The 55,202-nt window shown below is 68.6% G+C and carries 55 protein-coding genes and 1 tRNA gene (2 of these 56 cut by a window edge); 32 read left to right on the forward strand and 24 right to left on the reverse strand.

Annotation, left to right across the window (positions count from 1 at the left end):
- Together IEY58_RS02450 and IEY58_RS02455 are read right to left on the reverse strand one after the other, a co-directional pair.
- Positions 1–1,999, reverse strand: partial view of a 3-hydroxyacyl-CoA dehydrogenase NAD-binding domain-containing protein gene (locus IEY58_RS02450; RefSeq protein ID WP_189042047.1) — the 5' portion only. 95 nt of this gene lie to the left of the window's left edge; 1,999 of the gene's 2,094 nt are visible here — the first part of the coding sequence; it begins with the start codon at positions 1,997–1,999; its stop codon lies off the left edge, out of view.
- A gap of 351 nt (positions 2,000–2,350) precedes the next feature.
- Positions 2,351–2,593: a hypothetical protein gene (locus IEY58_RS02455; protein ID WP_189042050.1), complete on the reverse strand. Its 243-nt coding sequence runs from the start codon at positions 2,591–2,593 to the stop codon at positions 2,351–2,353.
- Positions 2,594–2,929: 336 nt separating this feature from the next.
- Between IEY58_RS02455 and bla the strand changes: the two genes are divergently transcribed.
- Positions 2,930–3,823, forward strand: a complete 894-nt coding sequence (gene bla, locus IEY58_RS02460) for a class A beta-lactamase (RefSeq protein ID WP_189042051.1) — start codon at positions 2,930–2,932, stop codon at positions 3,821–3,823.
- A 128-nt stretch (positions 3,824–3,951) separates the two neighbouring features.
- Positions 3,952–4,257, forward strand: coding sequence for an NIPSNAP family protein (locus IEY58_RS02465; RefSeq protein ID WP_189042053.1), 306 nt, complete (start codon positions 3,952–3,954; stop codon positions 4,255–4,257).
- Between the two features lie 5 nt (positions 4,258–4,262).
- Here the strand turns inward: IEY58_RS02465 and IEY58_RS02470 are convergent, their stop codons facing one another.
- From IEY58_RS02470 to pip, 4 genes are all read right to left on the reverse strand, one after another.
- Positions 4,263–5,201, reverse strand: a complete 939-nt coding sequence (locus IEY58_RS02470) for a helix-turn-helix transcriptional regulator (RefSeq protein WP_189042056.1) — start codon at positions 5,199–5,201, stop codon at positions 4,263–4,265.
- A gap of 133 nt (positions 5,202–5,334) precedes the next feature.
- Positions 5,335–6,039 (reverse strand): hypothetical protein, encoded by a 705-nt coding sequence (locus tag IEY58_RS02475; RefSeq protein ID WP_189042058.1) that lies wholly within the window; start codon positions 6,037–6,039, stop codon positions 5,335–5,337.
- A 106-nt stretch (positions 6,040–6,145) separates the two neighbouring features.
- Positions 6,146–7,807 carry a peptide ABC transporter substrate-binding protein gene (locus tag IEY58_RS02480; RefSeq protein ID WP_189042060.1) on the reverse strand — a complete coding sequence of 554 codons (1,662 nt, stop codon included), beginning with the start codon at positions 7,805–7,807 and terminating at the stop codon, positions 6,146–6,148.
- 153 nt (positions 7,808–7,960) lie between these two features.
- Positions 7,961–9,001: a prolyl aminopeptidase gene (gene pip / locus IEY58_RS02485; RefSeq protein WP_229743435.1), complete on the reverse strand. Its 1,041-nt coding sequence runs from the start codon at positions 8,999–9,001 to the stop codon at positions 7,961–7,963.
- A 284-nt stretch (positions 9,002–9,285) separates the two neighbouring features.
- Here pip and IEY58_RS02490 point away from each other — a divergent pair, with 284 nt between their 5' ends.
- A complete protein-coding gene (locus tag IEY58_RS02490) occupies positions 9,286–9,918 on the forward strand; it encodes an isochorismatase family protein (protein ID WP_189042062.1) in 633 nt (210 codons plus the stop codon).
- Between the two features lie 251 nt (positions 9,919–10,169).
- Here the strand turns inward: IEY58_RS02490 and otnC are convergent, their stop codons facing one another.
- Both otnC and otnK read right to left on the reverse strand, forming a co-directional pair.
- Positions 10,170–10,796 (reverse strand): 3-oxo-tetronate 4-phosphate decarboxylase, encoded by a 627-nt coding sequence (otnC, locus tag IEY58_RS02495; RefSeq protein ID WP_189042063.1) that lies wholly within the window; start codon positions 10,794–10,796, stop codon positions 10,170–10,172.
- Positions 10,793–12,070 carry a 3-oxo-tetronate kinase gene (otnK, locus tag IEY58_RS02500; protein ID WP_189042065.1) on the reverse strand — a complete coding sequence of 426 codons (1,278 nt, stop codon included), beginning with the start codon at positions 12,068–12,070 and terminating at the stop codon, positions 10,793–10,795. The genes otnC and otnK overlap by 4 nt, the downstream gene beginning before the upstream one ends.
- An 86-nt stretch (positions 12,071–12,156) precedes the next feature.
- Between otnK and otnI the strand changes: the two genes are divergently transcribed.
- A complete protein-coding gene (otnI, locus tag IEY58_RS02505) occupies positions 12,157–12,933 on the forward strand; it encodes a 2-oxo-tetronate isomerase (protein WP_189042067.1) in 777 nt (258 codons plus the stop codon).
- Positions 12,934–12,936: 3 nt separating this feature from the next.
- Here the strand turns inward: otnI and IEY58_RS02510 are convergent, their stop codons facing one another.
- The 5 genes from IEY58_RS02510 to cobT form a co-directional block, all read right to left on the reverse strand.
- Positions 12,937–14,223 (reverse strand): sulfotransferase, encoded by a 1,287-nt coding sequence (locus IEY58_RS02510; RefSeq protein ID WP_189042068.1) that lies wholly within the window; start codon positions 14,221–14,223, stop codon positions 12,937–12,939.
- A 298-nt stretch (positions 14,224–14,521) separates the two neighbouring features.
- Entirely contained in the window at positions 14,522–15,127 is a 606-nt protein-coding gene (locus IEY58_RS02515; protein ID WP_189042079.1) for an ActR/PrrA/RegA family redox response regulator transcription factor, read from the reverse strand.
- Between the two features lie 63 nt (positions 15,128–15,190).
- On the reverse strand, positions 15,191–16,516 hold the full coding sequence (locus IEY58_RS02520) for an ActS/PrrB/RegB family redox-sensitive histidine kinase (protein WP_189042089.1): 1,326 nt from the start codon (positions 16,514–16,516) through the stop codon (positions 15,191–15,193).
- Between the two features lie 137 nt (positions 16,517–16,653).
- A complete protein-coding gene (locus IEY58_RS02525) occupies positions 16,654–17,055 on the reverse strand; it encodes a DUF2141 domain-containing protein (RefSeq protein WP_189042091.1) in 402 nt (133 codons plus the stop codon).
- Between the two features lie 31 nt (positions 17,056–17,086).
- Positions 17,087–18,118, reverse strand: a complete 1,032-nt coding sequence (cobT, locus tag IEY58_RS02530) for a nicotinate-nucleotide--dimethylbenzimidazole phosphoribosyltransferase (RefSeq protein WP_189042093.1) — start codon at positions 18,116–18,118, stop codon at positions 17,087–17,089.
- Positions 18,119–18,206: 88 nt separating this feature from the next.
- On the opposite strand from cobT, the gene cobS reads away from it, so the two are divergent.
- The 4 genes from cobS to IEY58_RS02550 are packed head-to-tail and all read left to right on the forward strand — an operon-like array spanning position 18,207 to position 20,739.
- On the forward strand, positions 18,207–18,998 hold the full coding sequence (cobS, locus tag IEY58_RS02535; RefSeq protein ID WP_189042095.1) for an adenosylcobinamide-GDP ribazoletransferase: 792 nt from the start codon (positions 18,207–18,209) through the stop codon (positions 18,996–18,998).
- Between the two features lie 44 nt (positions 18,999–19,042).
- Entirely contained in the window at positions 19,043–19,723 is a 681-nt protein-coding gene (locus IEY58_RS02540) for a histidine phosphatase family protein (RefSeq protein ID WP_189042097.1), read from the forward strand.
- 37 nt (positions 19,724–19,760) lie between these two features.
- On the forward strand, positions 19,761–20,402 hold the full coding sequence (gene bluB, locus IEY58_RS02545; RefSeq protein ID WP_229743436.1) for a 5,6-dimethylbenzimidazole synthase: 642 nt from the start codon (positions 19,761–19,763) through the stop codon (positions 20,400–20,402).
- 7 nt (positions 20,403–20,409) lie between these two features.
- Positions 20,410–20,739, forward strand: a complete 330-nt coding sequence (locus IEY58_RS02550; protein ID WP_189042099.1) for a DHCW motif cupin fold protein — start codon at positions 20,410–20,412, stop codon at positions 20,737–20,739.
- Between the two features lie 36 nt (positions 20,740–20,775).
- Here IEY58_RS02550 and IEY58_RS02555 read toward each other — a convergent pair whose 3' ends face one another.
- Positions 20,776–21,525, reverse strand: coding sequence for an SDR family NAD(P)-dependent oxidoreductase (locus tag IEY58_RS02555; protein ID WP_189042101.1), 750 nt, complete (start codon positions 21,523–21,525; stop codon positions 20,776–20,778).
- 395 nt (positions 21,526–21,920) lie between these two features.
- Positions 21,921–22,331 carry a hypothetical protein gene (locus tag IEY58_RS02560; RefSeq protein ID WP_189042103.1) on the reverse strand — a complete coding sequence of 137 codons (411 nt, stop codon included), beginning with the start codon at positions 22,329–22,331 and terminating at the stop codon, positions 21,921–21,923.
- Positions 22,332–22,631: 300 nt separating this feature from the next.
- On the opposite strand from IEY58_RS02560, the gene IEY58_RS02565 reads away from it, so the two are divergent.
- Complete coding sequence (locus tag IEY58_RS02565; RefSeq protein WP_189042105.1) at positions 22,632–22,913, forward strand: hypothetical protein; 282 nt, start codon at positions 22,632–22,634, stop codon at positions 22,911–22,913.
- Positions 22,914–22,967: 54 nt separating this feature from the next.
- Complete coding sequence (locus IEY58_RS02570) at positions 22,968–24,023, forward strand: fatty acid desaturase family protein (protein ID WP_189042107.1); 1,056 nt, start codon at positions 22,968–22,970, stop codon at positions 24,021–24,023.
- 224 nt (positions 24,024–24,247) lie between these two features.
- Here the strand turns inward: IEY58_RS02570 and IEY58_RS02575 are convergent, their stop codons facing one another.
- On the reverse strand, positions 24,248–24,871 hold the full coding sequence (locus tag IEY58_RS02575; RefSeq protein WP_189042109.1) for a TetR/AcrR family transcriptional regulator: 624 nt from the start codon (positions 24,869–24,871) through the stop codon (positions 24,248–24,250).
- Between the two features lie 111 nt (positions 24,872–24,982).
- Between IEY58_RS02575 and IEY58_RS02580 the strand changes: the two genes are divergently transcribed.
- Both IEY58_RS02580 and IEY58_RS02585 read left to right on the forward strand, forming a co-directional pair.
- On the forward strand, positions 24,983–25,858 hold the full coding sequence (locus IEY58_RS02580) for an NAD(P)-dependent oxidoreductase (RefSeq protein WP_189042111.1): 876 nt from the start codon (positions 24,983–24,985) through the stop codon (positions 25,856–25,858).
- On the forward strand, positions 25,855–26,154 hold the full coding sequence (locus tag IEY58_RS02585) for an EthD family reductase (protein ID WP_189042113.1): 300 nt from the start codon (positions 25,855–25,857) through the stop codon (positions 26,152–26,154). Before IEY58_RS02580 ends, IEY58_RS02585 begins: the two co-directional genes overlap by 4 nt.
- Positions 26,155–26,208: 54 nt before the next feature.
- Here the strand turns inward: IEY58_RS02585 and IEY58_RS02590 are convergent, their stop codons facing one another.
- The gene (locus IEY58_RS02590; RefSeq protein WP_189042115.1) at positions 26,209–26,589 is read right to left on the reverse strand and encodes a hypothetical protein; all 381 of its coding nucleotides are present in this window, start codon (positions 26,587–26,589) and stop codon (positions 26,209–26,211) included.
- Between the two features lie 82 nt (positions 26,590–26,671).
- On the opposite strand from IEY58_RS02590, the gene IEY58_RS02595 reads away from it, so the two are divergent.
- From IEY58_RS02595 to IEY58_RS02615, 5 genes are all read left to right on the forward strand, one after another.
- Positions 26,672–27,217: a TetR/AcrR family transcriptional regulator gene (locus tag IEY58_RS02595; protein WP_189042117.1), complete on the forward strand. Its 546-nt coding sequence runs from the start codon at positions 26,672–26,674 to the stop codon at positions 27,215–27,217.
- A gap of 20 nt (positions 27,218–27,237) precedes the next feature.
- Positions 27,238–27,780: a bifunctional adenosylcobinamide kinase/adenosylcobinamide-phosphate guanylyltransferase gene (gene cobU, locus IEY58_RS02600; protein ID WP_189042119.1), complete on the forward strand. Its 543-nt coding sequence runs from the start codon at positions 27,238–27,240 to the stop codon at positions 27,778–27,780.
- A gap of 99 nt (positions 27,781–27,879) precedes the next feature.
- Positions 27,880–28,566, forward strand: coding sequence for a lipid-binding SYLF domain-containing protein (locus IEY58_RS02605; RefSeq protein ID WP_189042121.1), 687 nt, complete (start codon positions 27,880–27,882; stop codon positions 28,564–28,566).
- A gap of 34 nt (positions 28,567–28,600) precedes the next feature.
- Complete coding sequence (locus IEY58_RS02610; protein WP_189042123.1) at positions 28,601–30,052, forward strand: cobyric acid synthase; 1,452 nt, start codon at positions 28,601–28,603, stop codon at positions 30,050–30,052.
- A gap of 122 nt (positions 30,053–30,174) precedes the next feature.
- On the forward strand, positions 30,175–30,810 hold the full coding sequence (locus IEY58_RS02615; protein WP_189042125.1) for a glutathione S-transferase family protein: 636 nt from the start codon (positions 30,175–30,177) through the stop codon (positions 30,808–30,810).
- Here the strand turns inward: IEY58_RS02615 and cbiB are convergent.
- A complete protein-coding gene (cbiB, locus tag IEY58_RS02620) occupies positions 30,807–31,817 on the reverse strand; it encodes an adenosylcobinamide-phosphate synthase CbiB (RefSeq protein WP_189042127.1) in 1,011 nt (336 codons plus the stop codon). The genes IEY58_RS02615 and cbiB overlap by 4 nt on opposite strands.
- A 38-nt stretch (positions 31,818–31,855) precedes the next feature.
- On the opposite strand from cbiB, the gene IEY58_RS02625 reads away from it, so the two are divergent.
- Entirely contained in the window at positions 31,856–32,659 is an 804-nt protein-coding gene (locus IEY58_RS02625) for a sirohydrochlorin chelatase (RefSeq protein WP_189042129.1), read from the forward strand.
- 60 nt (positions 32,660–32,719) lie between these two features.
- Positions 32,720–34,411, forward strand: a complete 1,692-nt coding sequence (locus IEY58_RS02630) for an ArnT family glycosyltransferase (RefSeq protein ID WP_189042131.1) — start codon at positions 32,720–32,722, stop codon at positions 34,409–34,411.
- 21 nt (positions 34,412–34,432) lie between these two features.
- Here the strand turns inward: IEY58_RS02630 and IEY58_RS02635 are convergent, their stop codons facing one another.
- Positions 34,433–34,999 (reverse strand): ankyrin repeat domain-containing protein, encoded by a 567-nt coding sequence (locus tag IEY58_RS02635; RefSeq protein ID WP_189042133.1) that lies wholly within the window; start codon positions 34,997–34,999, stop codon positions 34,433–34,435.
- 182 nt (positions 35,000–35,181) lie between these two features.
- Between IEY58_RS02635 and cobA the strand changes: the two genes are divergently transcribed.
- The 4 genes from cobA to IEY58_RS02655 all read left to right on the forward strand — a co-directional run bounded on the left by cobA (position 35,182) and on the right by IEY58_RS02655 (position 40,040).
- Positions 35,182–35,973, forward strand: coding sequence for a uroporphyrinogen-III C-methyltransferase (gene cobA / locus IEY58_RS02640; RefSeq protein ID WP_189042135.1), 792 nt, complete (start codon positions 35,182–35,184; stop codon positions 35,971–35,973).
- 24 nt (positions 35,974–35,997) lie between these two features.
- Entirely contained in the window at positions 35,998–36,918 is a 921-nt protein-coding gene (gene ppk2 / locus IEY58_RS02645) for a polyphosphate kinase 2 (RefSeq protein ID WP_189042137.1), read from the forward strand.
- A gap of 37 nt (positions 36,919–36,955) precedes the next feature.
- A complete protein-coding gene (locus IEY58_RS02650) occupies positions 36,956–37,774 on the forward strand; it encodes a lysozyme inhibitor LprI family protein (protein WP_189042139.1) in 819 nt (272 codons plus the stop codon).
- A 256-nt stretch (positions 37,775–38,030) separates the two neighbouring features.
- A complete protein-coding gene (locus IEY58_RS02655) occupies positions 38,031–40,040 on the forward strand; it encodes a methyl-accepting chemotaxis protein (RefSeq protein WP_189042141.1) in 2,010 nt (669 codons plus the stop codon).
- A gap of 2 nt (positions 40,041–40,042) precedes the next feature.
- Here the strand turns inward: IEY58_RS02655 and panB are convergent, their stop codons facing one another.
- Positions 40,043–40,861: a 3-methyl-2-oxobutanoate hydroxymethyltransferase gene (panB, locus tag IEY58_RS02660; protein ID WP_189042143.1), complete on the reverse strand. Its 819-nt coding sequence runs from the start codon at positions 40,859–40,861 to the stop codon at positions 40,043–40,045.
- Positions 40,862–40,944: 83 nt separating this feature from the next.
- Here panB and IEY58_RS02665 point away from each other — a divergent pair, with 83 nt between their 5' ends.
- The 5 genes from IEY58_RS02665 to IEY58_RS02685 all read left to right on the forward strand — a co-directional run bounded on the left by IEY58_RS02665 (position 40,945) and on the right by IEY58_RS02685 (position 49,102).
- Positions 40,945–42,207: a hypothetical protein gene (locus IEY58_RS02665; protein WP_189042145.1), complete on the forward strand. Its 1,263-nt coding sequence runs from the start codon at positions 40,945–40,947 to the stop codon at positions 42,205–42,207.
- Between the two features lie 94 nt (positions 42,208–42,301).
- On the forward strand, positions 42,302–43,954 hold the full coding sequence (locus IEY58_RS02670; protein WP_189042147.1) for a methyl-accepting chemotaxis protein: 1,653 nt from the start codon (positions 42,302–42,304) through the stop codon (positions 43,952–43,954).
- 99 nt (positions 43,955–44,053) lie between these two features.
- Positions 44,054–44,728 carry a hypothetical protein gene (locus IEY58_RS02675; protein ID WP_189042149.1) on the forward strand — a complete coding sequence of 225 codons (675 nt, stop codon included), beginning with the start codon at positions 44,054–44,056 and terminating at the stop codon, positions 44,726–44,728.
- Positions 44,729–44,918: 190 nt separating this feature from the next.
- On the forward strand, positions 44,919–47,525 hold the full coding sequence (locus IEY58_RS02680; protein WP_189042151.1) for an ATP-binding protein: 2,607 nt from the start codon (positions 44,919–44,921) through the stop codon (positions 47,523–47,525).
- Positions 47,526–47,731: 206 nt separating this feature from the next.
- Positions 47,732–49,102 (forward strand): tetratricopeptide repeat protein, encoded by a 1,371-nt coding sequence (locus tag IEY58_RS02685; protein ID WP_189042153.1) that lies wholly within the window; start codon positions 47,732–47,734, stop codon positions 49,100–49,102.
- Positions 49,103–49,215: 113 nt separating this feature from the next.
- On the opposite strand, the gene IEY58_RS02690 is transcribed toward IEY58_RS02685, so the two are convergent.
- On the reverse strand, positions 49,216–50,226 hold the full coding sequence (locus tag IEY58_RS02690) for a 1-aminocyclopropane-1-carboxylate deaminase (protein ID WP_189042155.1): 1,011 nt from the start codon (positions 50,224–50,226) through the stop codon (positions 49,216–49,218).
- 146 nt (positions 50,227–50,372) lie between these two features.
- Here IEY58_RS02690 and IEY58_RS02695 point away from each other — a divergent pair, with 146 nt between their 5' ends.
- Positions 50,373–50,852, forward strand: a complete 480-nt coding sequence (locus IEY58_RS02695) for an Lrp/AsnC family transcriptional regulator (RefSeq protein WP_189042157.1) — start codon at positions 50,373–50,375, stop codon at positions 50,850–50,852.
- A 9-nt stretch (positions 50,853–50,861) separates the two neighbouring features.
- On the opposite strand, the gene IEY58_RS02700 is transcribed toward IEY58_RS02695, so the two are convergent.
- From IEY58_RS02700 to IEY58_RS02710, 3 genes are all read right to left on the reverse strand, one after another.
- A complete protein-coding gene (locus IEY58_RS02700) occupies positions 50,862–52,514 on the reverse strand; it encodes an EAL domain-containing protein (RefSeq protein WP_189042159.1) in 1,653 nt (550 codons plus the stop codon).
- 173 nt (positions 52,515–52,687) lie between these two features.
- Positions 52,688–52,912, reverse strand: a complete 225-nt coding sequence (locus IEY58_RS02705; protein ID WP_189042161.1) for a hypothetical protein — start codon at positions 52,910–52,912, stop codon at positions 52,688–52,690.
- Between the two features lie 135 nt (positions 52,913–53,047).
- Positions 53,048–53,123, reverse strand: a tRNA-Ala gene (locus tag IEY58_RS02710).
- Between the two features lie 214 nt (positions 53,124–53,337).
- On the opposite strand from IEY58_RS02710, the gene IEY58_RS02715 reads away from it, so the two are divergent.
- From IEY58_RS02715 to pal, 3 genes are all read left to right on the forward strand, one after another.
- Positions 53,338–53,625, forward strand: coding sequence for a YggT family protein (locus IEY58_RS02715; protein ID WP_189042163.1), 288 nt, complete (start codon positions 53,338–53,340; stop codon positions 53,623–53,625).
- Entirely contained in the window at positions 53,612–54,499 is an 888-nt protein-coding gene (gene folD / locus IEY58_RS02720; protein WP_189042165.1) for a bifunctional methylenetetrahydrofolate dehydrogenase/methenyltetrahydrofolate cyclohydrolase FolD, read from the forward strand. Before IEY58_RS02715 ends, folD begins: the two co-directional genes overlap by 14 nt.
- A 371-nt stretch (positions 54,500–54,870) precedes the next feature.
- Positions 54,871–55,202: the 5' portion of a peptidoglycan-associated lipoprotein Pal gene (pal, locus tag IEY58_RS02725; protein WP_229743437.1), read on the forward strand. It continues 166 nt past the right edge of the window; 332 of the gene's 498 nt are visible here — the first part of the coding sequence; it begins with the start codon at positions 54,871–54,873; the stop codon falls past the right edge of the window.

Genomic DNA, 55,202 nt, shown 5'->3' on the forward strand with positions numbered 1-55,202 from the left:
TCTTCTGAAGGCCGGCGCGGATCGTTTCGAGACCGATGTGATCTGCCCAATACATCGGCCCGCCGCGGTAGACCGGCCAGCCGTAGCCGTAGAACCAGACGATGTCGATGTCCGACGCGCGGCTCGCGATGCCCTCCTCGAGGATATGCGCCGCCTCATTGACCATCGGATAGAGCAGCCGCGCCAGGATCTCGTCCTGGGGAATGCTGCGCCGGTCGATGCCCTTCGCGGCGGCGGCCGCGGCGATGATGGCATCGACGGCGGGATCGGGGATCGGCGCCCGGTTGCCGGGCTCGTAGCGGAAGAAGCCGGCGCCGGTCTTCTGGCCGAGCCGGCCCGCCTCGTAGAGCCGGTCGGAGACCTCGTCCCGGATGCCCAGGCCCTGGCGGATGCGCCAGCCGACATCGATGCCGGCCAAGTCCGCCATGGCGCACGGGCCCATGGGGAAGCCAAAATCGAGCAGCGCCTGGTCGAGTTCGGCCGGCGAGGCGCCTTCGAGCAGCAGGGATTCCACCTGGGACGCGCGGCGGTGCAGCATGCGGTTGCCGACGAAGCCGTAGCAGACGCCGACCACGACCGGCACCTTCTTGAGCTTGCGCGCCATCGCCATGGCGGTTGCGAGCACGTCGGGTGCCGTCGCCGTGCCGCGCACGATTTCGAGCAGTTTCATGACGTTGGCCGGGCTGAAGTAATGGGTGCCCAGCACGCGCTCGGGCCGGCTCGTCGCGGCGGCGATCTCGTTCACATCCAAGGTCGAGGTGTTGGTGGCCAGGATCGCGTCGGCGCGCACGATACGGTCGAGCTTGCCGAAGAGATCCTTCTTCAGGCCCATCTCCTCGAACACCGCCTCGGTCACGATGTCGGCCTCGGCGGCGTCCTCGAGCTTCAGGCTGCCGGTGATGCGGGCGAAGCGCGCCTCGGCGTCGGCCGGCGTGATGCCGCCGCGCTTGGCGGTCGCCTCGTAGTTGGCGCGGATGGTCTTGAGCCCGCGCTCAAGCGCCTCGGCACCGGTCTCGATCAGGGTCACCGGAATGCCGGCATTGGCGAAATTCATGGCGATGCCGCCGCCCATGGTGCCGGCCCCGATGACGGCGGCCCGACGGATCGGCCGCACCGGCGTGTCGGACGGCAGGCCCGGCACTTTGCCGGCCTCGCGCTCGGCGAAGAAGGCATAGCGCTGCGCCGCCGACTCCGGCGATTGCACCAGTTCCATGAACCGCTCGCGCTCGTAGGCGAGGCCGTCGGCGAACGGCTTCGCAAGCGCGGCCTTGACGCAGTCGATGATGGCGCCTGGTGCCCTGAAGCCGCGGCTCCGGCGAGCGATCGAACGGGCGAATTCGTCGATCAGGCCCGGATTGGCGCGCGCCTCGGCGAGCTTGCCGTCGCTCGCCTCGATGAGCGGCAACGGCCGGGCGGCCGCGATCTCGCGCGCGAAATCCACCGCCGCCTGGTCCAGATCGGGCAGGATGCGTTGGATGAGCCCGCCAGCGAGCGCCTTGTCGGCGCCGATGAAGTCGCCCGTGGTCATGATCTCGAGCGCCGGGATCACGCCCAGCACGCGCGGCAGGCGCTGCGTCCCGCCAGCGCCGGGTAGGATGCCGAGCTTCACCTCCGGCAGGCCGAACTGGGCGGTCGCGACCGCGACGCGATAATGGCAGCCGAGCGCCAGCTCGAGCCCGCCGCCCAAGGCCGTGCCATGGATCGCGGCCACGACCGGCTTCGTCATGCGTCCGATCTGGGCGATCACCTCGTGGAGCCCCGGCGGTTCGAGCGGCTTGCCGAATTCGGTGATGTCGGCGCCGGCGACGAAGGTGCGACCGGCGCAGGCGAGCACGACCGCCGCGACCGTGGCGTCGGCCTCGAGCGCCGCCAGCTCCGTCGCAAGGCCGGCGCGAACCTTATGGCCGAGCGCGTTGACCGGCGGATTGTCGATGATGACGACAGCGATGTCGCCGCTGCGGCGACTGGTGACGGGTGAGGGGGTGACGGGTGAGGTCATGAGGCGTCCCGATGATGGTCAAGAGCGATCGCGAAGCAGCGCGCCGACGAGCGTCGCGCCCTGGTCGAACGACGGGCGTAGCGGGCAGCTAGGGAAGGCGCGGGCAGGGAAGCCGTGGATTGGCGTCGGCGCGAATCGGATGCGGGACCATGCGCAGGGGTCTCCTCCCAGGGTTGCGGCGCCACCTTTTTGCGGGTTGGTCTTTGCCGTTTACAGACCGAACGGTCGCCTTCGCCGGACGAGGTGTCAAGGTGTCGACAGAAAACGACCGTTTGGCATGGCAAATTTCCGACAAGACCGCCATCAGGTAAAAAAATGATGGCTTCGTCCGGTATCGGGATAGGACGTCGGTCAGGGGTACAGCGATGCGCGGTGCTCAGCCAGGAAGGCGCTGCCCTCGGTCGTCAATTCGACCGTCGGCGGTGCTCCGGGCGACCAGTGCCGCCGGACGAACCCGGCCTCGACCGCATCTTCCCACACGGTGAGCCTGGGGCAGGAGGTGCGCCAAGCCGCCATCACCTCGGCGTAGGGCCGCGGGCCGGCCTCGAACCAGGCGAGAAAATCGATGGTGAGCGATGTCAGGGTATCGGACATGCCAAGCCTCCCCTCGGAAGGGCGACGGCGGCGTGCCGTGGCTTTGAGCTTACCAGTCCGCGAATGCGCCGGGAAGGCCTTTACCTGTGACGTAGCTGAAATCACCCGTGGCTGGTTCCGAACCCTTCGTGTCCATCCGGCGACGCTCAATCCTGCTTCCGTGAAGCTCAAATGATGGGTCGACGTTTTGCAAGGGTTCTGGGCATTGAGTGAGATTTCTCTCGGAACGCAAGATCACAGAACACAAGTTTTCCTTATGGCTCACCGAATTTATCCTCGCTTGTCGGGCCGATGCGATCTCGCCACCCTCGCGATCATTCAAAGGGGGGTGAATAGATGTCGATCTCGATGACGCGACGCATGGCGTTGATGGCGCCGATATTAACTATTCCAGGGTTGCTCGTGCCTCGAGCCAAGGCTGAGAGTGCCCTGCATGGCGTCGAAGAACGGCTGAAGGGACTCGAAGCTCGGAGCGGCGGGCGCCTGGGGGTTGCCGTAATGAACGCCGCAACCGGCCAAGTGGTGGGCAACCGTGTCGACGAGCGCTTCGCTATGTGCAGCACGTTCAAGGCGCTCGCTGTGGCCTTCGTGCTGGCACGGGTCGACCGGGGCGAGGAGCAGCTCGATCGTCGTATTGTCTTCACCGAGCGCGATTTGGTGCTGCCATACAAGGCGACCAAACCTCATGTTGGTCCGGAGGGCATGACGATAGAAGCGCTCTGTGACGCAGCGATCACGGTCAGCGACAGTACAGCCGCGAATTTATTGTTGGCCAGCTTTGGTGGTCCGGCGGCACTGACGGCCTATTTGCGATCCTTGGACGATGTGGTGACCCGCGTTGATCGCATTGAGCTGGATTTGAATATCGTTAAGCCCGGCGAAGTCCACGATACGACATCCCCACGCGCGATGGTGGGAACCTTGCGCCGGCTGCTTCTGGGCGATGCTCTGTCAACTTCATCCCGCACAAAGCTGACGACTTGGATGGTCGAGGCCAAGGATGCCGCTGCCCAGCGCCTCCGGATCGGCTTGCCGGCGGGGTGGCGGATTGCCAACAAGCCTGGCACCTGGGAGAAGATATCGACCAACGATATTGGCGTAATCTGGCCGCCGCATCGCGATCCGCTAGTCGTTGCAGCCTATCTTGGTGAAGCGCCGGGCTCAACCAAGGCCCAGGAAGGCGTTCTGGCTGACGTTGCTCGGATCGTCGCTGAGGAAGCGTCGTTGTAGATACTTTCATAAGCCCCGGTTTGAGGTGGGGCTCGAGGGCGGAGGGTTGAGGACTGCTCCATCCGCCTCAGCCCTGTGCCACAATGGAGCTTCACACGCCACATGCCGTTCGGCACCAGGGACCGTTCATGATCACCTGCCACCTGAAATACGTCATCGACCCGTACAAGCTCGCCGAGTTCGAGGAATATGCCCGCCGGTGGGTCGCGCTGGTCACGCGCATGGGCGGCCGGCATCACGGCTATTTCCTGCCGTCGGAGGGCGCCAACAACATTGCCTATGCGCTGTTCAGCTTTCCAAGTCTCGCGGCCTACGAGGACTATCGCCGACGCATGGCGAGCGACCCCGAATGCCAGGCGGTCTTCGAGCTCGAAAAGCAGAACCGCAGCATCGTGAGCTACGAGCGCAGCTTTCTGCGGCCCGTGCTCGAATAGCGCGGTTAGAGCTCGCTGCGAAAGCGGTGCGGCGAGGTGCCGGCGATTTTGCGGAACGCCGTCGAGAAATGGCTCTGGCTCGAGAATCCGACCGCGACCGACAGGCTCGCGAGCGACAGCGACCGGTCCGCCAGCAGTTCCTTCGCCCGCTCGATGCGCCGGTAGAGCTGGTACTGGTGCGGTGTCATGCCGGTCGACTGCTTGAAGCTGCGGCAGAAATGAAAGACCGACAGGCCGGCGGTCGCCGCCATGTCGCCGAGCGAGACGTCCTCGGCCAGGTGCGCCTCGATGAATTCCTTGACCCGCTTCAAGGCAAAGGGGGTGAGGCCGCCCTTACGGGCGCCGCTCGGCCGCCGGAGCGTCGAATGGGCACGGACCAGATGGACCGCGAGCAGCAGCGCGAAGCGCTCGGCATAGACGGCGGAGGCCAGCGCCGGCACCTGCAGCTCCTGCAGCAGCCCGCGGGCCATCTGCTCGGCCGGGAAGTCGCGCACGGCTAGGCTCGGCGCGATCTCGAGCCGTTCGGCGTCGATGTCGAGCGCCTCGGCCACGACCTGGTCGATCCGGCTCTGCGGCAGATAGACCTCGATGCGGCCGTAGAGCCCCTCCCAATGCCATTCGGCGGCCTCGCCGGCCGGCGTCACGCTGACGCTGCCGGCCGCGGCGCGGCGGCGCTGGGTATCGCCGCCCAGCCGGCGCGACAGAAGGAGCGCACCCGATTGCTGGACGCTGATGACGTGATGGTCGACAGGCGGGTATTCGATGAGGCCGTCACGGCCGGTGCGCTGCACCACGAACAGGTCGGGCCAGTTGCGGCCCTGGCTCGAGACGGCGGCCGGGCAGATCGCCAGCGTCTCCTCCGGCGTGATCGTACGGTCCCAGATGCGGTCGGCGATCGGACGGTCCATCGATGGGCGGTCGGTGGCGCGCTTTTCCATGGGCATAGAGGCCCTCCCCACTAATTTTTATCGGCCTTTTGCGCATAGATTAGCCACATATCGGGGGAGGTGCGCAATTCCTTGCAGAAAAGGCGCGCCTGAGGGCGCGCCTTTTCCAAACATTGCAGCGTCTGCGCCGCTACTTCTTCGGCGCGGGCGTCACGGTGACCACCTTGGGCGCGATCTTCGCCATGGCGCCGTCGCAGTCCTCGGCCGGCAGCTTGGAGAGATCGACCTTGCTCTGGGCGGCCGCGCGGATCTCCACGAACTTCGCCTGGAGCGCCTGCATGATCGGCGCCGCCTTGTCGGCGATCGCCTGCATGGCGGCGTCCTGCGACTTCGCCGTCTGCCAGCCGATCGCGGCAACCTGCGGCTGGTAGGTCGGCACGACGGTCTGGAACTGGGCGACCGCCTGGTCGTCGGCCTTGGCCTGGCCGCCGATTTCATCGGCAAACGCTTTCAGCACGCACGCGTTGTCGGTGAGCTCGTTCGCGAGCCAGAGCTTGCGGTCGAGCGAAAGCTTGACGGTGAGCTTGGCGAGCGAGGCGCAGACCGTGCCGTCCGGCAGCTTCGCGATCGCCGCGTCGCGCTTGGCCGTGAAGCCGACGCTCGCGTCATAGAAGCCGGGGGTGCGGCGATCGGTCCCGGTAGCGCCGGCCTTAAGCGCCAGGTCCTTGGCCGTGGCACTCGTGTCCTGCGTCAGCGGGCTCGGCACTGCCTCGAACGCGATCTGGGCCGGCGGTGCCGCCGGGCACGACGCGGCATGGGCCGCGGCACCAAAGCCCAGCAGCAGAACGCCGACGAGGCCGGCCATAATTTTCCCGGCGAATAGTTTCTTGGTCATTGGAACTCCCGAATCAAATTGGTTGGCCGGGAGGAGACAGAAACGCGGGTCGCAGGTAAAGCGCGAAATCATCGACCGAGCAGGGCAGCCTCGAGGCGGCACGCGCTCAGTCCGTGCGCCACTCCTCGATCCATTGCGTGCTGATGCCGACGCGGTCCGCCGGGTCGATCCCCTTGAGCCAGGTCGGGATCACGAACACGGTCGAGCCGAAATAGAGCGGCAGTTCCGGCAGTTGCTCGCTATAGATGTCGATGATCTGGCTCCAGATCGGCTTGCGCTTCTCGGGATCGAACTCGTTCAGGAGCGAGCGGATCAGCCGATCGGTCTCGGCATCGGAGAAATGCGGGAAATTGCCGCCGACGAAGCCGTTCGCGGCCGCGGGAATGCTGTCGGACAGGAGCGTGTAGGTCGGCGGTGTGTCGGGTGAGGCGTTCCAGCCGAACAGCGCCATGTCGAATTTGCCGTGCCTCAGCGTGTCGCCGAACAAGACCGCCGGCGGCACGTTGGCGATCGTGACCGCAACGCCGACCGCCTGCCATTTCGCCTGGAGTTCGAGCTCGATGAGCTCGCGGACGCGGTTGCCCGCCGTCGTCGTCAGCGACAGGGCGAGCCGGTGGCCCTGGTCGTCGACCCGGATGCCGTCCGGCCCGGGCCGGAACCCTGCCTCGTCGAGCAGGTGCGCCGCCGCCTCGGGATCATAGGCGTATTTGCGCTTGCCCGGGACGTAGACCGTGTTGGTCGGGCCGATGAAACTATCGGCGACCGGCAGCAGGCCATCGAACAGGTTGCGGGTAATGGCCTGCCGATCGATCGCCAGCAGCAAGGCCTGGCGGACCCGGCGATCGGCGAGCAGCGGGTTGCCGAGATTGAGGTCGATGTGTTCGTAGGCGAGGCTGCCCTGAATGGCGAAGCCGTAGCTGTAGGCGCGGCGGGCCCTGAGCTCCAGACCCTGGTCGACGGTCAGGCCCATCTCGCCCGCGATATAGTCGATGCTGCCGGTGAGAAAGGCGGCTTCCAGCGCCGCCGTGTTCTCGATGATGTCGATCCTGATGTGCGGAATATGCGCCGGGGGACCGGGCCAGTTCGGATTGCGCTCATACCGCGCGCTGCGGCCAGACTCGTAGCTCACCAGCCGATAGGGGCCGAGCCACAGGCCCGGGTTGCCGGGGTCGGTCACGTAGGCCGAACGCTGCAGATAGTCCCCGGGCTGAGCGAGCTTCGCCAGGATCGGGCCTTCGATATGCTCCGGGATGACCCAGAGCATAATCCGGTTATAGGTGTAGTCGGCCCGGTCGAGATGCAGCGTGAAGGTGCGGTCGTCGGCGAGTGTGATGTCCGTGATGTGGCGGAGCGCCTCGTCATTGCCGACGCCGATGCGCGGATCGCGGGTGAGGCGCCAGCTGAACGCCACGTCCCGGCTCGTGACCGGCTCGCCGTCGCCCCAGCGCAGGTCGGGCAGCAAGGTGAAGGTGACGTCCATGCCGCGACGCCCGTCCGGCAGGGTTACGATGCGGGCGCCGCCGTTCTCGATCGTCGGCAGGGTCTCGCACAGAAGGCACGTCGGTCGGCCGGTCTTGTCGAGGCCGGCGAGCGCCCGTAGGGCCGGCCACAATAGGTAGTCGCGGGCGGCGGACGGGGTCTGGAGCGGGTTGAGCGATGTCGGCGCCTGGCGGAGGCCGATCGCCAGTTCGTCATGGGCGGCCTCGGCGGCTCCCGTCCAGCCTGCAGCCGCGGCGAGCACGGCAAGGGCGGCGCCGACGCGCGTCAACCATCGCCGAAGATCCGATGATCGCATGAGGCCCCGCCTCCAAAATGCCGTTCGACTCTGATGCCGCCCGAGCTCGCGGAGGAGAGCGAGGGCGACCGCGCGGCAGATTCCTCCAAACCGGCCGCTCTGCCAAGCTTTACTACGTGCCGAGCTCTACTGATTGTTGAGCTGGCGGCCGTTGAGCTTGTGATTATTGGGTTGGCGGGGGCCAAGCCGATCGCGCAGCCGATCGGTGGCACGCCGGACCGCCGCCGCCATGGCCGGCTCGAGATCGGAATGATTGCCTTCGACCACGACCTCGAGCTCCGAGCCGGGCCAGGCGCGATGGACTTCCCAGGACGTCGTAGGCGGCGCCACGACGTCGTAGCGGCCGACGACGAGCTGCGCCGGCAGATGGGTGATGCGGCCGAGGTCGCGCAGGATCTGGCCTTCCTCGATGAAGAAGCCGTGCGCGCAATAGCGGGTGAAGAAGCGCGACAGGGGCAGGGCCTGGGCGAGGTCGACCGCCTGGTCGATGAGCTCCCGGTCCGGACGGAAGGTGGATGTACGGGCGGAGAAGCGCTTCAAGGCCCGCACCGCCGGCTCATGGACGCCCGGGTCCGGGTCGTTCGTTCGCCGGTAGTAGGCGGCCAGCACGTCGCCGTGCTCCGAGGGCGGCAGGGCTGCCAGCAATTCGTCGTAGGCTTCCGGAAACAGCACGCCGATCGAGCGCCACCACCAGTCGATCTCGCGCGCCCGGCCCATGAACATGCCGCGCAGGCGGAAGCCCAGGCACCGGTCCGGGTGCGCCTCGCCATAGAGCAGCGCCAGGCACGAGCCCCAGGAGCCGCCGGTCACGACCCAGCGCTCGATGCCGAGATGGCGGCGCAGCCGCTCGAGGTCCTCGACGAGGGCCTGCGCGTCGTTGTCCTCAGTCTCGCCGAGCGGCTCCGATCGGCCGCAGCCGCGCTGATCGATCAGCACGATGCGGTAGAAGTCCGGGTCGTAGAAACGGCGATGCACCGGCTTGGCACCGCCGCCCGGACCGCCATGCAGGAAGATGACCGGCACGCCGTCCGGATTGCCCACTTGCTCGTAATAGATCCGATGCGGGCCGCCTACCGCCAGTAGGCCGTGATCGTAGGGTTCGATTTCGGGATAGAGCTGATCGTCGAGCGACATCGGGGAGTCCGGTGTGCGGAGAGGGACCGGCATGGTGCCCGCTCCGGCGTCGCTCGGCAATCGCGAGCGCGCGGCCCATCGGCCGCGATTGCCGCGCGGCGTGTCCTCCCAAGACGAGGCGCAAAAGCGGGCGAGATAATCCGGCCGGGCTCGGCAAGACGACCAGGTAGCGGCCGACAAACCGCCTGGCAGCTCTACAGTCTGCGATTGTCCGCGAAGCCCCCGCGGCGTCCGCGATTTTACCGCGAAGATGGTGCTCGACTTTCCGACTCGGGCGAGTTAATTGTTTGTTAACCTCGTTTTTGGTGAAGCCCTTGATGGTTGACGCGGCGCTGGTCCACAATCGCTTTGCGGAGCGCCTTCGCGCGGACGGTGCGGTGCTTGCCATCATCGATGGCCAGGCTGATCTGCTCGCCACCGCTGTGGCGCCGGTCGGCGGCACGGCAGCGTTGCACAACAACCTGATGGGGCTCGCCCGACTCGGTCATGCTTTCAACCTGCCGACGGTGCTGGGTGTCAGCACCGGGGCGGCGTGCGGGCCGGTGCTCGACGAACTCGTGGACCTGTTCGGGGCCGCGGCGATCGTGAAGCGTCGGGCCGGAGCATTCTGGGACGATCCGGCCTCGCGCGAGGCCGTCCTCGCCCATGGCCGGCGCCATCTGATCGTCGCGTCGCTCACCCCCGCTTTCGGCATAGCCGAGACCGCGCTTGGTGCGCGCGGCGACGGTCTTGAGGTCCATGCCGTGCTCGACGCGTCGGCCGGCAGCAGCGACGGGGCCGGGCGAATCGGCATGGCCCGCATGACGGCGGCCGGTGTCCGCCTGACCAGTTGGGTCGCGGTATTGGCGGAACTGGGTGCCACCTGCGTGGATATCGCTGGCGGCAATGGTGCCGCGGCGGTGCGTGACAATCTCGATCGCTATACGGCCGCGGCCGCGACGTTGACCTAGAGTCCGACCTAAGGCTGCAAATCACCGCAATCACGTGACAGGGCGGCAAGCAGGCGAAAGCCGTCTTGGTTGCGCCGCAGCATAGTACTGCAGCGGCATGTGTCCCCAACCATGCCGAACCAGCGTCGCCGGCCAGTCGTGGCGCCCCCCTCACACGGCTCGGGAACTTGGCGGCGGGATCTGGGACTCGGTCCGGCAGCGCGATATCCCCATTCTCGCGCTGCCGGCCGACTTCTTCCCATCGACGAGGATCAGAGGCTGCGCAATTCCTCGACCTGGGCCTCGGTCAGGAACCGGGTCCGATGGCCGTGCAGCAGCAGGTGCAGGCGCGCCGTTTCCTCGAGCTCCTCGATCGCCGCGGCGGCGGCCGAAAGGCTGGTGCCGGCGACCACGGGCCCGTGGTTGGCGAGCAGCACCGCCTGGTGGCGGCCGGCCAGCTCGCGGACCGCATCGGCGAGCTTCGGATCGCCCGGCCGGAAATAGGGCACGAGCGGCAGCGTGCCGACGCGCATCACGTAATAGGCAGTGATCGGCGGCAGCACGTTCGCCGGATCAACGTCGGCGAGGCAGGACACCGCGACCGAATGGGTCGAGTGGAGATGCACGACCGCTTCGGCCGTGCCGCGTTCCTCATACATGGCGCGATGGAGGAAGCTCTCCTTGGTCGGCGCATCGCCCGCGAGGAGCATGCCGTCCGGCGCCAGCTTCGCGAGCCGCGCCGGGTCGAGCTCGCCCAGCGCGACGTTGGTCGGCGTCATGAGATAGCCGTCGGCAAGGCGCATGCTGATGTTGCCGGAACTGCCGAAGGTGAGGCCGCGGGCGAAGATCGAGGCGCCGAGCCGGCAGATCGCTTCGCGCGCGCGCGTTTCGGCGCTCATGCGAAGGCTCGGAGGAAGAAATCCTCGCCGCCGAAATTGCCGGACTTGAGGGCGAGCGCCAACGGCGGCCGGTCCCCGCCGGACGCGACCGTCCAGGGCACGCCGGGATCGATCTGCCGGCCGATGCCGAGCGCGGTGATGCCCAGCGCCTTGACGACCGCGCCGGAGCTTTCGCCGCCCGCCACCACCAGGCGCCGCACGCCGCGCTCGACCAACCCGGCCGCGATGCGGGCGAGCGCCTCTTCGACGACGGTGCCGGCCCGCTCGCGGCCGAGGGCTTCCTGGGCGGCGCGGACGTCGGCCGGGGCGGCGCTGGCGCTGATCAGGATCGGCGCCGGCCCCAGATGGCGCTCGGCCCAGTCGAGCGCGTCGTCGATCTGGTCGTCGCCGGTGGCGAGTGCCAGCGGGTCGAGCTGGAAGCTCGGCCGGCGGGCGCGCATGTAGGCGTTCTGGGCGAGCGTCGCGACGGAGCAGGAGCCGGACAGCACGGCCGACGCACCGCCCAAGTCGACCGCCATGGCGGCGTCCATGCCATGGTCGGCGAGCAGCCCCTGCCGGCGGAAGTTCGCCGGCAGACCCAGGGCGAGGCCCGAGCCGCCGGTGATGAGGCGGAGCTGGGCCGCGGCCTCGCCGAGGCGGATCAGGTCGTCGTCGCTCGCCGCGTCGACGATGGCGTGAGCCGTGCCGGCGCCGCGCAGCCGGTCGAACACCACACGGACGGCACCGGGACCGGCCGACACGGCCGACAGCGGCACGAGGCCGACCGGCCGTGTCGTCTGCTGGGCCAGCACGCGCACGAGGTTCGAATCGCGCATCGGCGTCAGCGGATGGTCGCGCATGCCGGATTCGGAGAGAAGTCCGTCGCCGACGAACAGATAGCCCTTGAAGATGGTCCGGCCGTTCTCGGGGAAAGCCGGGCAATAGATCGTGAAATCGACGCCCATGGCCGTCATCAGCGCTTCGGCGACCGGCCCGATGTTGCCGGCCGGCGTCGAATCGAAGGTCGAGCAATATTTGAACAGGATCTGCCGGGCGCCCGCCGCCTCGAGCCAGCCGAGGGCAGCCAGCGACTGGTCGATCGCGTCGGCGGCGGGGATGGTGCGGCTCTTCAGCGCGACCACGATCGCGTCGACCTCGTCGAGGTCCATGCGCTCGAAGGGCTCGGTCGGCACGTCGATGAGCTGGACGGTGCGCATGCCCTGGCGCACGAGCGTGTTGGCGAGGTCGGTTGCACCAGTGAAGTCATCGGCGATGGCGCCGAGCAGGATCGCCATGGAGGCGCCTTTCGAGAAGGTTGCCGAAACCCGGGTCTCGGTCGATCCTAAGCGGTCTTCGGCTCTGCCTTCAAGGATCCCGCCCAATGCCGCGTTTCGCCGCGAATCTGTCCATGATGTTTTCGGAATATGATTTTCTCGACCGGTTCTCTGCTGCGGCCGACGCCGGGTTCAAGGCCGTCGAATACCTGTTTCCCTATGAATATTCCGCCGAGGAGCTGGCCCGGCGCCTGGAGAGTGCCAAGCTGACGCAGGCGCTTTTCAACCTGCCGCCCGGTGACTGGGCCAAGGCCGAACGCGGGCTCGCGGCGCTGCCTGGACGCGAGGCGGATTTCGCCCATGCGCTCGACCGGGCGATCGCCTATGCGCGCCCGCTCAATTGCGCGAAGCTGCACGCCATGGCCGGCATCCTGCCGCCCGGGACCGATCCGGCGGCGGCGCGCCGCACCTATGTCGCCAATCTGCGCCGGGCCGCCGAGCATGCGGCGGAGGCCGGGATCACGATCCTGATCGAGCCGATCAACACGCGCGACATCCCGGGCTATTTCCTCAACCGGCCAGCCGAGGCGCGCGCGATCATCGAGGAGGTGGGCGCGGCCAACCTCAGGCTGCAGTTCGACATCTATCACTGCCAGATCATGGTCGGCGATCTCGCGACCCAGCTTCGCGCCCATGCCGACATCACCGGCCATATCCAGATCGCGGGCGTGCCCGATCGCCACGAGCCGGACGTGGGCGAGATCAATTATCCGTATCTCTTCAACGTGATCGACGAGATCGGCTACGACGGCTGGATCGGCTGCGAATACCGGCCGCGCGGCGAGACCGCGGACGGGCTCGGCTGGCTCGATCCCTGGCGCTAGGGCTCAGGCTGCGCCGGTCCTAGGCCGAGAGCCCAGCCGACCGGCCGCGCGCGTGCGGCGGTATCGGTCGACGAGCTTTGCCGGCAACAGCCAGAAGAAGAGGGCGACAGCGAGCGGGATGGCCATGGCCTCGTCGAGATGACCCACGACCGGGATACGGTCCGGGATGATATCGAACGGCATGATGAGATAGCTCGCCACCACGAGCGGCGCGGTCCGGGCGCGCAGCGGCACCTCCGGATCCTTCGCAAGCGACCAGAGTGCCCGGGCCTCGAGCCCGAGGCGCCGGCGCGCGGCGGCCCAGCCACGGGACGGCGTCGGGGCAGGGTTGGGCGAGGCGGGGCGGGGATTGGGCGACGTCTCGATGCCGGGCCTGGACGCCGGGACCGGCGAGCGGGCCGGCTCGGGGGCGAGTGCCGCGACCTGCGCCTCGTAACGCCAGCCGGTCAGGTCCTGCCCTGTCATCTCTTCGAGCCGGCCGATGTCGGCTTCGAGCGCCTCGCGCAGGCTGCCGAGTGCCGCCAGCTTCTGGTCGAGCGAGGGGCCGGCGATCCGCCGCTTGGCGAAGACGATGTCGTGCAGCGGCCCGAACTTGACCGCGTAGAACAGTTCGGGCGACAGCTTGCGCACCATGGGACCGGCGAGATGGGCCAAGCGGCGCAGATGCTGGCTGCGGTAATGGACGGAGGCATTCACCTCGCGCGTGACGCTGGGCGGCGTCTCGACGTCCAGCCCCAGCCGGCGCTGCAGCCGCCGGGCGAGTTCGACCGGATCGCGCTTGAGGTCGGCATAGTCGACGAGCAGCACGCGCTCGCGGCCGAAGCGCTCGATATAATGCTCCAGCGTCGCGGCAGTGAGCCCGATCTCCAGCGCCTCGGCATGCACCTTGGGATCAGCGGCGAGCCAGCCGATCGGATGCTCTTCCTGCCGGTATTTCTGGTACCAGGACAGCACACGCGCGTAGGGGCTGCGCATGTTGACCATGAGCAGCGGGTTCGGGATCGTGCGGGCGATCCGGTCGCAGACCTTCGGGTCCATCATGTAGAAGGGCGAGATGTCGGCGCGCAGCCGCGTGGCGTGCGTCGCGGGCCGGAACTGCTCGTCGTACCAGGCGGACCCCGCGTCGAAATGATGGTTGAAGAAATTCACTTCCTTCATGCGGGTCGTCGCCACCTGGCTGTGGCCGAACAGCAGTTCGTGGACCCAGGTCGTCCCCGACCGGATCGGGCCGAGGCCGATCAGCAGCGGGATATTGTTGAGCTGCGCGCGCGACGATCCGTGTTCCGCCATGACATCCCCTCGGAACCGGGGCGACTCTCGCTGGGTCGCCCTTCTCAAGCCCCAAGAGGCGATAGTGACGGATTGATGAAATCATCCCCGCTCAACACACGGGTATATTGTAACGGTGCGTGTCATGGGTCGGGCCGACCTGCGGTCGGAGGTGGTGCGACGCCACCCTTCATCGAGCCGGGCCAGGCACTTACGCCCGGCCGGATCCTTACGAATTGTTACAAAGCGAAGTGCGACGAGAACGCGCGGTTGTGCGTACGCGCTTTCGTTGCGGCGGGACCGAGCCGCGGGCTGGCCCTCAGGCGCGCGGCGCGTGCTTGGACAGGATGCGCTGCAGCGTCCGCCGATGCATCTTGAGCCGCCGCGCCGTCTCCGAAACGTTGCGGTCGCATTGCTCGAACACGCGCTGGATATGCTCCCAGCGGACCCGGTCGGCCGACATCGGGTTCTCCGGCGGCGGCGGCAGCGAGCTGCCACGGGTCAAGAGCGCGCGCTCGACCACGTCGGCATCGGCCGGCTTCGACAGATAGTCGATGGCGCCCGCCTTCACGGCGGCGACGGCGGTCGCGATATTGCCGTAGCCGGTCAGCATGACGATGCGCGCGGCGGGCCGGGCCTTGCGGATGGCGCCGACCACGTCGAGACCGTTGCCGTCGCCGAGCCGGAGGTCGACCACCGCGAAGGCCGGCGGGTTTTCCTCGGCCTTGGCGACGCCCTCCTTCGTGCTCTCGGCGGTCTCGACCAGGAAGCCGCGTCGCTCCATGGCGCGCGCCAGGCGGTGGCAGAGCGGCGTGTCGTCGTCGACAATCAGCAGGCTGCGCTCGGCATCGGGCAGGCCGTCGAGCGAGACCAGGTCGATGTCGGCCGGTGCGAGGTTGGGCGTCTGAGCGGGGGCGTCGATCATGATCGCACGAATTCCTTAAAGCTGCTCGGGGGGCGGAGCCGGCCCCCGGTCCAACAAGTCCGCTCAGGCGGCCGGCGCGGTGAGGCCCACGACGGTCGCCAACGCCCGACGAGGCCAGCGCACCCGCACGACCGCGCCGCCTTGGGCGCCGTTGGCGAAATGCAGCTTGGCGCCGGTGCGCCGGAGCAGCGTTTCCGCGATGAAGATGCCGAGCCCCATGTGCTCTGCATCTTCGTCCCGTCCCGATAGATAGGGTTCTCCCAGCCGAGACAAGACCTGGGTCGGAAAACCCGGACCGTCATCGGCAACCGTGACGGTGACCCATCTGTCGTCCCAGGCCGTCTTGACCACGACCTCCGCGGCGGCGAACTGGATGGCATTCTGCACCAGATTGCCGAGCCCGTGCATGATTTCCGGACTGCGCGCGACGAGCGGTTGATCCCCTGGATTTCCTTCGATTTTTTGAATAAGCGCCCGGTGCGGAACACGGTAGGGATCACCGGCCGCCTCGACGAGCGCCGACAGCGGCAGACGGTCGTAGGGCGTGCCCCCGTCGGCCTCCCGTTTCTGGGCCAGCTCCTGGAGGATGGTGCGACATCTTGCCGTCTCACTCAGCAGGAGCTGGGCGTCCTCGGCGAGCGGCCCGTCGGCCGGCAGATCGCGCGCCAATTCCTTGGCGATGACCGCGATCGTGCCCAAGGGACTGCCGAGCTCGTGGGCGGCGGCGGCGGCGAGCGCGCCCACGGCCGAGATGCGCTGCTCGCGCGCGAGCGCCAGCTGGGTTGCGGCATAGGCGTCGCTGATCCGGCGGCCCTCTTCGGTGACGCTCCAGGTATAGGCGGCGATAAACAGGGTCGAGAGCGTGAGGGCGAGCCAGACCGCTGAGACGTAGAGCAGGGGGAATTCCAGCTGGTCCTCGTCCCACGGCAGCGGCAGATGCCAGATGGCGAGGATCGTGGCGACGCCGACGGTCAGCGCCGACAGCGTCATGACGCTGCGTCGCGACAGGATCGTGGCGCCGACCGTGACGGGCGCCAGCACCAGGAGCGCGAACGGGTTCTGCAGCCCGCCGGTCAGGTAGAGGAGGGCGCCCAGCTGCACCACGTCGTAGGCCAGGTACATCATGGCGTCGCGGTCGCCCAAGCGCAGCGAGCCGGTGCGCTGCATCTGGTTGGCGAGGTTGATGAGCGCCGAGGTCGCGACCACGCCCAGCGCGATCTCGAGCGGCAGGGTGAAGCCCAGCGCCAGATGCACGATGAGGAGGGTGACAGCCTGGCCGGCGACGGCGATCCAGCGGATCCAGATCAGCGTGCGCAGGCTGACGCGACCACCCTCGCTCCGCGCGGGCGTGTCGTCCGCGTCCGTGTCGACAATTGTCTCGATGCTCATGGGTGGGTCGCCTGCGCCGTCGGGCGGGGAATTGTCAACGACGCCTCCCAGACTCGTTCGACGGGGCGGCTTCGATGGTGCCGGTTCGATCGATACCCGTCCATTTCGGGATGGTCGATCTCGCGACACCGCAGATCTCACGGATAGACCATATGGATGGTGAGCGCGGCGTCATCAATGCCGACCTCGAACGCGCAGGAGTCGAAGCTGGGCGCGGACAGGAACGGCCGCACGTCGCGCGAGAAGGCGTAGCCTTCCTCTGGCAGGCCGAGCAGGCTGAAGTCCATCTCGCCGTTGTCGTTCTCGTCGTGGAAGGTCGCGATCGCATAGTGGCCGGGCGCCACGTCGTGCAGCGTGAAGACGACCTTGCCGACGGCGGCCGGCAGGCCGATGTTCTGCAGCGACTTCTGGTCGTCGAGCCAGGTCTCGGCGTTGCCCCACAGCGTCACGTAGACCTTGCCGTCGGCGCTGTGGATGTCGTCGACCGTCACGGTCACGTCGGCGGCGAGCGCCCCCTGGCCGCCGAGGGTAGCACCCATCAGCCCGAAGATCGCCCGGCGCCACATGGTTTCAGGCCGACCGGCCGCTGACCTTGGCCTCCTCGAACGTCGCCATGCCGGTGTGGCAGGCGACGGCGCCCTTGAGGATCTGGATCGCAAGGGTGGCACCCGAGCCCTCGCCGAGCCGCATGCCGAGGTCGAGGATCGGCTGTTTCCCGATGATCTCGAGCAGCCGGCTGTGCCCCGGCTCCGGCGAGCGATGGCCGACGACGCAATGGTCGAGCGCGCGCCGGTCGGCAGCGTAGAGCACGGCCGCGGCGGCAGTGCAGGCGAAGCCGTCGAGCACGACCGGCACGCGCGCGAGGCGGGCGGCCAGGATGGCGCCGACGATCGCGGCGAGCTCATTGCCGCCGACCGTGCGCAGCACCTCGAACGGATCGGTCATGGCGGGCTTGTTGACGGCTACGCCTTCCGCCACGGCAGCGGTCTTGCGGACAAGCGCCTCGCCCTCGACGCCCGTGCCGGGGCCGACCCAGTCCTTGGCCTCGCCGCCGAACAGGCCGAGGCAGAGGGCGGCCGCGGCGGTCGAATTGCCGATGCCCATCTCGCCCAGCGCCAAGAGGTCGACACCCGGCTCGACCGCCATCATGCCATAGGCGATCGCGCGCGCGGCCGCCTCGTCGGTCATCGCCGGGCCTTCCGTGAAGTCTTGGGTCGGTTGGTCGAGCGCCATTTCGTAGACGCGCAGGTCGCCGTCGACGGCGGCGCACAGCTGATTGACCGCGGCGCCGCCCGCGATGAAGTTCTCGACCATCTGCGCCGTGACCGCCGTCGGATAGGCCGAGACGCCGCGCGCGGCCACGCCGTGGTTGCCGGCGAAGACCGCGGTGCGCGGATGGTTGATGAACGGCGGGTGCTTTGCCTGCCAGGTGGCGAGCCACTGCACGAGCTCCTCGAGCCGGCCGAGCGCGCCGGCAGGCTTGGTCAGCTGCCGCTCGCGCAGCACGGCGGCGGTGCCGGACTCGAGGTCGGGTCCGGGCAGCTCGCGCAGCAGCGCGCGGATCTCGTTGAGGGAGGCGGCGGGCTTGGCGCTAGTCGCCATCGGCTTCACTCGTGGTAATCAATAGGGTGATCGGGGCCTTATCATGGCGTCGCCGCCCCCGTCCATGCTTTGTCCGAACGAGGGAGCCATGTCGAATTCGCCCCACGCCGCCCGTTTCGGGCCGGCCGAGCAGCTCGCCCTCGGGCTCGTGTTCCTGACCCGCCTGCCGATCCGGCTCAAGGGCGCCCTGCCCGAGGACGCGGTCGCCCGCGCGGCCTGGAGCTTTCCGCTCGCGGGTGTGGTCATCGGGCTCGTGGGCGCGCTCGCCGCGATCGCGGCCGATGCCCTGGGACTGCCGCCCATCGCGTCCGCCCTCCTGGCGCTCGCCGCCACCATGGCGATGACCGGCGCGCTGCACGAGGATGGGCTTGCCGACATGGCCGATGGCTTGGGCGGCCGGACGCGCGAGCACAAGCTCGAGATCATGAAGGACAGCCGTATCGGCTCCTACGGCGTGCTGGCGCTGATCGTCGATGTCGGGCTGCGCACGACGGCACTCAGCGTGCTCATCCAGGATAGCCGCGGGCATCTCCTGGGCGCGCTCGTCGCGGCCCATGCTGGCTCCCGCGCGCTTTTGCCGCTGCTGATGCGCGCCTTGCCGCCGGCACGGCCGGGCGGGCTTGCGGCCTCGGTCGGCGTGCCGTCGTCCTGGGCCTCGGTCGCAGCCCTGGTCATCGGGACTGCCGCCGTGTTCTGGGGCCTCGGCGATCGGCTCGGCCTCGCTGGTTTCGTCGCGGCCGCCGTCGCCATGGTTGCGGTGGGCGCGCTTGCCCGCCGGGAGCTCGGCGGCTACACCGGGGACGTACTGGGGGCTGCCCAGCAGTTGGGCGAGATCGTCCTGCTGCTCGCGGCCGTCGTTCAATTGCCGATCATGCTCTGATCCCCAACCCACCCCATACGACCCACCTACGCGCGAGGATGCCCATGACGAAGTCCGCCAGCCCTGACAGCGTCCGCCCGTCCGATCGGACGACCCGCTGGTGGTGGGTGCGCCATGCCCCGGTCGTGGTCAACAACGGCTGCTGCTACGGCCAGACCGATCATCCCTGCAACACGGACGATCCGCCGGCCTATCGGCGGCTTGCCCAGATCCTGCCGCGCGAGGCGGTGTGGGTCACGAGCAACCTCCGGCGGACGCACGAGACCGCCGCCGCGATCGTGGCCGCTGGCCTGCCGGGTCCCGCGACCTTTCCCGGGCCCGACGTGACGGTCGAGACGGATCTGGCCGAGCAGCATTTCGGCGAATGGCAGGGCCGGACCTATGCCAGCCTGGCTGCGGAGCGGGCCGAGGAATATCATCGCTTCTGGCTGGCGCCGGCGACCGAACGACCGGCGGGCGGCGAGAGCTTCGTCGATCTCATGACGCGCGTGACGAGCACGATCCATCGCTTGAACGAGCGCTTCGCCGGCCGCGACATCATTGCGGTGACCCATGGCGGCACGATTCGCGCAGCCCTGGCACTGGCGCTCGACCTGCCGCCCGAGGCGGCCCTCGCCTTTGCGATCGATAATATATCGGTGACGCGGCTCGACCATTTCCCTGAGGGCGCCGGCGGCCTCGGTCACGGCTGGCGGGTCAATTCCGTCAATCAGCCGCCGCGATGACGGGGGCCGCGGGGACAGGCACATCGGGCGGGCCATCGTGACCGATCAGCCGATCTTCGACGCGACCTTCCGCGCCCGCCTTGCCGACCTCATCGCCTGGCGCCGCGACGTGCGCGCCTTCCGCACGGCGCCGGTGCCGGCCGGCACGTTCGAGCGGCTGGTCTCGCTCGCTTGCCTGGCACCGTCGGTCGGCCTGTCCCAGCCCTGGCGCTTCGTGCGCGTTGCCGATCCGGCGCGGCGCGCCAAGGTCCGTGCCAGCTTCGAGCAGTGCAATGCTGCGGCTTTGGCCGCACAGGATGGCGATCGGGCGCAGCTCTACGCGCGGCTGAAGCTCGCCGGCTTCGACCAGGCGCCGGAACAGTTCGCCGTATTCTCCGACCGCTCGACGGAGCAGGGTCACGGCCTCGGCCGGCGCACCATGCCGGAAATGGCCGATTATTCGACGGTCGCCGCCATCTATACCGTCTGGCTCGCGGCCAGGGCCGAGGGGCTGGGCCTCGGCTGGGTCTCGATCCTCGATCCGGCCGAGGTCACGGCGGCGCTGGACGTGCCGGCCGATTGGCGCTTCGTCGGATATTTCTGCTTAGGCTATCCGGAACACGAGGACGACGTCCCGGCGCTGGAGCGCGCCGCCTGGGAGCGTCGCCGCGAGGTCAAGCGCTTCATCTTCGAGCGATAGGAGAGCCATGCAGATCGACGACCTCCCGTTCGGCACGACCGACTGGGCCCAAGTGCCGGCGACCGAGCATCCGGGCGAGACCGGCACCGCATTCTGGCGCACCCGGCAGTTCGGGCCGATCCGTGTGCGCATGGTCGAATACACGCCCGGCTATCTCGCCGACCATTGGTGCCGCAAGGGCCACATCCTGCTGGTCATCGACGGCGTGCTCGAGACCGAGCTCGAGGACGGCCGGCGCATGACACTCAAGGCCGGCATGTCCTACCAGGTCGCCGACGGCGCCGAGGCGCACCGCTCGTCGACCGCGACCGGCGCGCGGCTGTTCGTGGTGGATTAGCGGACGGACGGCCCAGTGGGCCGCCCGTCCGCCTGATCATTGCGCGATATAACCGCCGTCGACGGCGATGTTCTGGCCCGTAAGATACTTGGCCTTGTCGCTCGCCAGGAAGACGATCGTCTGGGCGATTTCGTCCGGCGCGCCGGCGCGCTTGGCGGGAATGCTGGCGAGGAAACCCGCCTTCGCCTCGGCTTCGCCGCCAGTGAAGCGTTCGAACATGTCAGTCGCGATAGGACCGGGGGCGACCGAGTTGACGCGGACGCCGGCCGCGGCTCCTTCCAGGGCGGCGCTCTTGGTCAGGCCCTCGACGGCGTGCTTGCTGGCGACATAGACGGCGGCGCCCGGGAAGCCAACCTGACCGGCGACCGACGACAGATTGATGATAGAGCCGCTGCCCTGCTCCAGCATCACGCGCATCTCGTGCTTCAGCGACAGGAGCGTGCCCAGCACGTTGGTCTCGAACGTGGCGCGGAAGTTCTCGACGGACTGGCCGGTGATCGGGCCGATCTCGCCCTCGGTGCCGGCGTTGTTGACGGCCACATCGAGGCGGCCGAAGCGGGCGACGGTGCTATCGACCAGCCGCTTGACATCGTCTTCATGGCGAACGTCGGCGCGATGATATTCGGCCTCGGCATCTGCGGCGCGAAGCTCCGCTGCAAGGGCCTGGCCAACCTCGTCGCGGCGGCCGCTCACAACGATCCGGGCACCCTCCCGCGCAAAGGCGAGCGCGGTCGCGCGACCGATGCCGGTCAGCGCGCCAGTGATCAGGACTACGGGCTTGCTCATTCTGCTCTCCATCAAAGGCGGGAATGGATGGCGCAACGGCAACGATCCTGGGCCCGGCGGATTATCCCCTGGAATGCCGGACAGGTACCGCTTCTCTCTCACCCTTACAGGTGGAATGCGAGGTCGAACGAGCAAGTCCCTCGCCATACGGGAACCGGGGAGCCCCATCGATCGCGACCTGTCGTCAGGATGCGCGTCGGGCTGCCGTGACGGTCGCGGCCGTCGCCAGGGTCATCTGCTCTTCGGCGGCTTGACCTTCGAGGGGGGCTCCGCAAAGGACACAGCGGGCGGAGCGACCTTCTTTTTGTCGCTCTTCGGCTTCTTCGCTTCGCGATTGCTGCGTTTCTGTCCCTTGGCCAATCTATGTCTCCAGAGAGAAGTTTTCCCGACGGTCGCTATCCGGCGAAAAGGAGCCTTGACGCCACGACCACCAAGCCAATTACCAACAGCACCACCACCCATCGGGCGTCGATGCACCGAGACAGCGCGCCGGATGTCTTCGAGCCCCCCGCCGACCGGCCGTCTCGGCTGGAGAGCATGCCTACCAGCTTGGCTGAGATCTTCGGGGCCTCCGAGACCGTCGACGTGAGGCCGGATACCCGCGCGATCAGATGCGTCACGGCGGGAATGGCCGAGGAGGCGGGCAGGGCCGCCAGACGACGCGCCTCGTCCCAAGGGTCGAGCCCCAGTCTCGTCAGCGCGGTGGCCATTGACATGGGCATGCCGTTTTCCTGCTCGCCGATGTTGGCAAACAGAAAATCGTCATACTTCGTTTCCAGGGGTTGATAGCGGGGTACGTCATCCATCGACGCCGCCTGATGGCAACTTACAATTTCAGAAATAATTATGTGGGTATTTAATTAATAAAATCAATATGTATTGCCGATTTATTTTTCGATGATTGCGCGGAATTCTTCCGTCTCGGAGAAAATATGGCGCGCGCAATGTCGAAGATGCCGCTCGGCATCGGCTGGGTTCAGTCGGGAGCCGATCGATGTGCAACCAGATTATTTCCTCTGCCATCTTATTCAGGCGCTCGGCCGGCCCAATATAAGACGGATGTTAATCACGCGCCCCGAGAGACATTGGGCCATCGCGAGGTGTCGATGCTGACCCGATCCCATATCCGGACCGTTACCTTCGAACGGCCGTTCCGTCTCGCGGGCTGTGACGGCGAGCAGCCGGCCGGCCGCTACGTGGTCGAGACCGAGGAGGAACTCCTGCAGTCGCTCTCGTTCCCGGCGTGGCATCGCGTCCGTTCGACGTTGCGGGCCGCGGATCCGCCGGCCGGAGCGATGCGCCAGCAAGTGGCCGAGATCCATCCGGCCGACCTCGAACAGGCCTTGGCGCAAGACGCCGCCGGCACGGTTGCCCAGCCCAGCGGATAGCCCAAGGCAGATAGGCTACCGAGAGTTCACTGCCCTGCGAAGAATTGCGCGACCATGCCCGCCACGACCGGGAAATCAGCCATTGAGCACAAAGTCGATCTGACGTTCGACCCTGGCGCGCTGAAGCGCGGGACTTTGCCGTTCCAGCAACCATCCCTGCCGCTGTGCCTCTGGCAAATTGCAAGCTCCCTCGTGCCATTGCTGGCGTTATCGGTCGCGATGTACCACTTGCTCGCGTGGTCGCTCTGGGCGACCTGGGCGCTCGCCGTGCCGGCCGCCGGCTGCGTGGTTCGGCTGTTCATCATTCAGCATGATTGCGGTCACGGCGCCTTTTTTCGATCGCGCCGGCTCAACGATATTCTCGGCACGCTGTGCAGCCTCGCAACCGTCACGCCTTATGCCATGTGGCGCCGTCAGCATGCCGGCCATCATAGCCACTGGAACAACCTCGATCGGCGAAATGCCGGCGCCGATATCTATTCCAGTTGCCTGACCCTCGCGGAATATCAGGGGATGTCCGGTTGGCGACAGTGGCTCTATCGCCTGATCCAGCACCCGCTCGTGGCGCTCTTCGCCTTGCCGCCGATCGTCTTCCTGCTCCTCTACCGCGTGCCCTTTGATTCTCCCCGATCGTGGCGCGCCGAACGGCGATCGGTCTACCTGACGAACATTGCTCTGCTCGCCCTGTTCACCGGGCTGGCGGTCTTGGTCGGCGTCCGCGCCGTTTTGCTGGTCCAGATGCCGATCCTCATGCTGGCGGCCACGATCGGCGTCTGGTTGTTCTCGATCCAACACCGTTTCGAGAGCGCCCGATGGATGCGAGAGGGCGAATGGGATCCCGTCGCCGCCGCGCTCGGCGGCAGTTCCTATCTCAAGCTGCCTGGCGTGCTGCGATGGTTCACCGGCAATATCGGCTTTCACCATGTTCATCACCTGAACCCGCGGATCCCCAATTATCGGCTTCAGGCCTGCAATCGAGCCAATCCCGCGCTCGCGGCGGTACCGCCTGTGTCGGTCTGGCGCTTACTCGCCTCCTGGCGGCTGGCATTGTGGGACGAGAAGCTCGGCCGGCTCGTGCCGTTCCCGAAACATGGCGAGACCGGCGGATAAGCCGGGCGAGTGATGAACTCTTGAAACGAGGGTCGCTCCTGCTCAAATTATTTCTGGCATTGACTCAAGCTGAGTCTCCAAAACACATGATGTCGCCGAGTTGAAGTCGGGTTGAAGAACCCTTGGCGGTGGCAATTTATTGACAATATATTGCCACGCAACTTCCGGCGCTCTTTCGGGAAGGGCGGCCGGGCGCAGTTGTTCGCCGTCGGTTAGGGCCGTCATCAGGGTGACGCCGGCTCGGTCCGCGCGAGCGCGTCCCATATCCCCATGAGCCGCCCGATCGCCGCTTCCAGTGTTTCGATCGGCACGCCGTCGCGCGCCTGGGTCGAGATTCCGAACAGGAAGGTGCTGAACAGGGTGGCGAGATCCGCCGGGTCGGCATCGGGCGGTAACTCGCCGGCGGCGATCGCCCGGCGGGCGCAAGACTCGAAGCCGGCGCGGGTCTCGGCCCGTTCCGCCGCCAGCAGCGCGCGGATCGGCTCGTTCTCGGCGGCTGAGGTCGCGGCCCCCAGCACAATGAAGCAGCCCTGCGGATGGTCCGGATCGGTCTGCATCCGCGCGGATTGGCGCAGCGCCCGCTCGATCGCCGCGCGCGGTGTCAGGTCCGGATCGCGGAGCGGCGCCGTCACGCGCCCGTGCGTCTCGCGGTAATGGGCGACGACCGTCTTGAACAGCGCGTCCTTCGAGCCGAACGCCGCATAGAAGCTCGCCGTCGAGAGGCCGCCCATCGCCGCCTTCAGCTCTGACAGCGAGGTGGCCTCGTAGCCTCGAGCCCAGAATAGCCGCATCGCCTGGCGCACGGCTTGCGTCTTGTCGAACTCGCGCGGTCGGCCCGTTCGCGGCATGGCATCCTCCCATTCGACTTCTAGACTGGTCGATCCAGAAGTTCTTGACAAGCCGCTGCGCGCCGACGACTTTTGGAACGATCGATCTGGAAGTTGAAACGGAGACGCTGAATGGATGTCGGTTTCATCGGGTTGGGCAAGATGGGCCTGGCCATGGCACGCAACATCGCGAACGCCGGCCATCGGGTCCGGGTCTGGAACCGCTCGCCCCTCGCCGCGGAGGCGGCCACGGGTTTCGAGATCGCCGCCTCGCCGCGCGACGCGTTCCAGGCCGACGCTGTCTTCACCATGCTGTCGGACGATGCGGCAATCCGTGAGGTGCTGTTGACGCCGAGCATCCTCGGTGACGCGCGGCCGGGCGTGGTGCACGTGGTGACCGCAACGATCTCGCTCGATTTCGCGGGCGAGTTGGCCGTGGCACACGCGGTCGCCGGCGTCGGCTATGTCTCGGCGCCGGTGTTCGGCCGGCCGGATGTCGCCGCGGCAGCGCAGCTCACCATCGTGGCTGCCGGCGCGGCGGTGGCGGTCGACCGGGTCCGGCCGCTGTTCGACGCCATCGGCCGGAAGACCTGGGTGCTGGGCGAGGATCCGAAGCAGGCGAACGCCGCGAAGATCGCCGGCAATATGATGATCGCCATGGCGGTCGAGGCCATGGCCGAGGCCGCCGTGCTGGCCCGAAGCAACGGCTTGGCGCCTGCGGCCTTCTTCGACCTGATCCTCGAGACGCAATTCGCCGGCAGCCGGGCCTACCAGAGCTATAGCGCCAAGATCGCGAGCGGCGACTTCGAGCCGGGCTTCCGCATGCGCCTCGGGCTGAAGGATCTGGGTCTTGCGGCCGCAGCGGCCGAGCAGGCGGGCAAACGCCTGCCCCAGCTCGCCGTGCTCCACGCGCACATGGCCGAGGCCGTCGCGGCGGGCCTCGGCGACAAGGACTGGTCGGCGATCGCCGAGTATGGGGCCGGCAGCAACCGCGGGGCGGGAAGATGACGACACTGTTCGTGACCTATGCCGGCGGCGGTAGCACGCGTTTCGACCGCGACTATTATGTCGCCACCCATCTACCGCTCGTTCGTGAGGCCTGGGGCGCGTATGGGCTCCAGTCGGTGGCCGCCTTTTTCCCCGCCGGCGATGGTGCGGGAATGATCGCGGTGGCAGTCTGCGAATTCCGCGACGAGGCGGCGCTCGCCGCCGCGTTCGGCGCGCCGCGAACCGCCGAGGTCATGGCCGATATCAAGAAGTTTACCGACGTCGCGCCCGCCCGCAGCCGCGCGATTCCGCTCTGACAGGGCGGGCCCGGTCGAGCCCAGCGCTCGACCGGTGGCGCTGACTAGGCGTCGCTAAGCCACGACCGGCAAGACCGCGAGCACGGCGGCGGCGAGGAAAACCGGCCAGGCCAGATGGCGGCCGCGGCTCGTCACCAGCACGATGATGCCGGAGAGCGCCAGCGTCGCTCCGATTGCGGCGAGCGTCGCCGTTTCGGCCGCGGCCGGGCCTGCAAGCGCCACGGCGGCGAGGATCGCAGCCAGGCCCCACCAGGCGACGCTGGTCAGGTGCCAGGCAAAGCGCAGGATGGCACGGGCAAAGGCGCTTTTCGCGAGCAGGCCGGCGCGCTGGTCCGGCGCCAGGAGCGGGCCGATGAGGCGCGCCTCGCCCAGCCATGAATGGGCGAGGCCGAGCAGGGCGGTGAGAACGGCGGCGGCGATCAGGGCGGACGGCATGATCCGAGCTCCATACGGTTCCGTATGGTCATCATTGGCCTGATGCCTTGAGCGAGTCAATACGCTACCGTATGGTCTTTCCATGGAAGATCGACTGACCCGTCAAGACTGGCTCACCGCGGCGCTCTCGACGCTCGCGCGCGACGGGGTTGCGGCCCTGCGGGTCGAGCCGCTGGCGAAGCGGCTGGGCGTCACCAAGGGCAGCTTCTACTGGCACTTCGCCGACCGGCCGGCGCTGCTCGCATCCGTGCTCGCGGAATGGGAGCGGCGCGCGACCGACGCGGTCATCGACGAGGTCGAGGCCGCGGGTGGCGATGCGGCGGCCCGGCTCATGAACCTGTTCCGCATCGCCGCGACAGCGGACGGGCGGCTCGAGCGGGCGGTGCGCGCCTGGGCCGCGACCGATGCTGCTGCGGTGGCAGTGCAGGGCCGGGTCGACGCGCGCCGGCACGCCTATCTCACCGCCCAATTCTCAGGGGCGGGTTTCGCAGACGAGGAGGTCGTGTCCCGGGCGCGCATCGCCTATCGCTGGGTCATGGGCGGCTTTGTCATGGATTGGGACCGGCCGGCTGAGGAGCGGCGGGCCGACGCCGAGCGGCTGTGCGCGGCATTGCTGCGGCGGCCTTAAGCTTGTGCTAGGGATGGGACATGACTGCTCTGCCCCGATCGACCCTGGTCCTGGGCGGCGCGCGCTCCGGCAAGAGCGCCTATGCCGAGGGACTGATCCGCGACGCCAGCATCCACGCGGTCTATCTCGCGACCGCGGAGGCCGGCGACCAGGAGATGGCGGCGCGCATCGCCCGGCATCGCAGCCAGCGTGGCGACGGCTGGCGCACGATCGAGGAGCCGCTCGACCTGGTCGGCACACTGCGTATGGTGGTCCGGGCGAACCGGCCGGTTCTGGTCGATTGCCTGACGCTGTGGCTTTCGAACCTGATGCATGCGGAGCGCGACATCGCGGTCGAGACGGCGGCACTGGTCGAGGCGATCGGCGAGCTTGCCGGCCCGGTCGTCTTCGTGTCGAACGAGGTCGGGCAGGGCATCGTGCCCGACAACACGTTGGCGCGCGCCTTCCGCGACCACGCCGGGCGATTGCATCAGCGGGTCGCCGCCGCGGCAGACCGGGTCGTGTTCGTCACCGCCGGCCTGCCGATGGTGCTGAAATCGCCAGAGAAACCAACTGTCAAGTGATTCCCTGAGTTTCTGCAACTGATTCGATGGTAATGCGTTAACAGGCACGAGACATCCACCGCCCAGCGCGGTAAGAAAACCAGCGAGAGGAACGTTGTGATGTTGACTGTCTGGAAGCGCGCTTTCGGCGCCATTGCGGCGCTCGGCCTGATGACTGCGACTGCTTCGGCTGCGTTCGCGGCGAGTGATCAGCAGGATTTGGTCGAGCACGCCCGCATCACCCTCGACGACCTGCACAAAGACAAGGAATTCGGCAACGGTGCGGAGCTGCTGCGCCGGGCCAAGGGCGTCCTCATCGTCCCGTCGCTCATCAAGGGCGGCTTCTTCCTGGGCGGCGAGGGCGGCACCGGCGTGCTGCTGACGCGCGGCGCCGGTCGCGAGTGGAGCTATCCGGCGTTCTATACGCTGGCGTCGGCCTCGTTCGGCCTGCAGATCGGCGGCGAGGAGGCGGAGCTCATCGTGTTCGCCCTCACCGACAAGGGCCTGCAGGCCTTCATGCGCGATGAATTCAAGATCGGTGCCCAGGCCGGCCTCGCCGTCGTGACCCTGGGCTCGACCGCCGAGGCGTCGACGACGAGCGCGCTCAACGCCGATCTGGTCGTCTGGTCGTCCTCGTCGGGCGCCTATGCCGGCATCACCTTGAACGGCTCGATCATCAAGCCGCGCGACAGCTGGAACGAGGCCTATTACGGCCATGCGGTGTCGCCGGCCACGATCGTCAACAAGCGCTCGGTCAAGAATACCGGCGCCGACAGCCTCCGGACGACGCTTGCCAGCCAGAGCTGACGCCCCTTCCGGAGCCCGTCGGACCCCGGCCCTGATGTTCCAGGGCACAGGGTCCGACGTCGGCAAGTCCCTGCTCGTCGCGGGATTGGGCCGCGCCTTCACGAGGCGCGGCCTTCGCGTCTTGCCGTTCAAGCCGCAGAACATGTCGAACAACGCCGCGGTCACCGCCGACGGCGGCGAGATCGGCCGGGCGCAAGCGCTGCAGGCGCGCGCCTGCGGCGTCGAGCCCGGCATCGACATGAACCCGGTGCTGTTGAAGCCCCATTCCGAGACGGGGGCCCAGATCATCGTGCAGGGCCGCGTCTGGCGCGATGCCGAGGCGCGGCGCTATCAGGCCTTGAAGCCCGAGCTCATGCCCTTCGTGCTCGAGAGCTTCGATCGGCTCGCCGCCCGGGCCGACCTGGTGCTGATCGAGGGGGCCGGCAGCCCGGCCGAGGTCAATCTCCGCGCCGGCGACATCGCCAACATGGGTTTTGCCGAGGCCGCGGACGTGCCGGTCGTCCTCATCGGCGACATCGACCGCGGCGGCGTCATCGCCTCGATCGTCGGCACGCAGGCACTGCTCGAGCCGGCAGAGCGGGCGCGGCTCAAGGGCTATCTCATCAACAAGTTTCGCGGCGATGTCGGCCTGTTCGGTTCGGCGGTCGACATCCTGAAGGCGCGCACCGGGCTCGACTGCCTCGGCATCGTGCCGCATTGGGCCGAGGCGGCAAAGCTCCCGGCCGAAGATGCAGTGGCGCTCGACCAATCCTTGGGCATACGGGAGGGCGGCGCCTTCCGGGTCGTGGTGCCGCGCCTGCCCAATATCTCGAACTTCGACGATCTCGACCCGCTGTCGGCCGAGCCCGGCGTCTCGGTCGAGTTCGTCGCCCCTGGCCGGCCGCTGCCGCGCGACGCTGACCTGGTGCTGCTGCCCGGCTCCAAGGCGACGCGCGCCGATCTCGCGGCGCTCCGCGCCCAGGGCTGGGACATCGACCTCCTGGCCCATGCGCGCGCCGGCGGCCGGGTGCTCGGCCTGTGCGGCGGCTACCAGATCCTCGGCCGCAGCATCGTCGACCCGACCGGCATGGAAGGGCCGGCCGGCGAAAGCGCGGGCCTCGGCCTGCTCGACGTCACGACGGTGCTCCATGCCCATAAGACTCTCACGCGGCTCGATGTTCGCGACGATCTGACCGGCGAGCAGCTCCAGGCCTACGAGATCCATGTCGGCGAGACCGACGGGCCTGGCCGCACCCAGCCATTCCTCGTGCTGGACGGCCGGCCCGAGGGCGCGGTCTCGGCCGACGGGCGGATCGCCGGCTGCTATCTGCACGGGCTGTTCACGGCCGACGGCTGGCGCCGGCGGTTCCTGGGCGACGTCGGCGCCGCCACTGATCCGACGCTCGGGTTCGAGGCCATGGTCGGCCGTACGCTCGACCGCCTGGCCGATCACCTGGAGACGGTGATCGATCTGGACCGGCTGCTGGAAATTGCGCGCGCGCGCTGATTTTCTCGGGCAAAGTTCTGGCTCATCCTGACACGCTGTTGTCAGGAGCCCCCGGCTAGCCTCAACTGCATCGGCGGCGCGAGACCCGTCGCTGGAACGAGGCAACGTCCAAGGGAGGCCCCATGACCGCGCTCATCTTCTATCACTCGCCCCATACGCGTTCGACGGGCACCCGCATCCTGCTCGAGGAGCTGGGCGCGCCCTATACGCTCCAGGCGGTCAACATGACGGCGGGCGAGCAGCGCCAGGCCGGTTATCTCGCGATCAACCCGATGGGCAAGGTGCCGGCGATCCGGCATGGCGACGCGCTCGTCACCGAACAGCCGGCCATCTTCATCTATCTGGCCGATCTCTTCCCCGCGGCCGGCCTGGCACCTGCCATCAGCGACCCCCTGCGCGGCCCCTATCTGCGCTGGCTCGTCTATTACGGCTCCTGCTTCGAACCCGCCGTCGTCGACAAGGCGCTGAAGCGCGAGCCGGCGCCGCCCAGCACCTGTCCCTACGGCGATTACGACACGATGCTGAAGACGGTCGTCGACGCGCTGGCGGTCGGGCCCTACCTCCTGGGCGAGCGCTTCACGGCGGCGGACGTGCTCTGGGGCACGGCGCTCGGCTGGATGACCCGGTTCAAGCTGGTGCCGGATCTGCCGGCGATCCTGGCCTATGTCGAGCGCGTCGCGGCCCGGCCCGCCGCCGCCAAGGTCAGGGCGCTCGATGAAGCGCTCGCAGCCCAGCACAAGGCCGCGGCGGCCTCCTAAAAGGTGAGCACCACGGCCGCGGTGCCGAGCGCCAGCACCTCGAGCAGGCAGGCGACCCGGAATACGCGGAGCGCCGCTGCCATGTCGGCGACCGTCGCCCGGGCGCGGCCGTCGCCCATCCAGGGATCGGTCACCACGATGTCGCCGTAGCGGCGCGGGCCGGCCAGCGCCAGGTCCAGCGCGCCGGCCATCGCCGCCTCGGGCCAGCCGGCGTTGGGCGAGCGGTGCTTGCCGGCGTCGCGCAGCATGGTGCGGAGCGCCCGGACCGGCGTGCCCCGCGGCACGAACAGGGCCGCGGCGCCGACCAGCAGCCCCGAGAGCCGCGCCGGCACCAGGTTCAAGAGATCGTCGAACCGGGCCGATGCCCAGCCAAAGGCGATGTGGCGCGGCGTCTTATGGCCGATCATGCTGTCGAGCGTGTTGACCGTCTTGTAGACGATGAGGCCGGGCAGGCCGGCCAGCGCGTAGGCCAGCACCGGCGCCACCACGCCGTCGGAGAAATTCTCGGCGAGCGATTCGATGCCGGCACGCGCGACACCATGGGCGTCGAGGCTGGCCGGATCGCGCCCGACGATATGGCTGACCGCGACCCGGCCGGCGGCGAGCCCTTCCGCGTCGAGCGCGCGCATGACGCGGACCACATGGTCGTGGAGGCTGCGTTGGGCCACCAGCACGGCCACGATCAGCAACTCGACCAGGCCGCTCCAGCGGCCGAACCGGGTGGCGATGAAGCTCAGGATCACGCCCACGAGCGCCGCGCTCACAACCATGGCGACGAGCGTGATGACGCCGCGCCAGCGCCGGGTCCGGGCACTCCGCGCCTCGCGATTGAGGCGCCGGTCGAATAGGGCTATGGCTCTGCCGATCAGCACGACCGGGTGCGGCACATAGCGGAAGATGAGCGGCAGGTCGCCCACGAGCCAGTCGAGGCCGAGCGCCAGCACGAGGATGACGAGACGGTCGGCCGTCTGGCCGGGCAGGAACAGGAGAAGGGCGGAATGAGTCATCGCGCGCGGAGCATGGCGAGCGGCGGGCGGCCGGGTCAATGACCGAACGCGACACGGTCGCTGCCGGCGGCGGGTATGGGGGCGACGGGTATCTGCTGTGCGGCCATGGCAGCCGCGACTTGGGCGCGGTCGCGGGCTTTGCCGCGATCGCCCGCGGCCTGGCGCCGCAGCTTGCCGGCCGGCCGTTCGCCCATGGCTTCATGGAGCTGGCCGAGCCCGATCTAGAGGCGGCGGTCGGCACGCTTGCCGCGGCCGGGGCGACGCGAATCCTGGCGATTCCCGGCTTCCTGTTCGCCGCGCGCCATGTGCGCGAGGACCTGCCGCGCCTGCTGGCCGCGGCGGCGGCGCGGCATGGTGTCGCCTGGCATCTGGGGCGCGAGCTTGGCGCCGACCCGCGATTGGTCGATGCCTTGGCCGAGCGCGCCCACATCGCTGCTGCCGGCGCCGTCGCGGCCGAGCCGGCGGCACGGGCCGGTACGGGCCTGGCGCTGGTCGGCGCCGGCAGCAGCGACGCGGGCGCCAATGCCGCGCTGACGACGCTCGCGGAGGAGGTCCGCCATGCGCTGGGCTTCGGCGACGCCATCGCATGCTACGCCTCGGTCGCCTCTCCACCGGTCGGGGCAGCGGTCGAGGCGCTCGCCGCCCGCGGCTTCGCGCGCGTCCTGCTGCTGCCCTGGTTCCTGACCGAGGGCAATCTGCTACGCCAGGCGCGGGCCGAAGCGCGCGCCGCTGCTGCGGGACGCGTCGAACTCGCCGAGGCCGAGGTGCTGGGTGCCCATCCGCTCGTGCTGGACACGCTCGCCGCCCGGGCGCACGCACTGGCAGAGACGCCTTCGCCCTAGCCGCCGTCATCGCCGCCCGGCCTTGCCTTCTACCCGCGCTTGCGCGTAAGCCTGCTGCCCGTGAGACTCCATGACACTTACGGGCTCGGCGCCCGGCTCGATCATTTGGCCGAAGGGCGCCGTCCCTGGCTTCTGCTGCTCCTTCTTTCGCTGGCGCTCTATCTGCCTGGCCTCGCGAACCTGCCGCCGGTCGACCGCGACGAGGCGCGCTACATCCAGGCGACGCGCCAGATGCTGGAGACCGGCGACTTCCTGCACATCCGCTTCCAGGACGAGGCGCGGAACAAGAAGCCGGCCGGCATCTACTGGCTGCAGTCCGCCGTGGTCGATGGTTTGAGCAGCGCCGGGTCGACGGCGGTCTGGCCCTATCGGCTGGTCTCCGTGCTGGGGGCCACCGTCGCGGTGCTGCTGACCTTCCTGTTCGGCCAGCAGATCTTCGACCGGCGCACGGCGCTCGTGGCCTCGGGCTTGCTTGCCGGCTCACTCGATCTGGTGTTCGAGGCCCATGTCGCAACGACCGACGCCGCACTGCTCGCGACCGCGGTTGCGGCGCAAGGCGTGCTCGCCGCGGCCTATCTGGCACCGCGCCGGGGCGAGTCGGTCGGGGCGGGTCTCGCGGCCCTGTTCTGGATCGCCCAGGCGCTGGCGATCCTGATCAAAGGTCCGGTCGTGCCGGCGTTCTCGCTGCTCACCATCCTGGCCTTGGCGATCGTCGACCGGCGCGGCGGCTGGCTCAAGGCGCTGCGCCCGTTCTGGGGCGTGCCGCTCTTGCTGGTTCTGGTGCTGCCCTGGCTTGTTGCGATCGAGCTTGCGACCCAGGGCCAATTCCTGAACGAGGCGGTCGGCCACGATTTCCTCGGCAAGGTCGCGGGCGCGCAGGAGGCGCATGGCGCGCCACCCGGCTATTACCTGGCCTTGCTGCCGGCGACCTTCTGGCCCGGCACCCTGTTCCTGGGGTTCGGCGCCGTCTGGGCCTGGCGCAATCGCCGGCTGCCCGCAGCGCGATTCCTCATCGCCTGGGCGGTCCCGTCCTGGATCCTGCTCGAGGCGGTGCCGACCAAGCTGCCGCACTATGTCGTGCCGCTCTATCCGGCGCTGGGCCTGCTGACGGCGAAGGGCCTGATTGCCGCGGCGGAGGAGGGGATGGGCGTGTCGCGCCGCTGGGTGCAGTGGCTGCCGGCCGTCCTCTGGGCCGTCGTCGGTGTGGTGCTTGCGGCCGGGCTCGTCGTGCTCCCGCTCGTCCTTGACCGGCGGGCGTCGTTCGGCGGCGCCGTCGCGGCCGCCGCGGTGCTGGCGGCGCTCTGGCATTTCCTGTGGCACGAGCGGGCGCGGCCGAGCGTCGCCAATGCCGGCGTGGCCCTGGTCGCCGCCCTGCTGGTTGTGGCGCCCGGCTTCGCGCTCGTGCTGCCCCACGTCAACGCGATCTGGCTCAGCCGCTCGGCCGCAGCGCTTGTTGCCGCCGAGCGGCTACCCGACGAGCAGTTGGTCTCGACCGGCTATACGGAGCCGAGCCTCGTCTTCCTGCTTGGCACCGGCACGCGGTTGCTCGCCCCGGCCGAGGCGGCGGCGGCGCTCGTCGACGGCACGGCGAAGCTGGCGCTCGTCGCCGATCGGCAGGACCAGGACTTCACCGCCGCGGTCACGGCGGCCGGCAGGACGGACCGGCTTTATGGCGCGGTCCGCGGCTTCGACTACTCGAACGGCCGCTGGATCACGCTCCGGCTCTACCGGCTCGCGCCCGCGGGATCCTGAGGCGGGTGGCCTGATCGGGCGCTATTGCGCGCCCGCCTGCTTCAAAGCCTGGACGACGAGCGTCTGGCGCGCGTCGGTTGCCATGTCGAGGGCGGAGCGGCCGGTATAGTCGCGTGTATCGATCTTGGCGTGATGGGCAAGCAGCACGCGCACGACGCCGAGATTGCCGTTCGTCGCCGCCATCATCAGCGGCGTGGTGCCGCGCTTGTCCGTCGCCTCGATGGCGGCCCCGCCGTCGAGCAGGGCGGCCACCGCCTCCGGATTGTCCTTCTGCACGGCCCAGTGCAGCGGCAGGCGATCGTCGCCGTCGCGGATCGTCGTGCGCGCGCCGCCCTGCAGCAGCAGCTTCACCATGGCACCATTGCCGGCGATCGCGGCGTAGGTGAGCGCCGTCTTGCCGTCATTGTCCTGGTGATTGAGCTCCTCGCCGCGCACGACTTGCTGGCGCAGGGTCTCCATGTCGCCCGTCTGGGCTGCCTTGATCGTGTTGTAGTAGCCGCCGGTCAGATCGGCGCGGGCCGGCACGGCCGCAAGGCAGAGGAGGCCGGCCAGCAGCAGGGCAGAACGGGACGGGGAACGCAGCGACATCAAGCGGAGACTCCGAGGACGGGGTGCAAGTGACCGAGCCGGAAAACTACGGTAGGGCCGGCCGCTTGGCCAGCGGTCGGCCGGTGAGATCTTGTGCCGCAGCTCCGCAGATTCCACCCCTTGCATTCCTGCGCAGGCTGGGGAAGCTGATTTTGCATCACGAAGCAGGATCGGATCGTTTCATGGACCGCGTGCCTTTCACCTTTCCCGAGTTTGCGCCCGGTTCGGTCTGGCTGGTCGGCGCCGGGCCGGGCGATCCGGGGCTGCTGACGCTCATCGGGCGCCATGCGCTCGAGACGGCGGATGCGATCGTCTATGACGCGCTCATCGACGAGCGCCTGCTCGATTTCACGCGCGCGGACGCGGTGCTCGAATATGCCGGCAAGCGCGGTGGCCGGCCGTCGCCGACCCAGCCCGACATCTCGAAGCGCTTGATCGAGCTGGCCCGCGCCGGCCATCGCGTCGTGCGGCTCAAGGGCGGCGACCCGTTCGTGTTCGGCCGCGGCGGCGAGGAGGCGCTGACGCTCGCCGCTGCGGGCGTGCCGTTCCGCATCGTGCCCGGGATCACGGCCGGGATCGGCGGGCTCGCCTATGCCGGCATCCCGGTGACCCATCGCGACACCAACCAGGTCTTGGCGCTCGTCACCGGCCATGACGCCCAGGGGCTGCTGCCCGAGGGCATCGATTGGGCGTCGCTGGCGCGCGCGGCGCCGGTGCTCGTCTTCTACATGGCGTTCCGCCAGCTGGATGCGATCGCGGCGCGCCTCGTGGCCGAAGGGCGGTCGCCGGACGAGCCGGTCGCGGTCGTGAGCAAGGCGGCGCGCGCCGACCAGCAGGTGCTGACGGCGACGCTTGCGACCGTCGCGGCTGCCGTCGCCGCGTCTGCAATCGAGCCGCCGGCCATCGTTGTCGTCGGTCCGGTCGTCCAATATCGCGACCAGCTCGACTGGCTCGGACATTGGGACCATCCCTGAGGCAGATTCCGGGAGAGAGAAGCCATGGCGAAAGATAACGACAAGCAGCCCGTCGCAGAGGATGGCAACGGCAGGCTGAAGCTCGGCGGGGAGGTGCTGCGCAACGCGCGCGAGCGCACGATCATCGAGGACCGCTGGGAAGTCGTCGGCGACGCCAAGCCGCCGCGCGCGAAGAAGCGGAGCTACAAATACGTCGAGGAACTGGCGCGCATGCAGTTCGAGCTCATCAAGCTGCAGGAATGGGTCAAGATCCAGGGCCTCAGGGTCTGCGTGCTGTTCGAGGGGCGCGATGCGGCCGGCAAGGGCGGCGTCATCAAGCGCATCACCGAAAGCCTCAATCCCCGAACCTGCCGCGTCGTAGCGCTGGGCACGCCGACCGAGCGCGAGCGGACCCAGTGGTATTTCCAGCGCTACGTCGCCCAGCTGCCGGCGGCCGGCGAGATCGTGCTGTTCGACCGCAGCTGGTACAACCGCGCCGGCGTCGAGCATGTCATGGGCTTCTGCTCGAACGAGGAATACGAGGAGTTCCTGCGCGCCTGCCCGCTGTTCGAGGAAATGCTCGTCCGTTCCGGCATCCATCTCGTCAAATACTGGTTCTCCGTCAGCGACGAGGAGCAGGAGGCCCGCTTCATCGAGCGCATGCGCAACCCGATCAAGCGCTGGAAGCTGTCGCCGATGGACATCGCCTCGCGCGCCCACTGGGTCGAATATTCCAGGGCCAAGGACCGCATGCTCGAGCATACCGACACGAAGCTCGTGCCGTGGCACATCGTCGATGCGGACAGCAAGAAGCGGGCGCGGCTCAACTGCATCGCCCATCTCCTGCGCCAGGTCCCGTACAAGGATCTGGAGCCGATCGAGGTCGACCTGCCGCCGCGCCAGCCGGACGGTGGCTACGTCCGGCCGAAGAAGTCGAGCCAGCACTGGGTGCCGGAGCTCTATTGATCCCGGCGTGCCGGCCATTCTCGACCGAGGCTATCGCGTGATCCGCTCTTTCTGGTCTATCGCCGTCGGCCTCTTGCTCCTGGTCGCCGGGCCGGCAAGCGCGGACGGCATCGATTGCGCTAAGGCCAAGGCGCCGGCCGATCGGGCGGTGTGCGCCGATCCCGCCTTGACGGCGCTCGACGTCAAGATCGCCCGGCAATATGCCAAGGTTCGTGCGGCGCTCGCGGATGATGGGCTGCGCCATGACCTGGTTCAGGGGCAGCGCGCCTGGATCGCGGGGCGGGACGCCGCCTGTCCCGATGCCGAGCCCGAATGCCTGAAGGCGCACTATGCGGCGCGACTCGACGATCTGACGGCACTCGCGGCCGCGACCGACAACCGCACACGGGTCCTGAAGGGGCTCGACATCGTCGTGCTGCAGGGAGAATGGCGCGCCGACGGCTTCGTGACGCCGGACGGATCCGTCGAGCATTCAGAGGCGGAGCATCTGGAGAATGCGGCAATCGGCTGGGGCCTGCCGGCGCTTGGCCGGATCCTGACCGGCCATCCGGGCATGCTGTGCACCCAGAAGGACGCCGTGGCTAAGCCCTATTGCGCACCGTTCGGCCTGCAGAAGACGACGCTTGCGGATGCGGCCGGCGGCGACCGGATGGCGGCCGGGCTGAAGCTGCCGGCGACGGCGCCCGCCTTCGTGCTGGCCGGTGCCGTCAATCCGAGCGACCTCCTGATCCCGGCGGCGGACGGCAGCCTGCTGGCAGAGTTCAAGGTCTGCCGGGACGCGGGCCTCAGGGATTGCCATTTCGCCTATCAGGTCTGGAAACCCGCGAGCGAGGATGCCCGGCTGCTCGTGCGCTGAGGTGTTACCCTCCCGCGCAGCGTGTTTCATCTGATGATATAAATACTCACAGTAATCATCGTGTCACAACCCGCTCGACCACTTGGTTTCTTGCGAGACCAACTATGCCGGCCCGGAGACGCCTAACGAATCCGAAAGATTTTGCCGATAAATTGCCCCCACCTTCCTGCGGCAATTTTCCGTGATTTGAATCCGGGCGGCAGAACCCGCACTCGTGGGGGCAGGAACGCGGCGAGCATATTTCGGGAGCGGGTTCATGCGGTTTTCCGACTGGCGCATTTCCCTCAAGGTTGGTGGGGGTTTCGGCGTCGTCATTCTGCTGCTGATCGCGGTCGTGCTGACGGCATGGCTGTCGTTCCGCGCGGCCGACGGCAATTTCGGGCGCTATGCGGCGCTGGCCGAGACCAACAACCGCCTGCAGTCGGTGCGCGACGGCGTCGCCGTCGCCCGGCTCGAGGTGGTGAAATATCTCGCCGGCGACGTGAAGACGCCCGACCAGGCCAACAAGGCGATCGACGAGGCGGCTCAGCGCGCCGCCGATGCTGGGGCGCAGATCGACGACGCGGCCATCAAGAGCGGCCTCGGCGAGGTTGGCGACAAGATCGGCACGTTCAAGGGCAAGTTCGCCGAGCTCTCGAAGCTGTTGGCGCAGAAGCGCTCGCTCTTGCGCGACCAGTTCGATCCCTTAGACGAGACGATCGACCAGGCGTTCGGCGAGTTCGTCGAGACGCTCGCCAATGCCGGCAAGGTAGACATCGCGCTCTATCTCAACAACGAGGTGGCGCGCCAGGCGTCGGCGGCGCGCACCAACGCGCTGCGCTATTTCCGCGACGATGATCCGGCGTTCAAGACCAAGGCCGAGGATGCGCTGACCAAGGTCAATGATGCGGTGGCGCAGTTGCGCGTGCGCGTGCCCGACGCTGAATACCGCAAGAACGTCATCACCGTGATCAAGAGCTCCGACCAGCTGGTCGGCACGTTCAAGGACGCGATCGCCGCCTATGAGCAGGCGCGCAAGATCGAGGCGTCCGACCTGGCCGACGCCGGCAACGAGATGCTGCGGTCGATCGCGAGCATGGTCGAGCGCACAGTCGAGGCGCAGCGCACCCTGGGGCTCGACGCGCGCGCCAGTGTCGGGAGCGCCGGCCGCTCCGTGCTGCTCATGTCGTTCGGCGCCGTGGCGCTGGCGGCGATCCTGGCATTTCTCATCAGCCGCGCGATCGCGGGCCCGGTCGTCCGCCTGACCCATGTCATGCAGGCGCTCGCCGGCGGCGACCGCTCGGTCGCGGTGCCGGCCGTGGGCCGCGCCGACGAGGTCGGCCAGATGGCGCGGACCGTCGAGGTGTTCAAGCAGACGGCGATCGAAGCGGAGGAACTGGCAGAGGCGCAGGCGGCGTCCCAGGCGCGGCGCGACCGGCGCATGCAGTCGCTCGACCGGCTGACGAGCGCGTTCCAGACCGATGTCGGCGGCATCATCCATGATCTGGGTGCCGCCTCCGCCGGCCTGCGCGGCACGTCCTCAGCCGTGTCGGCCGCGGCCGAGGAGACGGGGCGCCAGGCCGAGGCGGTCGCGAGCGCCTCCGACGAGGCCTCGTCCAACGTCGATGCCGTCGCGGCGGCAACCGAGGAGTTGGCCGCTTCGATCTCGACGGTGGCCGAGCAGGTCGGCCGGTCCGCCGCGATCGCGCAGAAGGCGTCCGAGATGACCGGCCGGACCGACGACACGGTGCGCGAGCTCGCCGAGGCGGCCGAACGGATCGAGGCGGTGGTGCTGCTGATCAACGACATCGCCAGCCAGACCAACCTTCTGGCCTTGAACGCGACGATCGAGGCGGCGCGCGCCGGCGAGGCGGGCAAGGGCTTCGCTGTCGTGGCGAGCGAAGTGAAGAGCCTCGCCAACCAGACCGCGAGCGCCACCGAGGACATCCGCAACCAGATCGCGGCCATGCAGTCCGTCACCGGCCGCACCGTGAGTGCCATCCGCGAGATCGGCGGCACAGTCGGCGAGATGACCTCGATCGCGAGCGAGGTCGCGTCCGCCATGACCGAGCAGCGCCAGGCGACGGCGGAAATTGCAAAGAACGTGAGCTTAGCTGCGGCCGGCACCAAGGAGGTCTCGCGCAACATCTCCGGCGTGTCGGAGGCGACGCTCTCGACCGCCGAGGCCGCGAACCACGTGCTGGCGGCGGCCGACGGGCTCGGGCATCAGGAAGGCGCACTCCGGGCGACCGTCGACCAGTTTCTGGAGCAGGTGCGCCAGGCGTGACGTCAGCCGCGTTTCACCCCGAAGCAATGCTCCGGCCCGGGAAAGCGCCGCGCGCGCACGTCCTCGGCATAGGCCGCGACGGCCTCGCCCACGGCGGGACCGAGCTCGGCGTAGCGCTTGACGAATTTCGGCGTGAAATCGCCGAACAGGCCCAGGAGATCGTCCGACACCAGCACCTGCCCGTCGCAGGCGGGCGAGGCGCCGATGCCGATGGTCGGCACGGCCAAGCTTTCGGTGATGGCGCGGGCGACCGGCTCGACCGTGCCTTCGATCACGAGCGCGAAGGCGCCGGCCGCGGCGATGGCGCGCGCATCGGCCGCGACCTTGGCCGCCTGGGCCTCGTCCTTGCCCTGGGCACGGAAGCCGCCGGCGGTATTGACCGACTGCGGCATCAGGCCGACATGGCCGCAGACCGGAATGCCGCGCTCGGCCAGGAACTTGACCGTCGGCGCCATCTCGATGCCGCCTTCGAGCTTGACGGCACCGCAGCCGGTCTCGGCCATGACGCGGGCGGCATTGACGAACGCCTGCTCCGGCGAGGCCTGGTAGCTCGCGAACGGCAGATCGACCACGACCAGCGCCTGGGCCGCGCCGCGCACCACGGCAGCGCCATGGGCGATCATCATGTCGAGCGTCACGGCGAGCGTGCTCGGCAGGCCGTAGAGCACCATGCCGAGCGAGTCGCCGACCAGGAGCGCGTCGACATGCGGATCCAGGAGCTTCGCCATCGGCGTCGTATAGGCGGTCAGCCAGACGCTGGGTGCCGCCCCCTTGACGATATCGCGCACGGTGCGGCGCGGTGTTGTGGTCTGGGCGCTCATCGGGGCCTCGTCTCAAGCGGTCGGGACGTCGGCATTATCGGCCCTGCGGCGCGCCCGGCAAGTCACCCGCTCGGGGGACAGACATGACCGCGGCGCCCTCCTTGGTCGAGCAGGCCGTCGCCCATCTGAACGCGCGGCGCTACGCGGAGGCGGCGACGTTGTTCCTGGCCGCGGTCAATGCCGTGCCGACCGACGATGAGGCCTGGCGCGGTCTCGCCGTGGCGCTGGCCCTCCAAGGCCGGCTCGGCGATCTCATCGGGCTCGCCGATTATCGTGAGCGCCGCCGTGGCGATGGTTTCCTGTTCTGCCACGAGGCGCTGGGCCTGCTTCTGACCTATCGCCTGCACGGCCATCTGCGGGCGCTCGACGATGCCCTGCCCATGGCGAGCGTCTACAAACCGCCGGCACTCTACCAGGCGGCCTGTGCCGATCTGCTCGATGGCGCCGAGGATGCCGCCTTCGCCCGGCTCGGTCGGTTCAAGGAGCTTGTCCGCGCTGGGGCGGGCCAACTGCCGATCGGCGCCGACAGCCATTTCAACATCGCCTATCGCCAGGGGACGCTGATCGAGGACGTGGATTTCGTCGCCGGTCTGGCCGAGCCCGCGGCGGTCGCAGCGCGGCTGCCCGCGACCGTTCGGGAGCTCGATGCCGGCGCCGGCGGGCGGCCCTACGTGCTGGCGACGGCCTGCGACCGGCATTATTTCGAGCGCTTCGCGCCGGGCTTCGTGCGGAGTGCTGCGGCGCAGATGCCGGGGGCGGCGCTGCATTTCCATGTGATGGCGGCGGACGAGGCGAGCCGTTCGCTGTTCCGGGCGCTCACGGCCGAGGCACCGGGGCTGGCACTCAATCTCTCGACCGAACCCGACAGCGCGCTCCGCAGCGGCGCCTACTACGCCTCAGCCCGGTTCCTCGTCGGGCCGGATCTGCTCCGGCACTATCGGCGGCCGGTCGTCCTGCTGGATGCCGATGTCGGGTTCCTGCAGCCGCTCGACCCGCTGGTCGCGGCCGCGGCCGGATACGATTTCACCTGCTTCCGCCACGACGGCGCCGGGCCCTGCTCGCGCTATCCGGCCGTGCTCGGCGTCTGCGATCCGGGCGCTGGCGGACAGGCGTTTCTGGAGCGGGTCAGGCTGTTCGTGCTGGCGAAGCTCGAGATCGAATGGCCGTTCAACTGGATGCTCGATCAGGCGGCCTTGGCCTCGGTCATCCGCTGGGTCCGCAAGACCCGGGGGGAAACGGGCGTCGGCATTCTGAACGAGCTGGTGGGGACGCATTTCCAACCGTGGCTGCGATCGGTCGGCGGCGATGAGAAGGCCGCGCTGATCCGGGCAGCGAGCGGACAATAGGGGACGGCAACGCGAAACAGCGAGCGTCGGCGCGCGGCTAGAGATAAGCGCATGAATGCACGAGCCGCGCGCGACAGGGGAGAGCGAAATGGGCATGTCGGCACGTCTGCGTAACTTCAACTGGACGATCGAGCGCAAGCTCGTCGCCGCCTTTACGGCGGCAATCCTGGTCGGGTTCCTCACCATGATCGGGCTGCAGGCGCGCGACCAGCGCGCGAGCCTGATCGATCTGGCCGTGGCCGACCTCACGGCCAAGACGACCCAGCTCGGCAACGCCATGCGGATCGGCTTCATGGGCCACGACGGCTCGGCCATCGAGACCGAGTACAAGCCGATTGCCGACGCGCCCGACACCCAGCTCGCGAGCCTCGCCGCGTTCAACGACGACGGCTCGCTCTTACTGAAATTCGCGAACGACAAGCTGAAGTCGTCGGTCGATCTCACCCAGATCCTGGCCGGCGCGCCGAACGTGCTGGCCAAGGGCGAGAACCTGATCAAGGCGACCGATACCCACCTGATCGTGGCCGTGCCGGTGATGAGCCTGCGCGGCACCAAGGTGATCGGCGCGCTCGCCATCGCCTGGAGCCTCGATGCGCAGAATGCGGCGGTCTCGAAGGCGCTCCGGAGCCAGACCATCGTGGCGCTGGTCGTGATGATCGTGCTCCTGGGCCTGCTCGCGTTCCTGCTGCGTCGGCTGGTGGCGCGCCCGATCCTCGACATCACCGAGGTGATGCGCCAGCTCGCGGCGGGCGAGACCGGCGTCGCCATCCCGGCGACGAACCGCCGGGACGAGATCGGCGCCATGGCGGCGTCGGTCATGGTCTTCCGCGACAATGCCGAGGAAGTGATCCGGATCGAGCAGGAGCGGGAGGCGCAGAAGAGCCAAGCCGAGGAGGCCCGGCGCCAGGCGCTGCTGCAGCTTGCGGCCCGGCTCGAGAGCAGCGTGAAGACAGTTGCGGACTCGGTCGCAGGTGCCGCGAACCAGGTCGAGCACAGCGCCCGCTCCATGGTCGAGGCGGCCGAGACGGCGACAGGCCAGTCCTCGGCGGTTGCGGCCGCGTCCGAGGAAACGTCGGTCAGCATCCAGACGGTGGCGAGCGCCGCCGAACAGCTGACCGCCTCGATCGACGAGCTGGGGCGCCAGGCGGCCGGCTCGGCGAGCGTCGCCGAGGGCGCCGTGCAGGAGGCAGGCGCGACCTCGAACAAGGTCGAGCATCTCGAGGCCGCGGCCGGCCGCATCGGCGAGGTCGTGAAGCTCATCAGCGACATCGCGGCCCAGACCAACCTGCTCGCCTTGAACGCCACGATCGAGGCGGCGCGGGCCGGCGATGCCGGCAAGGGCTTCGCCGTCGTGGCGAGCGAGGTCAAGAGCCTGGCGGCGCAGACGGGCCGCGCGACGGAGGAGATCACGGCCCAGGTGGCCGCGATCCGGTCCGCCACTCAGGAAGTCGTCTCGGCGATCCACGGCATCGAGGGGACCATCACCAAGATCAGCGAGATCGCCGGCGCCATGACCGCCTCGATCGGCCAGCAGGGCCAGGCGACGCAGGAAATCGCGCGAAATATCCAGCAGGCGGCGACCGGTGCCGGCGAGGTGTCGGAGAACATCATCGGCGTGACGCGGATCGCGGGCGAAACCGGCCGGAGCGCCACCGACATCCTGGGTGCTGCCGGCGATCTCGTCCGGCAGTCGGATCTCTTGACCCAGAGCCTGAACGAGTTCCTGGCGGCGGCGCGCGCGTCCTAACAGGGGCCCGGCTCGGGAGCCTGCGACCGGCCGGCGGTTGCCGATGCCGCCGGTCCTGGAGGATCATGGCGTCCGGACCAGCGGAGGGACGGGCGGCAGATGCGGAGCTTTGGGATCGTCCCGCCGGGTTCGTGGCTCTTGTGGGCGATGCTCGTGCTCGCGCTGGCCGCGGCCCCCCTTGCCGTGAGGCCGGGCAACGCGACGCCGGCGTCACCCCCCATGCAGCGCATGCTGATCGGCGCCGGCTGCTACCAGATCGCCGGCCATGCGAGCGGCCCGGTGCCGGCCTATTGCCTCGACCAGGACGGCAGCACGCCGCGCCGCGGCGTCATGCTGGGCGAGACGCCGGCACTGGGGGCGGCGACCGTGTCGGTCGGCGGCGAGACCATGTCGCTTGCAACCGCGCTCGCGCGCCACGTGCTGCGCGTCGAGGGCACTGATGCGCCGGACCAGCTCTCGCTCGCCAACACGACGGACCTGCCCCTGTCGCTCTGCGTCGACCAGCCGGTCGTGGTCATGGGCAACGGCATCGGCTACAGCCGCGATCTGGCGCGAGTCTACGACCGGATCGACGCGTTGATGAGCGCTGATCGGGCGCCGCCCGCGCCCGACGAGACCAACCGCCACGAGCGGCTGCAGCAAAGCCTCTGGTCGCTGGTCAAGGCGGTCGACGACAAGGACTGGGCGGACCGGGCCCGGCTCGGCGGTGCATCGGCGCCGCCCAACGGTGCAGACTGTCCCGTCGCGGGTGCTACCACCGTCTTGTGCCATTAAGTCCGATGAAACTGCGGTTCTCGTTGCAAAGCGCCGCGGTCTGGCGCAAAGCTTATGGAAACTGAGGAGTTTCGGAGCCGCATCCGTAATGCCGTCCCACGAGCACTTTCCGCCGGTGCCGCCGTCCGGTGAACTCCTGGCGACCCGAGCCCGGACCTCACGCGAGGTTGTCGCCGGAGGGACGTTCGCGATGCTGGCCATGGCCTGCGCCGCGGGCGTGCTGCCGATCGCCGACCAGCAATGGTCAAGCGGGCCGGGCTCCCTCATCATCCATCAGACGCTGGTCTCGCTCGTCTATCTGCTGACCGCCCATCTCCTGGTCCGCCATTTCCTGGCGAGCCGGACCGTCTCGCTGCTGTGGATCGCGGCCGGCACGCTCTATGCCTCGGCGATGCAAATGCTGCAGCTCTGGTCGATGCCGGATCTGCAGATCTCGAAACTGCCGGCCGACCGGGCTCTGCTCATGGCGGCCTGGTGCTGGTTCCTGTGGCACGCCGTCCTGCCGCTCGCGGCAATCGGTTTCGCCCGGTCCGAGCGGTTGGCGCCGCAGCAGCCCTGTGCCGCCAACCAGACCCATCTTCTCGTCTGGGGCGTGCGGGCGACCGTCGCGGCGCTGGTCGCGATTTCCGCGGTCATGCTGCTGACGGCCCCCTGGGTCCATCCGGCGATGGTCCAGGACGGCAACTATCGCCGCGCCGCCGCGATCGGCATCGGGCCGCTGCTCGTCGGCGAGAGCCTGCTGGCCTTGTTCCTGCTCTGGCGCTGGACCCGGCTCAAGACCGGGCTGCAGCTGTTCTTCGGCCTCTCGATTCTCGCCCTGATGCTGGACGACCTGCTGACGCTCGCGGGTGGCGTCCGTGGTTCGCTCGGCTGGTACGCCGGCCGGCTCGAGGCGCTGGCCGCCGCCGGCTGCCTCCTGGCACTCTGCCTGGGCGAGATCGGCCGGCTCTATCGGCGGGTGACGCTGGCGAGCGAGAGCATGATGGTCGCCGAATGGGCGTTCGAGGCCGAGGTCGCGCGCCGGACCCGCGCGCTCACCGACCGGCTCGCCGAGCTCGAGCGGCAGAACGATGTGCTCCAGGCCGAGGCGGCGGTGCGGGCGTCGGCGCTCGCCACCCGGACGGTCGAGCACGACGCCGCCGTCGAAGCGCGCGAGCGGCAGGCGGCAGAGCTCGAAGCCCTGCGCACGCAGGCGGAGGCCGCGGGCGTCGCCAAGACGCAGTTCCTCGCGACCATGAGCCACGAACTGCGCACGCCGCTCACCGGCATCATCGGCTTCTCCGACCTCCTGCTGCGGACCGAGCCCAGCCCCGCCGAGCAGCGCCGCTATCTCGAGCTGCAGCGCGAGGCGGCACAGGCGCTGCTGGGTGTCGTGGCGGACGTGCTCGACTACGCCAATGCCGAGGCCGGCAAGCTGCAGCTCGACGTGGCGCCGTTCGCGCCGCGGACGCTCGTCGAGGATGCGGCGGCCGTGGTTCGCCCTGGGATCGAGGCGAAGGGGCTCGCGTTCCGGCTGGTCGTGGCGCCGAGCGTGCCGGCCGGTCTCGCGGGCGATGCCGGCCGCATCCGGCAGGTGATGGTCAACCTGCTGTCCAACGCGGTCAAGTTCACCCAGAGCGGGTCGATCGAGCTTCGCGTCGACTACCAGAGCCGCTGCGCCCATGGCAGAGACCCCCTGAGCCGGGACGCCCTGAGCCGGGACGTCCTGGGCCGAGACGCCCTGGGTCGAGATGCCCCGGGTCGAGATGCAGGCCCGGCGCTCCTGTGCCTGCAGGTGCTCGACACCGGCATCGGCATCGCCGCCGACAAGCTCGACCGGCTGTTCCAGCAGTTCAGCCAGCTCGACGGCAGCAATGCGCGGCGCTACGGCGGGTCGGGCCTGGGCCTCGCGATCTGCCGGAAGCTCGTCGAGCTGATGGGCGGCCACCTTGGCGTCGAGAGCGAGGAGGGGCGGGGCAGTCTGTTCTGGGTGGAGCTGCCGCTCGCCGTCGCCGCCGTGCCCGAGGCCGAGCCCACGCTGGCCGAGCGTCAGCCGCGCCGCATCCTGCTGGCCGAGGATGTGGTCGCCAACCAGATCCTGGTGACGGCGATCCTGGAGGCGAACGGCCATCTGGTCGACGTCGTCGACGACGGTGTCGCGGCCGTGACGGCGCTCCGGCGGACGGCCTACGATCTCGTGCTGATGGACGTGCAGATGCCGGTGATGAACGGCGTCGACGCGACCCGGGCGATCCGTGACGACGAAGGAAACGCCCGGCGCACGCCGATCGTAGCGCTCACGGCCAATGCGTCGAGCGAGGATGCGGCGCGCTGTCTTGCGGCCGGCATGGACGCCTATGTCGCGAAGCCGATCGACGAGCCGCAGCTGCTTGTCATCATCGATCGGCTGACCGCTGCGGCCACGACCGGTCCCGCCCGGCCGCCAGTGCCGGTGCTGGACGAGGTGGCGCTCGACGGACTGATCACGCGCCTGGGCCGCGCGAAGGCGGCCGAGCTCGTCGCCCTGTTCCGCCGCAGCGTCGAGACGGAGACTGCGGCCCTGGAACTCGCCCGTGCCGACGCCACGGCGGTGCGCGGCCATGCCCGGGCGATCGCCGGTCTTGCCGGCAATCTCGGTTGCGCCGAGCTCGAACGGGCGGCCCGCCGGCTCGCGGGTCTGCGCGAGGCCGTGGAGCAGGACGAGCTCGACCGCCATCTGAGCGTGCTGAGCGACGTCGCCGCGCGCACGCTGTCGGCGCTGGCGGCTCGCTTCGCGGACAGCGCGCGCGTCGTGCCGCTGCCGACGCGGCGCGGTTGATCCTTTAGACGCCGTCATCAATCCGTCGCGAGGCTTGTGCTAGGTCTCCGGCCCCCGTCCCAGGTCGCATCACCACGGCCGGCCGTATCAACGGCCGAATCCGTGGCGATGCGGCTTTGGGGGCCGCTTCATCGCCTGATTGCTCTTTTCGGGCGCTGCCCGGTGGCTATGATCGGCCGTCGAGAAAACGTGAGCGGGGATTTCGGGTGGAAATCGGCAAGATGGCGATCGCCGCGGCGGCGCTGATCGAGGCGGGCGACGTCGAGGCGGCGCAGGTCCAGATTGTCGACCGGCTGCGCGAGCGGCCCGAGGATCCGGCGCTCTGGGCGGAGGCGGGTTTCTTCCTGCAGCACATCGGCAGCGACGAAGACGCGCTCGGCTGTCTGGAGCGCGCCTGGGCGCTCGGCGGCCGGGACATCCGGATCCCTTATTATCAGGGCCTGGCCAGCCGCGCACTCGGCCGGCCGGCCGAGGCCGAGAGCCATTTCCGCCAGGCATTGGCGCGCGATGACCGTTACGGCGATGCTTGGCAGCATCTGGGTCTGGCGCTCGCCTACCAGGGCCGTTTCGACGAGGCCGTCGCCTGCCTCGAGGCGGCGCGCGTCCGGCTCGAGGATGGCGCCAGTCTCGGCGACCGCATCTGGCGCACCCGGTTTCAGGCCGGCCAGTGGGATGAGGCCTGGCGGCTCTGCGAGGCGAGCGTGCCGGCGGACCTCGACGAGCGCTGGCAGCAGATGCATGGCACTGGCCATCGCCGCTGGCGCGGCGAGCCGCTCGCGGGGCAGGAGATCGTGCTGTTCAGCCACGGCGGCAACGGCGACACGATCCATTATTTCCGCTATCTCGACCGCGTGCTGGCCGCCGGGCCGGAGCGGGTGACCCTGCTCGTCCAGCCGGGGCTGGTTTCGCTGCTGAGAGCAAGCCCGGCCGTGGTCCGCGCCGGCGCCGAGCGGGTCCGCGTGCTCGAGGACGCGGCCGCGCTCGAGGACCGGCCCGGCTATTTCATGTGGTTCGAAGGGCTGGCGATGCTTCACCGCGCCCGACCGGACGATGTGCCATCGCAGCCCTATCTCATGCCGCCGCCGGAGCGCGCGGCGGTCTGGGCCGAGCGGCTTGGCGGCACGGGCCGCAAGATCGGGGTGGTCTGGCGCGGGTCGCCCGCCATGCCCGAGGATCACTGGCGCTCGGTCCCGCTCGACCAGGTCGAGCCCCTGTTCGGGGTCGCCGGGACCCGCTGGTTCGCACTTCAGCCGGGGCCGCTGCCCGAGGACGAGGCGGCGATCCTGGCGCGGGCCGGCGTGGCCGACTTGTCCGCAGACCTCGCCGATTTCACCGAGACCGCGGCGATCCTGGCCAATCTCGACCTGCTCATCACCATCGACAGCGCGCCCGCGCATCTGGGCGGGGCGCTTGGCCGACCGACCTGGATGCTGAACCGCGCCAGCTCGGAATGGCGCTGGGGCTGGCGGCAGACCGAGAGCTTCTGGTACCCGTCGATGCGGCTCTTCAACCAGGAGCACCTCGGCGACTGGGCGCCCGCAATCGCAGAGGTGCGTCAGGCGTTGGTCGCGGGGTAGTTTCTCCCGTCATCCCCGCGCAGGCGGGGATCCAGAGCCACGGGCACGATCTGAGATAATTTTTGCTGCAACCCTGGATTTCAGCCGGCGCGGGAATGACGATGAAAGGCCCATCACCCGTTGCGGAACGTGTAGCTGTAGCCGTTGATCGCCGGCACGCCGCCCAGGTGTGCGTAGAGCACCTTGGATCCGGCCGGGAAGAAGCCCTTGCGGACGAGGTCGATCATGCCCTGCATCGATTTCCCCTCGTAGACCGGGTCGGTCATCATGCCCTCAAGGCGGGCCGAGAGCCGGATCGCTTCGACCGTCTCCTTGGACGGCACGCCATAGGCCGGGTAGGCGTAATCCTCGATCAGCACGACGTCGTCCGCCGTGATGTCCTTGCCCTGGACGAGTGCCGAGGTCTTCTGGGCGATGTCGAGCACCTGCGCCTTGGTCTGCCCCGGCGTACCGGAGGCGTCGATGCCGATGACCCGGCGCTGCCGCCCGTCGGCCGCAAAGCCCACGACCATGCCGCCGTGGGTGGAGCCGGTCACGGTGCAGACGACGATATAGTCGAAGCGGAAGCCCAGCGCTTGTTCCTGGACCCGCACCTCCTCGGCGAAGCCCACATAGCCGAGCCCGCCGTACTTGTGGACCGAGGCGCCGGCCGGGATCGCATAGGGTTTGCCGCCCTTGGCCTTGACGTCCTCGAGCGCGGCTTCCCAGCTCGCCCGGATGCCAATGTCGAAGCCTTCGTCGACCAGCTGCACCTCGGCACCCATGACGCGCGACAGCAGGATGTTGCCGACCCGGTCATAGACCGCGTCCTCGTGCGGGACCCAGCTTTCCTGCACCAGGCGGCACTTCATGCCGATCTTGGCCGCGGTCGCCGCCACCATGCGCGTGTGGTTCGACTGCACGCCGCCGATCGAGACCAGCGTGTCGGCGCCGCTCGCGATCGCGTCAGGTACGATGTACTCGAGCTTGCGCAGCTTGTTGCCGCCGAAGGCGAGGCCGGAGTTGCAGTCCTCGCGCTTGGCATAGATCTCGACGCCGCCGCCCAGATGGGCCGACAGCCGGTTGAGCTTCTCGATCGGCGTCGGGCCGAAGGTCAGCGGATAACGGGCGAATTTCTCGAGCATGACGGGGCCCTTCGCGGCAATGAGGATCGTGTGCGCAGCATAGGGCGTCAGCTGTGAAAGGTGCTCTCGAGTTTCGATATAATTCTTCGCCGATAGTCTGTATATCGATGAATGACTGCCGAAGAATTTCATGATTTTGGGGAAGAATGAACGAATCTTCCGAACAACCTGAGCTCGACCGGATCGATCTCAAGATTCTCCGCCTGCTGCAGGCCGACGGCAGCATTGGCAATGCGGAACTGGCGAAGCGGGTCAACACCAGCCCGGCGACCTGCCATCGCCGCACGCAGCGCCTGTTCGCCGAGGGTTACATCAGCGGGGTGCGCGCGCAGATCGTGCCGCAGCGGGTCGACAAGGGCGCGCTCGTCCTCGTCGGCGTCGTGCTCGACCGCTCGACGCCCGAGAGCTTCGCCGCGTTCGAGGCGGCCGTGCGGCGCATGGCGATCGTGCTCGACTGCCACCTGGTTGCCGGCGATTTCGACTATTTCCTCAAGATCCGGGTGCGCGACATGGCGGACTTCAATCGGTTGCATGGCGAGAAGCTGATCGCGCTGCCGGGGGTGCGCCAGACCCGGACCTTCTTCGTGATGAAGGAGGTCATCGACAACGCGCCGCTCGAGTTCTGAGCGGCCGGCTCATGCCGGCTTCTTGCCCTTGTCGAACGGCATCGGCTGCCAGTGCGGATCCGGATTGTCGTGCCCGAAGGCGATCATGTCCGTGGTCGGGCGACCGTAGAGGAAGCCCTGGGCGTAGTGCGCGCCGATCCGGCTCGCGACCGACGCGTGGTCGACGCTTTCGATCTGCTCGACGATGATCTCGCTGCCATGGGCGAGCGCCATGCCGATGACGGTCTCAAGCGTCTTGAACTCGCGCGGATCCTCGATCGCCGCGCGCAGGAACGGCCCGTCGATCTTGACGTAATCGGCCGGCAACGAACGCAGCGTCTCGAGCGAGGTCGAGCCGGCCCCCAAATCGTCGATGCAGAGGCGGTGGCCGCGTGCCTGCAGGTCGCGCAGGATCGCTGCCATCGCCGGATAGTCGGTGATGCCAGCGGTCTCGGTCACCTCGATCATCAGGCGCGGTGCCTGGGCGGCGTGGGCGGCGGTGATCTGGTCGAACCGGGCACGGAACAGCGAGCTTTGCAGCGACTGGGCCGACAGGTTGATGGCGATCATCGGCTGCCAGCCGCTCTTCTCGTGGCTGGCCATGGTCGAGAGCACCGCCTCGGCCAGGATCAGGTCGTAATCCTGGATGAGGCCCGTCTCCTCGGCAAAGCGGATCCAGGGGCCGATCGAGGCCACGCCCGAGATGCGCGACAGTGCCTCGAAATGATGGGTGCGGCTGTCCGTGAGCCGGACGACCGGCTGATAGACCACCTCGATCCGGCGCTGCGCCATGATCCGGCGTGCCGCGGCCACCTGCTTCACGGTTTCCGACAAGAGGGCGGTGGCGCCGTCCTTGAGCGAGCGGACATTGAAGCCGCCCGGCCGTGCCTCGGAGAAGCGGCGGATCGAGTAGGCAAGCGCCCGGGCCGAATCCGCCTCGTCGAGCCCGCCCGAGTCGAACGACAGATCGAACACCTGGACTGGCGAGGGCAGGGCGGCGCGCTCCAGGATCTCCTCGATGCCGGCGACGATCTCCGCCTCTGTCACGCCACGGGCGCGCACCAGGCCGAAGCGGCCGGGGGCGAGCGGGCTCGCGAGCTCGCCGCCGGCTGAGACCGAGCGCAGATAGGCCATCAGCTGCGGCAAGACCTCGGCCAGCGCCGCCGGGCCGCGCTCGTCCGCGAGCTTCTGGAGGCCGTTCAGCATCAGGAAGGTCATGCCTTCCTCGACCTGCGCCTCGGAGGCGACCGCGAGCCGGTGTGAGGCCGCGGCGGTAAAGCGCTCGGCCTCGCTCTGGCCCGCGACCTCGGGTGCGCGGGCGAGCATGCTGGCCAGGATCAGGCCCAGCTGCAGCGTATCGCCGCCGTTGAGGGGCCGGCGGCCCCCCAGGATGAAGTCGATCGGCTTGCCCTGATATGACGTGAGCCGGACGCGCGTGAGCCCGATCGTGCCCGTGCTGATGAGCCGCTTCAGGAGATGGCCCATGAACTCGCGATCAGCCGGGGCGACCAGCGTGTCGAGCGACTGGCCGACGAGCGTCTCGGCCGGTCCGTCGGCAAGCCCGCATGACGCGCCGGCAGCGAAGCGAACCGTCCCGGCGAGGTCGATTTCGACGAGCAGGTGGGCCGTCGCGAAGGCGAAGCCCACGAACCGGTCCCGTTCCCGCTTCAGAATGTGCGGCATGCCGCGTCCCCGTCTTCCACGGACGAGCACCGATCCGGCGGGAAGACAAAAGCGCCGGATGCGCAAAAAAGTGACACAGCACCGCGATGCTGAGAAGAGTTTGTCGCGCGTTCCGCGACCAGAGGTGTAGCCGGTGCCTGCAAAGCTATGCCATCGGGGCTATGCCATCAGAGCTATGCCATCAGGCCGGCCCGGCGAATCCGGCGCTTCAGCTCGGCGACGCCGGCAGCGATGCGTTCGGCCTCGTTCTCGATCTCGCCGAAGGCGAGCCAGAAGTCGACCCGGTTCTCCGCAGTGAGGCCGGCGAGCGCCTCCAGTTGCCCGAGCGTCGACGCCTGGTCGATGAGCGGCTCGAACGCGCCGCGCTCGGCATCGGGCGTGTTTCGGGGAGACGGCATGGCGACGGCGCTCGGCTGGACCCAGGGGCGGCTCGCGCAAGATAGCGCGTCGTGGAAGATAGCGCGTCATGGCCCCGACGAAAAAGGGCCCGACCGAATGATCGGCCGGGCCCTTTTTCCACTGAACCGGACGGTTGGTGGAGCCGCGGGGAATCGAACCCCGGACCTCGACATTGCGAACGTCGCGCTCTACCAACTGAGCTACGACCCCACGCCGAACCGTTCGGTGACGGGTTGTATGTCGTCGCGAGGCCCCACATGTCAAGTCGCCTGTGCGGGCGAAAAGCGGCTATGCGTTAGGCTTATGGCATCGGCTGCGACCTGCTCGCGAAGGCTGTCCCGCAAGGCCTGCGCTTGCGTGCCGCCGCGCCGGACGCTAGGGTCCGCGCTCCGTATCCTGTAACAGACCGGCCGACCGCACCGTCATGTATAGCCTGCTGATTCTGGTCGACAGCGTGATCCAGATCTTCATCTGGATGCTGATCGTTTCCGCCGTTCTGAGCTGGCTCACGGCGTTCGGCGTCGTCAATCGCTACAACCGCGTGGTCTCCGTCATCGGCGACACGCTCTATCGGCTGACCGACCCGGTCCTGCGCCCGATTCGCGGCATCCTGCCGAACCTGGGCGGTGTCGACGTGTCGCCCATCGTGGCGATCCTGCTGCTGACCTTCCTGCGCAACCTCGTGTTCGAGTTCTTCAGTGGACGCCTCTAAGCTCATCGACGGCAAGGCCTTCGCGCAGGGCCTGCGTGCCCGCGTCGCGGCGGCGGCGGCGGAGCTCCAGGCGCGCCACGGCTTCCGTCCCGGCCTGGCGGTGGTCCTGGTCGGCGACGATCCGGCGAGCCAGGTCTATGTCCGCTCCAAGACCAAGGCGACTGAGGAGGCGGGCTTCCACGGCGTCGAGCACAAGCTGCCGGCCTCGACGACCCAGGCCGAGCTCATGGCGCTCGTCGCCCGCCTCAACGCCGATCCGGACGTTCACGGCATCCTCGTGCAGCTGCCGCTGCCGGCCGGGCTCGATGCGGCGGCAGTCGTGGCCACGATCGATCCCCGGAAGGACGTCGACGGTCTCCATGCCCAGAACGTGGGCGCGCTCTGGAGCGGTGCTGAAGGGCTGGTGCCGTGTACGCCGCTCGGCTGCGTGCTGCTCCTGAAGGACCGCCTGGGCCAGCTCGCCGGCAGGAATGCCGTCGTGATCGGCCGCTCGGCCCTTGTCGGCAAGCCGATCGCGGCGCTGCTCCTGGCCGAGAACTGCACGGTCACCGTCGCGCATTCCCGGACCAAGGATCTGCCGGCAGTCTGCCGTCAGGCCGACATTCTGGTGGCGGCGGTCGGCCGTGCCGAGATGGTCAAGGGCGACTGGGTCAAGCCGGGCGCCACGGTCATCGATGTCGGCATCAACCGCGTGCCGACGCCGGACGGCAAGGGCCGGCTCGTCGGTGACGTAGCGTTCGCCGAGGCGGCGGCGGTCGCCTCGGCCATTACGCCGGTGCCGGGCGGCGTCGGGCCGATGACGATCGCTTGCCTCATGCGCAACACGCTGACGGCGGCCTGCCGCATCAAGGGCGTGCCGGTTCCGGCGGTCTGACCCTCAAAACCTGCCTCGCCGCAAAATCGCCCGAATGCGAACACGGGATGATCGTGTTCGGGTCACCCTTTCCGCCTATTCGCCGGGCACAGTCCGCCCCGGCTTTAATGAATGAACGGCAAGGGAAGGGCGGACGATGCAGGAAGCGATCTTCGAATCGGTAATCGATCGATGGCTGGGTCTCCTGGTCGTGGGGCTGGCGGCGCTGTGGTTCATGTGACGGGGGTTCGTGTGACGGGGGGCGTGTGACACGCCGCAATTTCACCGGAATCCCGACACGGTAATATCGAGTTCGCGTCCAACTTTTCGCGCGTTCCGCGAGCAGAATCTCTCCCACGGCCCGAGGACGGGCTGCTCGAGGAGAGGGAAAGATGCGTACCTTGATCATGGACTCGCTGGCCGATGCCCGGTTCGGCTTTGTGCTCGTGCTGCTGATGGCGTTGCTGGCGGGATGCGCGGAAGATCAAACCGTCTCGACCTGCGGAGTGCCGTGCCAGTCAAAGAGTAATGTGGGCAATCCGGGCGGCGCCAAACTGGCCTTTGATGAGGCAATCCATTTCGATACGGATAGCTCGTCGCCGCGCGCCGACGACAAGCCTGTGGTGGCGCGAGTTGCGGCTCTGCTTGCGGCTCATCCAGACGCGCGGGTGGTGATCGAGGGCCATGCCGACGAGCGCGGCACACGCGAGTACAATCTGGCCCT

The organism is Aliidongia dinghuensis (genome assembly GCF_014643535.1).
GTDB lineage: Bacteria > Pseudomonadota > Alphaproteobacteria > ATCC43930 > CGMCC-115725 > Aliidongia > Aliidongia dinghuensis.

Excerpts from the sequence above, each read along its gene's own strand:
- IEY58_RS02455 (WP_189042050.1), bottom strand. The coding sequence starts at position 2,593 with ATGTCCGATACCCTGACATCGCTCACCATCGATTTTCTCGCCTGGTTC.
- bla (WP_189042051.1), top strand. The coding sequence starts at position 2,930 with ATGTCGATCTCGATGACGCGACGCATGGCGTTGATGGCGCCGATATTA.
- IEY58_RS02465 (WP_189042053.1), top strand. The coding sequence starts at position 3,952 with ATGATCACCTGCCACCTGAAATACGTCATCGACCCGTACAAGCTCGCC.
- IEY58_RS02470 (WP_189042056.1), bottom strand. The coding sequence starts at position 5,201 with ATGCCCATGGAAAAGCGCGCCACCGACCGCCCATCGATGGACCGTCCG.
- IEY58_RS02475 (WP_189042058.1), bottom strand. The coding sequence starts at position 6,039 with ATGACCAAGAAACTATTCGCCGGGAAAATTATGGCCGGCCTCGTCGGC.
- pip (WP_229743435.1), bottom strand. The coding sequence starts at position 9,001 with ATGCCGGTCCCTCTCCGCACACCGGACTCCCCGATGTCGCTCGACGAT.
- IEY58_RS02490 (WP_189042062.1), top strand. The coding sequence starts at position 9,286 with ATGGTTGACGCGGCGCTGGTCCACAATCGCTTTGCGGAGCGCCTTCGC.
- otnC (WP_189042063.1), bottom strand. The coding sequence starts at position 10,796 with ATGAGCGCCGAAACGCGCGCGCGCGAAGCGATCTGCCGGCTCGGCGCC.
- otnK (WP_189042065.1), bottom strand. The coding sequence starts at position 12,070 with ATGGCGATCCTGCTCGGCGCCATCGCCGATGACTTCACTGGTGCAACC.
- otnI (WP_189042067.1), top strand. The coding sequence starts at position 12,157 with ATGCCGCGTTTCGCCGCGAATCTGTCCATGATGTTTTCGGAATATGAT.
- IEY58_RS02510 (WP_189042068.1), bottom strand. The coding sequence starts at position 14,223 with ATGGCGGAACACGGATCGTCGCGCGCGCAGCTCAACAATATCCCGCTG.
- IEY58_RS02515 (WP_189042079.1), bottom strand. The coding sequence starts at position 15,127 with ATGATCGACGCCCCCGCTCAGACGCCCAACCTCGCACCGGCCGACATC.
- IEY58_RS02520 (WP_189042089.1), bottom strand. The coding sequence starts at position 16,516 with ATGAGCATCGAGACAATTGTCGACACGGACGCGGACGACACGCCCGCG.
- IEY58_RS02525 (WP_189042091.1), bottom strand. The coding sequence starts at position 17,055 with ATGGGTGCTACCCTCGGCGGCCAGGGGGCGCTCGCCGCCGACGTGACC.
- cobT (WP_189042093.1), bottom strand. The coding sequence starts at position 18,118 with ATGGCGACTAGCGCCAAGCCCGCCGCCTCCCTCAACGAGATCCGCGCG.
- cobS (WP_189042095.1), top strand. The coding sequence starts at position 18,207 with ATGTCGAATTCGCCCCACGCCGCCCGTTTCGGGCCGGCCGAGCAGCTC.
- IEY58_RS02540 (WP_189042097.1), top strand. The coding sequence starts at position 19,043 with ATGACGAAGTCCGCCAGCCCTGACAGCGTCCGCCCGTCCGATCGGACG.
- IEY58_RS02550 (WP_189042099.1), top strand. The coding sequence starts at position 20,410 with ATGCAGATCGACGACCTCCCGTTCGGCACGACCGACTGGGCCCAAGTG.
- IEY58_RS02555 (WP_189042101.1), bottom strand. The coding sequence starts at position 21,525 with ATGAGCAAGCCCGTAGTCCTGATCACTGGCGCGCTGACCGGCATCGGT.
- IEY58_RS02560 (WP_189042103.1), bottom strand. The coding sequence starts at position 22,331 with ATGGATGACGTACCCCGCTATCAACCCCTGGAAACGAAGTATGACGAT.
- IEY58_RS02565 (WP_189042105.1), top strand. The coding sequence starts at position 22,632 with ATGCTGACCCGATCCCATATCCGGACCGTTACCTTCGAACGGCCGTTC.
- IEY58_RS02570 (WP_189042107.1), top strand. The coding sequence starts at position 22,968 with ATGCCCGCCACGACCGGGAAATCAGCCATTGAGCACAAAGTCGATCTG.
- IEY58_RS02575 (WP_189042109.1), bottom strand. The coding sequence starts at position 24,871 with ATGCCGCGAACGGGCCGACCGCGCGAGTTCGACAAGACGCAAGCCGTG.
- IEY58_RS02580 (WP_189042111.1), top strand. The coding sequence starts at position 24,983 with ATGGATGTCGGTTTCATCGGGTTGGGCAAGATGGGCCTGGCCATGGCA.
- IEY58_RS02585 (WP_189042113.1), top strand. The coding sequence starts at position 25,855 with ATGACGACACTGTTCGTGACCTATGCCGGCGGCGGTAGCACGCGTTTC.
- IEY58_RS02590 (WP_189042115.1), bottom strand. The coding sequence starts at position 26,589 with ATGCCGTCCGCCCTGATCGCCGCCGCCGTTCTCACCGCCCTGCTCGGC.
- IEY58_RS02595 (WP_189042117.1), top strand. The coding sequence starts at position 26,672 with ATGGAAGATCGACTGACCCGTCAAGACTGGCTCACCGCGGCGCTCTCG.
- cobU (WP_189042119.1), top strand. The coding sequence starts at position 27,238 with ATGACTGCTCTGCCCCGATCGACCCTGGTCCTGGGCGGCGCGCGCTCC.
- IEY58_RS02605 (WP_189042121.1), top strand. The coding sequence starts at position 27,880 with ATGTTGACTGTCTGGAAGCGCGCTTTCGGCGCCATTGCGGCGCTCGGC.
- IEY58_RS02610 (WP_189042123.1), top strand. The coding sequence starts at position 28,601 with ATGTTCCAGGGCACAGGGTCCGACGTCGGCAAGTCCCTGCTCGTCGCG.
- IEY58_RS02615 (WP_189042125.1), top strand. The coding sequence starts at position 30,175 with ATGACCGCGCTCATCTTCTATCACTCGCCCCATACGCGTTCGACGGGC.
- cbiB (WP_189042127.1), bottom strand. The coding sequence starts at position 31,817 with ATGACTCATTCCGCCCTTCTCCTGTTCCTGCCCGGCCAGACGGCCGAC.
- IEY58_RS02625 (WP_189042129.1), top strand. The coding sequence starts at position 31,856 with ATGACCGAACGCGACACGGTCGCTGCCGGCGGCGGGTATGGGGGCGAC.
- IEY58_RS02635 (WP_189042133.1), bottom strand. The coding sequence starts at position 34,999 with ATGTCGCTGCGTTCCCCGTCCCGTTCTGCCCTGCTGCTGGCCGGCCTC.
- cobA (WP_189042135.1), top strand. The coding sequence starts at position 35,182 with ATGGACCGCGTGCCTTTCACCTTTCCCGAGTTTGCGCCCGGTTCGGTC.
- ppk2 (WP_189042137.1), top strand. The coding sequence starts at position 35,998 with ATGGCGAAAGATAACGACAAGCAGCCCGTCGCAGAGGATGGCAACGGC.
- IEY58_RS02655 (WP_189042141.1), top strand. The coding sequence starts at position 38,031 with ATGCGGTTTTCCGACTGGCGCATTTCCCTCAAGGTTGGTGGGGGTTTC.
- panB (WP_189042143.1), bottom strand. The coding sequence starts at position 40,861 with ATGAGCGCCCAGACCACAACACCGCGCCGCACCGTGCGCGATATCGTC.
- IEY58_RS02665 (WP_189042145.1), top strand. The coding sequence starts at position 40,945 with ATGACCGCGGCGCCCTCCTTGGTCGAGCAGGCCGTCGCCCATCTGAAC.
- IEY58_RS02670 (WP_189042147.1), top strand. The coding sequence starts at position 42,302 with ATGTCGGCACGTCTGCGTAACTTCAACTGGACGATCGAGCGCAAGCTC.
- IEY58_RS02675 (WP_189042149.1), top strand. The coding sequence starts at position 44,054 with ATGCGGAGCTTTGGGATCGTCCCGCCGGGTTCGTGGCTCTTGTGGGCG.
- IEY58_RS02680 (WP_189042151.1), top strand. The coding sequence starts at position 44,919 with ATGCTGGCCATGGCCTGCGCCGCGGGCGTGCTGCCGATCGCCGACCAG.
- IEY58_RS02690 (WP_189042155.1), bottom strand. The coding sequence starts at position 50,226 with ATGCTCGAGAAATTCGCCCGTTATCCGCTGACCTTCGGCCCGACGCCG.
- IEY58_RS02695 (WP_189042157.1), top strand. The coding sequence starts at position 50,373 with ATGAACGAATCTTCCGAACAACCTGAGCTCGACCGGATCGATCTCAAG.
- IEY58_RS02700 (WP_189042159.1), bottom strand. The coding sequence starts at position 52,514 with ATGCCGCACATTCTGAAGCGGGAACGGGACCGGTTCGTGGGCTTCGCC.
- IEY58_RS02705 (WP_189042161.1), bottom strand. The coding sequence starts at position 52,912 with ATGCCGTCTCCCCGAAACACGCCCGATGCCGAGCGCGGCGCGTTCGAG.
- IEY58_RS02715 (WP_189042163.1), top strand. The coding sequence starts at position 53,338 with ATGTATAGCCTGCTGATTCTGGTCGACAGCGTGATCCAGATCTTCATC.